Raw genomic sequence first — 55701 nt, 5'->3', positions numbered from 1 at the left:
AGCAGCTCCGGCGCGCGCAGGAGTCCGATGAAGCGCTCCGCGCGACGACCGAGTCACTGGCGGGTGCGCTGCGCTCCACGTCCACCCGCGGCGTCTGGGGCGAGACCCAGCTGCGGCGCGTCGTCGAGGCGGCGGGGCTGACCAGACATGTCGACTTCGATCTGCAGGCGACGATCACCTCCGACCGCGGCCAGGGGCGCCCCGACATGGTGGTCCGCCTTCCGGGCGGCACGTCGATCGCCGTCGACGCGAAGGTGCCCCTCGACGCCTACCTTGAGGCCTCCGCCCTCCCCCTCGGCGACGCCCACGAGTCTCAGCGCCGCGCGCACATGCAGAAGCACGTCCGCGCGGTCCGCGCCCACGTCGACGCCCTCGCCAAGAAGGCGTACTGGTCCGGCCTCGACGCCAGCCCCGAGTTCGTCATCTGCTTCCTGCCGAGCGAGTCGCTGCTGGCGGCCGCCATCGATGAGGACCCCACGTTGCTCGACTACGCCTTCAGCCGACGAGTGGCCCTCGCCTCCCCCGTCAACCTCTGGGCGGTCCTCAAGACGGTCGCCTACACCTGGACCCAGCAGGAGGTGTCCACCGAGGCCCGGACGCTGCTCGCGCTCGGCACGCAGCTGTACGAGCGCCTCGGCACTCTCGCCGGTCACGCCGACGATCTGCGGCGGGCGATCGAGCGCACGGTCGACAGCTACAACCGCTTCGCCGGCTCCCTGGAGTCCCGGGTTCTCGTGACCGCCCGGCAGTTCCCCGGCGTCGATGCGGAGGCCCTCGCGCCTGTCTCGGCGATCACCGCGGACGGACGGCGCTTCACCGCACCCGAACTGCTGGTCCCGACGGAGGCCGAGGCTACCGCCGACACGATGCAGGCCGACGTCGGCGAAGTTCGCGCGCGCCTCGACCACGCCGCCGCGCTCCACGACCGGGAGCAGTGACGGCGGACGCGACCGGATCCCCGATCGCGGAGTGTCAGGCGACGCCAGGGACGCCGCTGAGCAGCACGATGACGAGGCCGCTCGTGGCGAGGAAGGCGCCGATCATCCACCAGGCGCTCACCTCGTGCCCCTCCGCGCGGCGGACGCGGAACAGCACGTCGGCGCGGCGAGCCGGATCGACGGCCGGCTGCGCAACCGGTGCCGGCGGGGCCACGGCGGCCGCTTCGGCATCGGCACTCACCCGGAGGATGCGTCCGGTGTTCGTGGTGATGATCTTGGTCGGCGCGGCGCTCTTCGAGCCGCTCGTGTGCTGCGTTGTCATGCGTTCGCCCTCCTGTGCCTGCGGTGCCTGGCGGCTCCGTCGACGGCGACAAACCCAGTGACAATTCTGGCACGGCAGCTCGCCGAACCGGGCCCGACTCGTGGAGGAGGCGATACCGGGTCGGTAACGATGGCGAGAATCCGGCCCGCGATCATGCCGACAGGAGAGCCGTCACAGCCACTTCGAGACGAGGTGCTCCGACGCGATCCGGCGGAGGGTTCCGGAGGCGCCCCGCAGGACCACGCTCTCGGTGTAGACGTAACCGCGCTCACGGCGCACACCGGCGACGAGCTGGCCGTCCGTGACACCCGTCGCGACGAAGATCGTGTTGTTGCCCTGCACGAGGTCGTCCGCCTCGTAGACCTTGTCCATGTCGAGTCCTGCGTCGATGCCGCGCTGACGCTCGTCGTCGTCGCGCGGCCAGAGCCGGCCCTGGATGTGGCCGCCGAGGGCCTTGATCGCGCACGCGGTGACGATGCCCTCCGGGCTGCCGCCGACGCCCACGCACATGTCGGTGCGGGCGTCGTGGCGTGCGGCGTTGATCCCGCCGGCGACATCGCCGTCGCTCATGAGACGGGTTCCGGCCCCGGCGTCCCGGATCTCCTGGATGAGCTGCTCGTGCCGCGGACGGTTGAGCACCGACACCACGATCTCGTCCACCGGCTTGTCCAGCGCGCCGGCGAGCTTGCGGATGTTCTCGCCGATCGGCAGGCGGATGTCGACCACGCCGACGCCGGCGGGCCCCGTGACGAGCTTGTCCATGTAGAAGACGCTGGAGGCGTCGAGCATCGTGTCGCGGTCCGACACCGCGATCACCGAGAGCGCGTTCTGCCGACCGGCCGCGGTCAGCGACGTGCCGTCGATCGGGTCCACCGCGATGTCGCAGAGCGGCCCGCGTCCCGTCCCGACGACCTCGCCGTTGAACAGCATCGGGGCGTTGTCCTTCTCGCCCTCGCCGATCACCACGCGGCCCTGGAAGTCGACCGTCCCGAGGAACGCCCGCATGGCGTCGACGGCGGCGCCGTCGGCAGCCTCCTTCGCACCACGACCGATGAACGGAACGGCACGGATCGCCGCCGCCTCGGTCGCACGCACCAACTCCATCGCGAGGTTACGGTCGGGACGCAGCGGGCTCAGGTCGGCAGTCAGACTCACCATGAACCCCAGCCTATCCGCGAGCACCGGATCGATCGCCCCGTTTTCCGCCTCTGAGCGAGGAAGAAATCGCCGTTCTTAACACCACCGAAGGACGGTGCCCACCGACGCGCGACTCCTCCTGCCGAAGCCGGACACCCGCCCCGATAGAGTGGCAGCTGTCCCGGCTTCACCTACCGCAGGAGTTCTCATGCCCGTCGCCACCCCGGATCAGTACGCCGACATGCTCGACCGCGCGAAGGCAGGCGGCTTCGCGTACCCCGCGTTCAACGTCTCCAGCTCGCAGACGATCAACGCCGTCCTCCAGGGCCTGACCGAGGCCGGCTCCGACGGCATCATCCAGGTCACCACCGGTGGCGCCGACTACTTCGCCGGCCACACGGTCAAGGCTCGTGCGACCGGCGCTCTCGCCTTCGCCCGCTACGCCACCGAGGTCGCCAAGAACTACCCGGTCACCGTCGCCCTGCACACCGACCACTGCCCGAAGGACGCTCTCGCGGGCTTCGTCGAGCCGCTCATCGCCGCCTCGGAGGAAGAGGTCAAGGCTGGCCGCAACCCGATCTTCCAGTCCCACATGTGGGACGGGTCGGCCGTGCCGCTCGCAGAGAACATCGAGATCGCCAAGGAGCTGCTCCCCCGCATGAAGGCGATCAACGCCATCCTCGAGGTCGAGATCGGCGTCGTCGGCGGTGAGGAGGACGGCGTGCAGCACGAGGGCTCGAACGAGGCGCTCTACACGACGTTCGCCGACGTGGACCAGGCCGTGCAGGCGCTGGGCCTGGGTGAGCAGGGCCGTTACATCGCCGCCCTCACCTTCGGCAACGTTCATGGCGTGTACAAGCCGGGCGGCGTGAAGCTGCGTCCGGAACTGCTCGGCGAGATCCAGGCCGAGGTCGCCGCGAAGTACAACACCGGCGAGAAGCCGCTCGACCTCGTCTTCCACGGCGGCTCGGGCTCCACCGACGAGGAGATCGCTCTCGCGGTCGCCAACGGCGTCATCAAGATGAACATCGACACCGACACCCAGTACGCCTACACGCGCGCCATCGCCGATTACATGTTCAAGAACTACGACGGTGTGCTGAAGGTCGACGGCGAGGTCGGCAACAAGAAGCAGTACGACCCGCGCGCCTGGGGCAAGATCGCCGAGTCGGCGATGGCCGCCCGCGTGGTCGAGTCCACCCGCCAGCTCGGCTCGTACGGCCAGTCGAAGAGCTGACACCACCAGACACACGAAAAGGGCCCGGCGTCTTGCCGGGCCCCTTTCGTCTGCGTGTCGGCGTCAGCGCGCCCCGGTCGCCTGGTCGAGGTAGGCGATGAAGGCCGGGTCGCCCATCATCGGCACGACGAGGCAGAACGAGGCGATGCCCAGCGTGATGACGGCTCCGACGAGCGGGAGCCACCAGGTGAGGCGGCCACGACGCAGGCGACGGATCGACAGGGCCGCCGTGACGCACCAGCCGACTGCCAGCACGACGGCGGCGATCGTCCCCCACGTGCGCCCCGCGGCGTAGTTGGTGAACTCCCCCTCGATGCCCAGCATGCCCATGGTCTGGTTCATCACCGGGACGATGTCGAGGTAGGACAGGCCGGTGACGATGACGTTCACGAGGCCGTAGGCGAGCAGCGCGATCGTCGCGAACCGATCCACTGAGGAGGGGCGCGCCGGAGCAGGAGCCGCGGGCGCGGGGTCCGAGACGGGAGCCGACGGGGCGATCACCTCTGCCACGGGCGGCAGCCCCGCTGCCCTCCGCTGCTCCTCTGGTGTGGCGAGTTCCCCGTATCGGGGGCGCTGGTCGGTCATCCCGCCATCGTATCGGCCGAGGCTCAGCTCGCTCGTTCAGAGAAGTCGGACCCCCAACCGATAGCGGCCCCGGAGAAGTGGGGACTTCTCGGGGCCGCGGACGTGGAGCGCTGGGGACGCTCCTCATCCCGTTGGTCGCCGGCGCTGGGGACGCCGTAGGCGATCAGTAGGGCGTTGTCAGCCACTACGCCTTCGATCATAGGGAACCCTCGATGCCCACACCAGGGCCCCGAATTCAGATGGTGAACTCGGCGTCCGGGCCGTCGGTGTCCAGGGCGTCCGCCCCGAGCTGCAGGGAGAGCCGCCGGGCCGTGCGCTGCAGGTTCGACACGAGACGACGGTTGACCACCGCCCGGTCCGCGGGCAGGGAGACGGCCAGCGACGCCGTCACCCCGGGGGCGATGACCGGAACCGCGACACAGGTGGCTCCGATCGCATACTCCTCCCGGTCGATCGCCCACCCCGGCGTCTGCTCGAGCTGCGTGAGGAGCGTCCGGCGGTCGCTGATCGTCCGAGGCGTGAGCTCCTCGAGCCGGTGCCGGGAGAGGTAGTCCAGGCGGTCCTCCTCGGAGAGCGCCGCGAGGATCTGCTTGCCCAGCGCGGTCGCGTGGGCGCTGGCGTGCAGCCCGACCCAGAGCTCGATGCGCGGATTCCGTACGGCGTCCACGATATCGACGAGATGCATCTCCCCGTCCGCATATCGGGAGAGGTAGGCCGTGGCGCCCACGTCCTCCGTCACTGCGCGCAGAGCGGCGCGCACCCGAGCCAGGAACACCCCACGAGAGTCGATCTGCTGCTGGAACGCGGGGAAGCGTCCGCCCAGCACGAGCCCGTCCGGTTCGGCGCTGAGGTACCCCTCGTGCACGAGCGTGCGGACGAGGTTGTAGGTCGTTCCCGGAGTGAGCCCCGTGATCGATGAGAGCATCTTGGCCGGAAGCGGACGCGGGGAGTTCGCGACGATGTCGACCAGGCGGAGCGCGCGTTGCACGGACCCGATGAGGGTCGGCTCCGCCTCCGCGGCGTTCACCGCTATGCACCCCCTCCTGCGGAGGCGCGGCCGCCGAGGGCGCGCGCGTCGCGCTGGCCCGTGGCGTCCTGACGGAGCTCCTTCGGCAGGGAGAACATGAGGTCCTCCTCCGCCGTCTTGACCTCTTCCACGTCGCGATACCCGGCATCGCCGATCGCGTCGAGCACCTCGCGCACGAGCACCTCGGGGACGGAAGCGCCGCTGGTGACGCCCACCGTCTCCACGCCGTCGAGCCACTCCTGGCGGATCTCCTCGGCGTAGTCCACGCGGTAGGCGGCCTTGGCTCCGTACTCGAGGGCGACCTCGACGAGCCGCACGCTGTTGGAGGAGTTGGCGGAGCCGACCACGATCACGAGATCAGCGCGCTGAGCGACCTTCTTGATGGCGACCTGCCGGTTCTGCGTGGCGTAGCAGATGTCGTCGGACGGCGGGTTGTGCAGCTCGGGGAACCGGGTGCGGAGCCGGTTCACCGTCTCCATCGTCTCGTCGACGGAGAGCGTCGTCTGCGACAGCCACACTACCTTGGACGGGTCCTTCACCTGCACGGTGTCGGCTTCTTGCGGAGAGTTGACGACCGTGACGTGATCGGGCGCCTCTCCCGCGGTGCCCTCGACCTCCTCATGTCCGTCGTGGCCGATGAGCAGGATCTCGAAGTCGTCCCGCGCGAACCGCACGGCCTCGCGGTGGACCTTGGTGACGAGCGGGCAGGTGGCGTCGATGGCGTGCAGGCCACGGTCGGAGGCGGCGTTCACGACCGCCGGGGAGACGCCGTGCGCGCTGAAGACGACGTGCGCGCCCTCCGGCACCTCGTCGACCTCCTCGACGAAGATCGCGCCCTTGGCCTCGAGCTCCGTCACGACGTGGATGTTGTGCACGATCTGCTTGCGGACGTAGACGGGGGCGCCGTAGCGCTCCAGCGCCTTCTCCACGGCGACCACCGCACGGTCCACCCCCGCACAGTATCCGCGGGGGGCGGCGAGCAGGACGCGCTTGTGTCCGGGCACCGGGTTATCCTGAAGCCGCCCGGCCGCGGCGCGCACTCGTGGGATGCGAGGAGCGGGAGGATGAACGGCAGTCGAAGTCACCCCTCGATTCTACCGTCGCCCGGCTGGACGGGGCCGGAGAGTGCGCGGGCAGGAACGGGAGCAGATGACAGTCTTCGAAGCGACGACGGGACCGGGAGAGACGCCGCCGGCGGATGCCGTCGCCCCGCGCGACTCCACGGCGCAGGCGCCGACCTCGGTCGCGCGGCTGAACGCCACCATCCGCGACTTCGTCGCACGGTGGAACACGGTGTGGGTCGAGGGCGAGATCACCTCCTGGAACGTCCGCGCCGGCAACGTCTTCGCCCGCCTCAAGGACACCCGCTCCGATGCACAGATCTCCATCCGGGTCTGGTCGAGCGTGCGCGGCCGCATCCCCGCCGACCTGGGCGTGGGCGATCACGTCGTCGCCGCCGTCAAGGCCGACTACTTCGTGCGCTCCGGAGACTTCAGCTTCGCGGTCTCGGCCATGAAGCATGTCGGACTGGGCGACCAGCTCGAACGGTTGGAACGGCTGCGCGTGCAGCTCCGCCAGGAGGGCCTCTTCGATCCCGCCCGCAAGAAGCGGCTGCCGTTCCTCCCCCACGTCATCGGCCTCATCACCGGCGAGCGCTCCGACGCCGAGAAGGACGTCCACCGCAACGCCGAGCTGCGCTGGCCGCAGGTGCGATTCAAGACCGCGTACGCCGCGGTGCAGGGCGATCGCTGCGTGCCGGACACCTTGGCGGCTCTCGCCCGCTTGGACGCCGATCCCGAGGTCGACGTCATCATCATCGCGCGCGGCGGCGGCGACCCGCAGACACTCCTCGGCTTCAGCGACGAACGCCTCGTCCGAGCCGTGGCCGCCGCCTCCACACCGGTGGTCAGCGCCATCGGCCATGAGAACGACCACCCCCTCCTCGACGACGTCGCCGACCTGCGCGCCTCGACGCCGACCGATGCCGCCAAGCGTGTCGTCCCCGACGTCGGGGAGCAGCGCGCACTCATCGCGCAACTGCGGTCCCGGGCCACCACCCGCCTCACGCAGCGCCTCACACACGACATGGCCCAGCTTGAGCAGCTGCGGTCCCGGCCGGTGCTGCGCTCGCCCGATCCGATCATCGACAGCCGCGCGCAGGAGACCTTCCTGCTTCTCGCCCGCGGTCGCGACGCGGTCGCCCGGCAGCTCGACGACGCCGGCCGGCGGACGAGCGAACTGCGCGCCTCGCTACGCGCCCTCTCCCCCGCCGCCACTCTGGCCCGCGGCTACGCCATCGCCCACCTCGAAGGCGGCGTGATCCTCCGCGACGCGGCCGATGCGCCTGCAGGCAGCGCGCTCACGCTCACCGTGGATCGCGGGTCGCTCGCGGTTCGCTCGGAGGGTGAGATCGCGGAAGGCGCCTGAGCGGGCGGCGTCCGGGGCACGACGTAGGATGGAGGAGTGAGCGCCGTGAACGACACCCCCGTGGACACGCTGTCGTTCGAGGCGGCCCGTGACGAGCTCGTCCGGGTCGTCGCCGAGCTCGAACAGGGGGCACCGACCCTCGAGCACTCGCTCGCGCTCTGGGAGCGCGGTGAGGCCCTGGCCGCCCGCTGCGAGGAGTGGCTGCTCGGCGCGAAGCGTCGTCTCGAGGCTGCACGCACCACCACCCCCGACGAGAGCGACGCGTCATGAGCAAGGGTCCCGCGATCAATGCCGACCTCGGTCGACCGGAGACGCCGGACGAGACCGCGGCACGCAAGGCCGCGTCGAGCAAGGCCTACCGGTCGAGCCAGACGGTCCGCAACCTCGTCGCCGCGCTGGTGGTGACCCTCGCGGTCGTCGTCGTCATCATCGCGCTCGTCCCCCGGGGCGAGCCGGTCGCCGCGAAGCCGATCGACGTGGCCGCCATCGCCGCGGACGTGGAGTCGTCCATGGGCAGCCCGGCGATCGTCCCCGACACGGACGAGTTCTGGCGAGTGAACGCGGCCGAGCTCCAGAGCGGAGCCCCCGTGGTCTGGGAGGTCACCCTCGCGCCTGCGGCACAGGACGAGCGCGGGTTCATCAAGCTCGCCCAGGCCTTCGATGCCGATGCCTCCTGGGCCCCGCAGCGGCTGAACGGCGTCGCCCCGACCGACACCGTGCGTATCGGCGGTCTGGAGTGGGACGTCTATCGGCCCGGGTCCGCCGGCGCGGAGGCGAACGTCACCTACGCCCTCGGCACCCAGGCCGGCGACGACTACGTGCTTCTCTACGGCTCCCGCTCGGCCGACTCCACCGCCGAGCTCGCGGAGTCGCTCATCCCCCAGATCCGCACCGTCTCGGAGGCCCGATGACCCACCCGCTGACCCCCGCCGCCGCCTGGAAGCAGATGCAGGACGGCAACCGTCGCTTCGTCCGCGACGAGCCCCAGCACCCGAACCAGAACGTCGACCGCCGCAAGGACCTCACCGCGGCGCAGCACCCCGTCGCGACGCTCTTCGGCTGCTCGGACTCTCGTCTCGCCGCCGAGATCATCTTCGACCTCGGCCTCGGCGACCTCTTCGTGGTGCGCAACGCCGGGCAGGTGATCGGCGAGTCGATCGTGGCGAGCCTGGAGTACGCGGTCGCCGTTCTCGAGGTCCCGCTCATCGTGGTCCTCGCGCACGACTCCTGTGGTGCGGTGCGCGCCGCCATCGACGGCACCGCCATCGACGCGGACCCGCTCCCCCCGCACATCTGGAAGCTCATCGCGCCGATCGTCCCGGCCGCCCGCAAGGTGCTCGCGGAGAGCGGCGGCGGCACGGTGGCCGACATCGATGCGGAGCTCGTCGGACGCGAGCACCTTCGCAACACCGTCAACGACCTGCTGCAGTCGTCCGAGATCATCAGCAACGCCGTCGCCGAAGGCCGTCTCGGCATCGTCGGCGCCAACTACCGTCTGGCCGAGGGTGAGGCAGCGCCCGTCATCACGGTCGGCATCGAAGCCGAGGGGATCGACCCCGCAACCAAGGAGGGTTCGGAATGACCGACACCGAGTACCGCATCGAACACGACACCATGGGTGAGGTGCGAGTGCCCGTGAACGCGCTCTACGGGGCGCAGACGCAGCGCGCCGTGGAGAACTTCCCGATCTCCGGCAAGGGCCTGGAGTCCACGCAGATCGCCGCACTCGCGCGCATCAAGAAGGCCGCCGCGCTGGCGAACAAGGAGCTCGGCACGCTCGACGGCGCCATCGCCGACGCGATCGCCCAGGCCGCCGACCAGGTCGCCGCAGGCAGCCACGACGGCGAGTTCCCCGTCGACACCTACCAGACCGGCTCCGGCACCTCGTCGAACATGAACATGAACGAGGTCCTGGCGACGCTCGCGAGCCGCATCCTCGGCTCCACCGTGCACCCCAACGACCACGTGAACGCCTCGCAGTCGTCGAACGATGTGTTCCCCACCTCGGTGCACATCGCGGTCACCCAGGCGCTCATCGACACCCTGATCCCCGCGCTCGACCACCTCGCCGTCGCGCTCGAGGCCAAGGCGGAGCTCTGGAAGGACGCGGTCAAGTCCGGCCGCACGCACCTCATGGATGCGACGCCCGTCACGCTCGGCCAGGAGTTCGGCGGCTACGCCCGTCAGATCCGCCTGGGCATCGAGCGTGTGCAGTCGGCGCTCCCCCGCGTGGCCGAGGTACCGCTGGGCGGCACCGCTGTCGGCACCGGCATCAACACGCCGCTCGGCTTCCCGCAGAAGGTCATCGAGCTGCTGGCCGCCGAGACCGAGCTGCCCATCACCGAGGCGAAGGACCACTTCGAGGCGCAGGCGAACCGCGACGGTCTCGTCGAGGCCTCCGGCGCGCTCCGCACGATCGCCGTGTCGCTCACGAAGATCAACAACGACCTGCGCTGGATGGGTTCCGGCCCCAACACCGGTCTCGGCGAGCTGCACATCCCCGACCTGCAGCCCGGTTCCTCGATCATGCCGGGCAAGGTGAACCCCGTCGTTCCCGAGGCCGTGCTCATGGTGTGCGCGCGCGTCATCGGCAACGACGCCACGGTCGCCTGGGCTGGCGCCTCCGGGTCGTTCGAGCTGAACGTCGCCATCCCGGTCATGGGCACCGCGCTGCTCGAGTCGATCCGTCTGCTGTCGAACGCCTCCCGGGTGCTCGCCGACAAGACGATCGACGGCCTGCAGGCGAACCTCGACCGCGCCGCCGCCTTCGCGGGCATGAGCCCGTCGATCGTGACGCCGCTGAACAAGCTGATCGGCTACGAGGCCGCAGCCAAGATCGCGAAGCACTCGGTGGCGAAGGGCATCACGGTGCGCGACGCCGTGATCGACCTCGGCTACGTCGAGCGCGGCGAGCTGACGCTGGAGCAGCTCGACGAGAAGCTCGACCTCCTGTCGATGACCCACCCGGGCTGATCCACGCCTGACACGGATGCCGCGGGGACCTCGGTCCTCGCGGCATCCGTCGTCTCAGCCCCCGTCCCGTCCCGTCCCCGTCTCGATCCCGTCCCCGTCTCGGCCAGGATCCGGGCTCCGTCCGTCGCGGTTTTTGTCTCGGATGCACGACCACGTTCCGCCCGCACGTCGGAATCCTCAGATCAGGACTGCCCGCGGCTCCGGATCGTGCAGGCGACTCCTCCTCCACGAGTCCCCGGACACCCCGACTCATCCCCACGACGCCCCTCCTGCCCCGTGGAGACACCGGAGGACGCAGAATCAGCGGATGCTCGATCCTGTCTCGACCCTCACTCGTCTCGGAGGCATCGCCCGTGGGCGCGACCTCGGGGCTTTCGGAATCCCGCGCTCCGCCTTGTCGCGCGCGGTGCGCGCCGGCCGGATCCGTCGGGTCCGCTCCGGGGTGTTCGCCACCCGCGACACCGACGCGACCGTGCTCACGGCAGCTGCCCATGGTGGAGCCATCAGTTGCGGCACCGCGCTGCGCGCCCACGGAGTCTGGGTGCTCTCGGAGAGCGATGCGCCGCACGTGTGGCTGGGTCGCAACGGCCGCGCGCACCCGCACGTCGGGTGCCGGTGCATCCCGCATCATTTCGAGGGACGCACCCGGTTCGGCATCGTGTCTGTCGAGGACGCGCTTCGGCATCTGCACGTGTGCGAGGGTGACGAGGCCTTCTTCGTGTCCTTCGAGTCGGCCTGGCGGCAGGGACTGATCGGGCGGGCAGCGCGAGACCGGATCCGCGCCGCGCTACCCCGGTCCGCGCGTTGGCTCGTGGACCTCGCTCGTCCTGACGCGGACAGCGGCCTGGAATCCCTGCTCCGCCTCCGGCTCCATGTCCTCGGCGTGCGCCTCACGACGCAAGTCGCGATCCCCGGTGTCGGCCGCGTGGACTTCGTCGTCGACGGCCGCCTCATCATCGAGGTCGACGGACGTGAGCACCACGGCGCCCCTGCGATGCGCCACCGCGACCTCGCCCGTGATGCCGTCGCATCGCGACTCGGGTACGAGACGCTGCGCTTCGATTACGCCCAGGTCGTGCACGACTGGCCCACGGTTCAGGCTGCGATCGAAGGCGCCCTCCGTCGAGCCCACGACCGCATCTGACGTCTGATCCCGCCCTCACGAACCCGGTTCCGCATGCACGACTCCGTTCCACCCGCACGACCCCTCGGCCCGCAGCGGCCGGCCGACGGTGCAGGATCGTGCAGGTGTCGCTACCGACGTCCGAGGGCCCGCGGCACGGATGCACGAGCCCGACACGGATGCACGATCGGAGAGGCCAGTGGGGCCCACGGGCGGGATGAGGTCGTGCGGGCGGGGCACGGTCGTGCAGCGGGACGAGGTCGTGCGGGCGGGCCCGGATCGTGCAACCGGGCCCGCCGGCGCGGGTCAGCTGAGTTCGCCGCCCTCCAGGAGGTCGGTGACGAGGGCGGCGATGGCGGAGCGCTCCGAGCGGGTCAGGGTGACGTGGCCGAAGAGGCCGTGTCCTTTGAGGGTCTCGATGACGCTGGCGATGCCGTCGTGGCGACCGACGCGGAGGTTGTCGCGCTGCCCGACGTCGTGGGTGAGGATCACGCGGGAGTTCTGCCCCATGCGGCTGAGCACCGTGAGCAGCACGTTCCGCTCCAGGGACTGCGCCTCGTCCACGATCACGAAGGCATCGTGCAGGGACCGCCCACGGATGTGGGTGAGGGGCATCACCTCGAGGAGTCCGCGTTCGACCACCTCGTCGATGACGTTCCCCGAGACCACGGAGCCGAGGGTGTCGTACACCGCCTGACCCCAGGGGTTCATCTTCTCGCCCTGGTCGCCCGGGAGGTATCCGAGCTCCTGGCCACCTACGGCGAACAGCGGACGGAAGACGATGATCTTCTTCTGCTGCTGCCGCTCCAGCACGGCCTCCAGACCCGCGCACAGTGCGAGCGCCGACTTCCCGGTGCCCGCGCGCCCACCCAGGGACACGATGCCCACCTCGGGGTCGAGGAGCAGGTCGATCGCGATGCGCTGCTCGGCGGAGCGCCCGTGCATGCCGAAGATGTCCCGGTCACCGCGGACGAGCCGGAACTCCCCGTCGCCGGTCACCCGACCGAGAGCCGACCCTCGCTCCGAGTGGATGATGAGGCCCGTGTTGAGGGGAAGCCCGTGCACGTCCTCGCTGAGCCCGACCTCGCTCTCGTAGAGGTCGCTGATGTCGTCGCCGGAGAGATCGAGCGTGGCGATGCCGGTCCAGCCCGAGTCCACGGCCTGCTCGGCGAGGTACTCCTCGGCGCGGAGCCCCAGGGACGCGGCCTTCACCCGCATCGGGAGGTCCTTCGACACGATGGTCACGTCCTGGCCGTCCTGCGCGAGGTGCATGGCCACCGAGAGGATGCGGCTGTCGTTGTCGCTGAGGCGGATCCCCGCGGGCAGCACCGAGAGATCGGCGTTGCCGAGCTCGACGCGGAGGGTGCCGCCCTCGCCGACCTCCACCGGGAAGTCGAGTCGACCGTGCTCGACGCGCAGGTCGTCGAGGTGGCGCAGCGCCTGGCGGGCGAAGTACCCGATCTCCGGGTCGTGCCGCTTGCCCTCGAGTTCGGTGATGACGACCACCGGGAGCACCACGGAATGCTCCGCGAACCGGAAGAGCGCCTGCGGATCGCTCAGCAGGACCGAGGTGTCGAGGACGTAGGTGCGCAGATCCTGATCCGGTTCTGCGGCCGCGGCCTGACTCGGCGTCTGACGGGTGGACTGCTGCGCGGTGCTGGTGGACTGCTGCGCTGTACGTGTGGTCACGACCCACTCCCGACCCGGGGATTCCCGGCTATTCGAACGAGTCGACCAGGGGGTCACGAGTCGCGAACCTGAGGCCGACCCGACCGGGCGCCTTGCCCGATGCCTTGACGGTACGGCCGCTCAGGGGTTTTCCACGGACTCGACACGCCAGCGATTCGTTACGGGACGATGAACGATTCCTTGCCGAACGCGCCCAGGGTCTCGTCGAGCAGGGCGAGCGTCTCGGCGTCGGTTCCGGCGTGCGGCGCGATGCGGATGGATCCGCCCCGAGCGGTGACGACGAGTCCGGCGTTGGCGAGAGCCGCGGCGAGCCGCGCCGGTTCCTCCGGTGCGAGGGCGACGATCCCCGCGCGCTCGGTGCGCTCGCGCGGGGAGGCGACGACGATCCCGTGGCGGTCGGCCGTGGCGATCACCGCGTCCACGTGCGCGGACAGCCGCTCCTCGATCGCCGCGACCCCGGCATCCCTGACGTCCCGAGCGCCGATCGCGAGCCGGCCGGCGGCGAGCGTGTCCGGCATGCTGATCGTGTAGGCCCGCGCGTCCGGTGCCGGGGCGGGCAGCTCGTCGACGACCAGCCCGCTCGCCGCCGTCCCGGTGATCCCGGAGAGCACGGGCGAGATGCGCTCGCGTGCGTACGGCGAGAACCACGCGAACCCGGTGCCCCGGCCCGCGCGCAGCCATTTGTAGCCGTGCCCGACGACGACGTCCGCGACGCTGTAGTCGGCGTCGATCACGCCGAAGGACTGCACGGCGTCGACGATGAGGAGGCGGTCCGTGCCGAGGACGTCCCGCAGCGCGGCGAGATCGGCCCGATAGCCGGTGCGGAAGTCGACGTGGCTGACGGCGAGCGCCACGACATCATCGTCGAGGACGGCAGCGACGGCGTCGGGGGTGACCCGTCCGTCGTCGGGCGTGATCCAGCGCGGCGTGACCGCGTGGTCGGACGCCGCCGCCGCGCGCTCCAGGGTGAGGCTCACGCTCGGGAACTCCGCGGTGCTCGCGACGACCGCGCCGGAGATCCCGTAGAGCGCGTGCATGAGGCCGTGGGTCGACGACGGCTGCAGCGTGACGTCCGCGGCATCGGCTCCGAGGAGCTCGGCGACGACCTCCTGCGCCTGTCCGATCCGCTCTCCCACGAGCGCCAGGGACGACGGCCGGCCACTGCCGAGGAGGTCCGCGTCCGCGAAGACCTCGGCGCGGACCGACGGGGACACAGGGCCGAATGCCGCCCAGTTCAGGTACCCTGACTCCGCGTCGAAGGTGCCGAGGTAGTCGTCGAAAGTGCTCACTGCGTCATTGTGACACGCGCCCGCACCCCTCGGATCAGCGTCCGAATCGGCGGTCGCGGTCGGCGTAGTCGCGGATCGCGCGGAGGAAGTCGACCTGTCGCAGATCGGGCCCGAGCGCCTCGACGAAGTAGAACTCGCTGTGCGCGCTCTGCCACAGCAGGAAGTCGCTCAGCCGCTGCTCGCCGCTCGTGCGGATCACGAGGTCGGGATCGGGCTGGCCGCCCGTGTAGAGGTGCTCCCCGATCATCTCCGGAGTGAGCTGCGCCGCGAGGTCCTCCAGCGTGCCGCCCGACGCCTCGTGTGTGGTGATGATGCTGCGCACCGCGTCGACGATCTCGTTCCGGCCGCCGTACCCGACCGCGAGGTTCACGTGCAGGCCGGTGTGGTCCTTCGTGCGCTCCTCCGCATCGGCGAGCACGCGCGCCAGCTCCGCGGGGAGGATGTCGGGGCGGCCGACGTGCTTGACCCGCCAGTTCCCCTTCTGGGACAGCGCCTCGGCGAGCTCCGCGATGATCTCGATGAGGTCGGCGAGCTCGGCCGAGTCCCGTTTGCGGAGGTTGTCGCTGGAGAGGAGGTAGAGCGAGACCACACGCACCCCGAGTTCGTCGCACCAGCCGAGGAACTCCTGCATCTTGGCGGCGCCTGCACGGTGCCCTTCGGCTGGGGTGTCGAATCCGAGCTGTCGCGCCCATCGGCGGTTGCCGTCGATCATCATGGCGACGTGGTGCGGAACGGAGGCCGGATCGAGGTGGCGGCGCAGCCGGCTGGTGTACAGCCGGTACAGCGGTCCCCGCCCCGGGCTCTCGCGTGACATCACCCACCTACGCTACCCTGCCCCGCTCTTCCGCGTCGGTGCAGAACCTGGGGACATGTACGGGGACGGGCATGCGCTCCCACCTAGAGTGAGCACGTGAGCACTTCCGACCAGACCGGCGCCGACCTCCCGAAGCTGCCGCTGCTCGAAGCGGCGGCCGTCGACGCGGCGGCCGAGATCAAACCGACCTGGCGCGGGTGGATCCACGCCGGCACGTTCCCCGTCGCGATCGCCGCAGGCATCGTCCTCATCGCCGTATCCCAGGGGGCGGCGGCGAAGTGGGCGGCGGCGGTCTTCATGGCCACCTCGTTGCTGCTGTTCGGGAACTCCGCCGTGTACCACCGCTTCAACTGGCGCCCCCGGGTGAAGGGCATCCTCAAGCGGATCGACCATGCGAACATCCTGCTGCTCATCGCCGGCACGTACACGCCGCTCGCCACCCTGGCGCTGCCGCCGGAGAAGGGCGTTCTGCTGCTGACCCTGGTCTGGAGCGGAGCCCTGCTCGGCATCCTCTTCCGGGTGTTCTGGATCCATGCGCCGCGCTGGCTCTACGTCGCGCTGTATCTGCTGCTCGGCTGGGCCGCGGTGATGTACATCGTCGACCTGCTCGACACCAACGTGGCCATGATGGTCCTCGTGATCGTCGGCGGTCTGCTCTACACGGGCGGCGCCATCGTCTACGCGCTGAAGAAGCCGAACCCGTGGCCGGGACACTTCGGCTTCCACGAGATCTTCCACGTGTGCACGGTCCTGGCCTTCCTCTGCCACTGGACCGCGTGCCTGCTGATCGCTCTGCACCCGCTGTCGCCGTCGCTCGGCGCGCCCTGAGCGGCGGTCAGCGCTCGCGCGGCTCCTCGTCGGGCGCGGCGGGCGCTTCCGGTGCGGTGCGGCCCTGGTCCTGGGCGTCTCCGGCGGCGCGGGCGGCCTCCTCCGCGTCGAGCTCCTCGCGCACCTCTTCGCGGTACCGCACCCGGCGGATCCGGCGGTTCATGTCCCAGATCAACAGGATCACGGCGACGAGCACGATGACGATCACCGCGAAGCCGGCGAAGCCCGGCGTGACCGACTCCGGGGCCACCGTCATCGACGGTGTCGGCATCGGGGTCTCGGAGAGGAAGCGCATGAATCGGCCTTTCGTACGCAGGTCGCATAACCTGGTATCACCAGCCTAACGACCGGAAGACCCCACCTGTGACGACCGCCCTCCAACTCGACGAACGCTACGGCCGCACCCGCCGCCGTCGGTGGCCGTGGTTCCTCGCCGGGGCCGTCGCGCTCCTCCTCCTCGCCGCCCTCGCGTGGTCCATCGTCGGCCAGTCGCTGAGCGCGGTCGACGCCGATGATCTGGGCTTCGAGCTCGTGGACGAGCACGCCGTCGACGTGCGCTTCCAGGTGACCGGCGTCCAGGGCAAGGACGTCGTGTGCGTGCTCGAAGCCCTCGACGAGGAGTTCGGCGTCGTGGGCTGGAAGATCGTGGAGATCCCGGCCGGAGATGCCCATGCGCTCACCCGCGCGGAGCGCATCCCGACCGTCGCGGAGGCGACGACAGGTTTGGTGAACACCTGCTGGGTCGCCTAGACTGATGCCAGACAGACGACGCCCCGGCACCGTGCCGGGGCGTCTTGGCATATCCCCCGCGGCATCTCGGCGGGATCCCGATAGAAGGAGCTTCGTCATGTCCACCGATGCTCAGGTCCCCTTCCTCACGCAGGAAGCCTACGACCGGCTCGTCGCCGAGCTGGAACACCTCTCCACCGTCGGTCGCGACGAGATCGCCAAGCGCATCGAGGCGGCCCGCGAGGAGGGCGACCTCAAGGAGAACGGCGGCTACCACGCGGCGAAGGACGAGCAGGGCAAGCAGGAGGCGCGCATCCGCACCCTGGAAGCGCTGCTGAAGACCGCCAAGGTCGGCGAGGCCCCTGCCAGCCGGGGCATCGTCGAGCCGGGCACCGTCGTGACCGCGATCGTCGCGGGCGGCGAAGAGGTCTTCCTCCTCGGCAGCCGCGAGATCGCCGCCGCCGGCAGCGACCTCGACGTCTACAGCGAGGCCAGCCCGCTGGGCCAGGCGATCCTCGGCCTCAAGGTCGGCGAGTCCTCGTCGTACGAGGCGCCGAACGGCCGCTCGATCAGCGTCGAGATCGTGAAGGTGGAGACCTACACGGGCTGACGCCCCTCACGAGACACCCCCTCGACCGCCACGGTCGAGGGGGTGTCTCGCGTCCGGGGGTCAGTCCTGGACGACGATGGGTGCGAAGCCGGCGCGACGGAGGGTGTCGAGCGTGTGGGCCGAGTGGTCCGCCCCACGGGTCTCGACACTGAGCTCGAGGATGACCTCGCTGATCTGCAGTCCGTGGCCGTGACGGGTGTGCATCGCCTCGATGACGTTCGCTCCCGCCTCCGCGATGAGTTCGGACACGCGGGCGAGCTGACCGGGGCGATCGGGCAGCGGGATGCGGATCGTGAGATACCGTCCGGAGGCGGCGAGGCCGTGCGACACCACGCGTTGCAGCAGGAGCGGGTCGATGTTGCCGCCGGACAGCACGGCCATCGTCGTGCCGGTCGCCGACACCCGTCCGGAGAGGAGAGCGGCGACCCCCGCAGCGCCGGCGGGTTCCACGACGACCTTGGCCTGCTCCAGGAGGACGAGCATGGCGCGCGCGAGGTCGTCGTCGGAGACGGTGACGACCTCGTCGACGAGGTCCTTGATGATCTCGAACGGCACGGCCCCGGGGCGGGCGACGAGGATGCCGTCGGCGATGGTGGGGCGCGTGACGATGTCGACCGGTTCCCCGGCTGCCAGCGACGGCGGCACCGCGGCCGCGTTCTCCGCCTGCACGCCGATCACGCGGATCGTCCGCCCGAGCTCGGCGGCCTTGGCCTTGATCGCGGCGGCGACGCCGGCAATCAGCCCTCCGCCGCCGATGCCGAGGACCACGGTGTCGATCTCGGGCGCATCCTCCAGCAGCTCCAGGCCGAGGGTGCCCTGCCCGATCACGATGTCACGGTGGTCGAACGGATGGATGAGCACGGCGCCGGTGCGCTCGGCGAACTCGGCGGCCAGGCGCAGCGACGTGGCGACGGTCTCCCCCTCGAGCACCACCTCGGCCCCGTAGCCGCGGGTGGCGAGGAGTTTCGGCACGGGGACCCCGAGCGGCATGAAGATCGTCGCCGGGATGCCGAGCGCCTGAGCGGCCAAAGCGACGCCCTGCGCATGGTTGCCGGCCGAGGCCGCCACGACCCCGCGGGAGCGCTCCTCCGCGCTGAGACGGGAGAGCCGGTAGGCCGCCCCGCGGATCTTGAAGGAACCCGTGCGCTGCAGGTTCTCCATCTTCAGCAGCACCGGGGCGCCGAGCGCGTCGGACAGCGCCCGGGAGGGCAGCGTCGGGGTGTGCGAGATCACCTCAGCCAAACTTCGAGCCGCGTCCTGGAACTCGGTCAGGCTGGGGACTGCGCTCATCGATTCCTCCGTCTCCGCTCGCGCGGAACTGTGCTCCAGATCAGGTCTCCGCTCGGCCCGACGCCGGTACGCCAGGATCCCGAGCTGATGGTCACCGCCGCCACGTTCACGAACGCGGCCAGCGGGACGGCGAACAGGGCACCGGGGATGCCCGCGATCATCGCGCCGCCCGCGACCACGAGGACGACGGCGAGGGGGTGCACCTTGACGGCGGAGCCCATCATGATCGGCTGCAGGATGTGGCCTTCGATCTGCTGCACGGCCAGCACGACGACGAGCATCCAGAGGGCGATCCACGGCCCGTTGTAGACCAGGGCGAGGAAGACGGCCACGGCACCGGTCACGACCGCACCGACGATCGGGATGAACGAGCCGAGGAAGACGAGCACGGCGACGGGCAGCGCGAGCGGGACCTGGAGCAGGAACGCGCCGAGGCCGATGCCGATCGCGTCGATCGTCGCCACGAACAGCTGCGTCCTGGCGTAGTTGACGATCGTCGTCCAGCCGTTGCGCGCGGCGCCGTCGACAGCGGGGCGGGCCTTCCGCGGGAAGATCCGCAGCGTCCAGCGCCAGATGCCCGCACCGTCGGCCAGGAGGCAGATGAGGATGAACAGCGACAGCAGCGCGCCGGTGGCCACGTGCCCGACGGTGGTCCCGATCGCGAGGGCCCCCGTCCAGAGGACCTGCGCCTGCTCGCTGATGAAGTCGAGGCCCTGCTGCAGGTAGTTCGCGATCTGCGTGTCCGACAGGTTCAGCGGACCGTCGTGCAGCCACACCTGGAACTGGTCGAAGGCCTCGGTCGTGCGCTGCTGCACGTCCGGGAGCTGGGCGCGCACCTGCCAGACCACGAGCCACATCAGTCCGGTGACGATGGCGATCGTGCCGATGAGCGAGACAGCGATCGCGAGCCAGCGCGGGAAGCCGCGGCGCAGCATCCAGGAGAACGCCGGCCACAGCAGGGCGGTGATCAGGATCCCCACCATCAGCGGGATGACGAGGAGCTTGAGCAGCATCACCAGCCAGATGAAGACGCCGGCCGCGGCCGCGATGAGCAGCAGGCGCCAGGCGTAGCTCGCCGTGATGCGCAGGGGCAGCGGCACCGCCTCGTCGGCTTCGGTGGTCACGGTCCGATCGGTCACCACGGGGCGCGGACGGAACAGATCGCGCAGCCGGGGTCGCTGGTCCTCGCTCATCGCCTCAGTCTACGGTCATGCCGTATGCCGCTCGACGCATCTTGCGCTCTCCGACGATGTCGGAGAGCGAGGATACGCTGGCGGCGTGACCGACACCCTCAGTCCCGCCCAGGCGCGCCGCATCGCCCTCGCTGCCCAGGGCTTCACCCGCGCCCGTCCGGCCACCGTCTCCGGTCGCCATCTGCACCGCGTGATGGAGCGGCTCGGCGTGCTGCAGATCGACTCGGTCAACGTGTTCGCCCGGTCGCACTACCTTCCCCTGTTCTCCCGGCTCGGCGCCTACGATCCGGCGCTTCTCGACCGCCTCTTCCTCTCTCGCACGACGCACTATGTGGAGTACCTCGCCCACGAGGCGACCTTCATCCCCGTCGAGGACTGGCCGCTGTGGCGGTTCCGCATGGACGACTTCCGGCGGCGCTGGTCCGCGGAGGACTCCTGGCTCCGCACGAACGCCCGGACGGTGCAGTGGGTGCAGGACGAGCTCCGTGCGCGGGGACCGCTCCGCCCGGTCGATCTCCGCGCCGACGCCCCACGCGAGCGCGGCACCTGGTGGGACTGGGACGAGGTCAAGCTCGCCCTCGAGCATCTGTGGCGCACGGGAGACGTGGCGGTGAGCGGGCGCCGGGGATTCGAGCGCACCTACGCCCTCGCCGAGCAGGTCATCCCCGACGGCATCCGGTCCCGTGAGATCCCGCGCGAGGACGCCATCCGCGAGCTCGTCCGGCGCGCCGCGCGGTCGAGCGGCGTCGGGACGGCGGCCGACCTGGCCGACTACTACCGCCTCCGCGACCGTGCCGCGGTGACCGGAGCGATCGCCGATCTCGTCGACGCGGGCGACGTGCACCCCGTGACCGTCCGCGGCTGGGAGCGCGGCGGTCGGCCCCTGCCCGCCTGGCGGCATCGCGACGCGGTTCTTCCGCGCCGGGTCGAGACCGCCGCCCTGTTGACCCCGTTCGATCCCGTGGTGTGGTTCCGGGAACGTGCGCTGCGGGCGTTCGAACTCGACTACCGCATCGAGATCTACGTGCCGGCAGCGAAGCGCCGCTACGGCTACTACTCGCTGCCTGTGCTCGTCGGCGACCGGATCGTGGCGCGGGTCGACCTCAAGGCGGACCGCGGCACGTCCACGCTGCAGGTGCAGTCGGCATGGTGGGAGCCGCAGGCGCGTCCCGGCGACGCCGAGGCGATCGCGGCGGAGCTCCTGCGCGCCGCGCGGTGGCAGAATCTCGACCAGGTGTCGGTCTCCGGATGGGGCGATGCGACCGCCGCCGTCCACACCGCACTCACCGCCACCGCGCCGGACACGGTGCGTCGCCATGTCCACGTCCGGGAGGGCGTCGCGTGACCCGTCGTCGATGGTGGCTCCTGGGCGGGCTCGTCGCGGCCGTCGCTGTCGCGGGGGCGGTGTGGTGGGGACTGTCCGCGCTCCGCTCGCCCACGGCGGAGGAGGCGGCGCTGGCCTATCTCCAGGCGCTGGAGTCGGGCGATCCGGAGGCGGTCGCGGCGACCGGGACCAGGGCGTCCGACGCCGCCCTCACCGCGTTCGCCGGAGCGACGTCGACCATCCAGGATGCCGAGGTCACCGATGTCCGCGAGGGGGACGGTGGCGCGTCCGCGACGGTGCGCTTCCGGCTCGACGGAGACGAGCACGAGGCGGACCTCCGACTGACGCCGGGCAGCGGCGGGTGGGTCGTCGATGACTCCGGCCTCGGCGCCCTCCGCTCCACGACCACGATCGGGACGGCGGTGCAGGTCGGCGATGCGGTCCTCCCGGTGGAGCAAGACGCCGCGCTGCTCCCTGGCGTGTACCCCGTGACGGCCGCACCTCGGACGCTGCTGACGGGTGCGTCCGAGGTCGTCGTGCTCCCCGGGGATGACGCCACCGCAGGCGTGACCGCCGAGCTCCGGCCCGAGGCGACGGAGGCTGCGCAGACCCAGCTGGAGGCCTACCTGACGACCTGCACCGCCGACGGCACCGTGGTCCCCGAGAACTGCGGCGTGCGGATCCCGTGGGGGACGGAATTCCGAGAGATCTCCGACGTCGCGTTCCGTGTCGAGCGGTTCCCCGCTGTGGTGCTCACCCCGACGGCGTTCACCGCGGACGACGGCATCCTCGAAGCGACCGTGACCGGCACCGGCCAGGACGGCGCCGCGCGCACGGTCACCTATCGCAGCACCGCGTGGAGCGTGCGCGGAGGCGTGGACGTCACCGCAGACGAACTCGCCCTCACGGTGTGGTGAGGGCGAGGATCAGAACTGCACGCGCGGCGGCTCCGAGATGGCGCCGCTGTCGGCGACCTCGAAGAACTCGCGCTCGGTGAAGCCGAGTCCCTTGGCGAAGAGGTTGTTGGGGAACACCTTGATCTTCGTGTTCAGCTCGCGCACGCCGCCGTTGTAGAAGCGTCGCGCCGCCTGGATCTTGTCCTCGGTGTCGACGAGCGCCTGCTGCAGCTGGAGGAAGTTCTGGCTGGCCTGCAGCTGCGGGTAGGCCTCGGCGACGGCGAAGAGGCTGCGCAGCGCCTGCTGCAGGTGGCCTTCAGCGATCCCCGCCTCACCGGGACTGCCGGCAGAGAGAGTCTCGGCACGGGCGCGGGTGACGTTCTCGAACACGGCTTTCTCGTGCGCGGCATAGCCCTTGACCGTCTCGATGAGGTTCGGGATGAGGTCGGCTCGACGCTTGAGCTGTACCGTGATGCCGCTCCAGGCTTCGTCCACACGGACGTTCAGCTGCACCAGCGAGTTGTATGTCGCCCAGAGATACACGCCGACGAGCAGGATCACCCCGACGACGATCAGTACCGGCACGAGCCATTCCATCAGTGCCCCACCCTTTCCCGTATTTCTCTCATCCTAGACGCGGTGCCTGCACGTGGACTGGGGACGAGAGTCTCCGGCCCGACTCGATCAGCGCCCGAGCACGCGTTCCAGGTAACGGTTCGAGAATCGGCGGTCCGGGTCGAGGCGGTCGCGCAGCGCCACGAAGTCCTCGAAGCGCGGATACCGCCCCCGCAGCGTGTCGTGCGTGAGCGTGTGCAGCTTCCCCCAATGCGGGCGACCGTCGTGCGCGCTCATGATCTCCTCCACCGCGCCGAAGTACTCGGTCGGGTCCGCCCGCCAGTACCTGTGGACCGCGATGTAGGCGGTCTCGCGACCGTATGCGGTCGAGAGCCAGCGGTCGTCGGCTGCCGCGAACCGCACCTCCACCGGGAACTCGACCCGCCAGCCGCGCTGGTCGATGAGATCCTGGAGAGCGCGGAACGCGGGCACGACGTCCGCCGCCGGGAGCGCGTACTCCATCTCACGGAATCGCACCGTCCTGCTCTGGGTGAGCACGCGGTTCGACAGGTCGGTGTACTCGCGGTCCCCGGTGAGTCGCACGGCGAGCCGGTTGAACCGAGGTGTGATCGCCGGAACAGCCTGTCCCGCCGCGCAGACGACGCGGTACACGCCGTTCGCGAGCAGCGTCTCGTCCACCCATCGGCCCACGGGAGGAAGGGGCCGGCGTCGCGTCGACTCCGGCAGACGCGCTTGGCGCTTGGTCAGCGCGACGTCGGTGTGCGGGAACCAGTAGAACTCGAAGTGATCGGCCGCCGCGACGCGCTCATCGATCGTGGAGAGGACCTCCTCCATCGGCACGGGTTCGTCGATCGCATGCATCACGAACGTCGGCACGCACTGCAACGTCACCTCGACGATGATGCCGAGCGCTCCCAGCCCCACGGCGACCGCGGGCAGCAGCTCGGGGCTGTGGGCTTCGTCGATGCGGAGGAACTCGCCGTCCGCGGTGATCAGAGTCACCCCGACCACCTGGGTGGCGAGACCGCCGAAGCCGGCGCCGGTCCCGTGGGTGCCCGTGGAGATCGCCCCGGCGATGGACTGCCGGTCGATGTCGCCGAGATTCTCCATCGCGAGTCCGTAGCGCGCCAGCAGCCCGGGGATGCGGTGCAGCCGGGTGCCGGCGAGGAGCGTGACGCGCCCGCTTACGGCGTCCGCGGATACGAGTCCCTGCAGGTCGTCGAGCTCCAGGAGGACACCGGGAGCGACGGCGATCCCGGTGAAGCTGTGACCGGCGCCGACCGCCTTGACCGTGAGTCCCTGTCGTACCGCTGCCCGCACGGCACGCTGCACGCCCTCGGGACTGCGCGGCCGCTCGACTCGGACCGGGCGCACCGACGCCGACCGGCCCCAGTTCTGCCAGGTGCCGCCGATTCTCGTCACAGGAACGCCTTCCCCTCGCCGCGGTACGTCGGCAGCTCGTCGATGACCTCGTCGCCGGACACGAGATGGTAGGCGGCGATGCGCTCGGCCGGTTCGCCGCTCTTCGCATGACGGAACCAGACGCGATCGCCGACGCCGAGCGTCGCGGCGCTCGGCCCCTGCAGCGGCGTCTGCACCTCGCCTGCCGCCTCCCGCGGAAGCGTGCGGAGATTCGCCGGCCACACCGGGCGCGGCTGTCGGGAGGCGACCGCGGGACCGGAGGCGATCCAGCCACCGCCCAGCACCGTTGCGATGTCGGCCGCAGGACGGCGCACGACGTCGAAGGCGAAAGCCGCAGCCGGCGCCGGGTGGAAGGACCGGTACCCGTCGAACAGGTGCCCTCCCAGCAGGCCGCTACCCGCGCTGGCCTCGGTGAGGGACTCGTCGCTGCCGCTGAACTCGAGGGAGCCGGTGCCCCCGCCGTTGAGGAACTCGAGGGAGGTCACGGCACTGACTGCGGCGACGATCTGCGCCCGCCGCTCCCGCAGCTCGTCGCGCGAGCGGGCCTGAACGCGGCGGACCAGCGGCCCATCGGGGCCGGCGTCACCCTGTCCGGCGATCTGCGCGTCGTACATCTGCAGCCCCACGAGGCGGAAGCCGGGGCGAGCCACGACCTTCCGGGCGAACGCCGCGACCTCGCCGGCGGAGAAGAGAGCTGACCGGCGGACGCCGATGTGCCCGAGCAGCGCCGATCGCCAGGATGCATCGACGTCGATCGCAACCCGGAGCTCGGGGCGCGCTGCGGGGGCCACCACACTGTCGACGAGGTCGAGGTGCACGGGATCGTCGATCATGAGGGTGATGCGCTGCGCGGCCTCTTCGTCGGCGCAGAGCCGTTCGAGGGCGGCCCGGTCCACGGTCGGATAGCCCAACACGATGTCGCCGTGCGTCTCGGCGAGCCAGAGCGCTTCCTCGAGCGTGAACGCGAGGATGCCGCGGAAGCCGGGGACGCGGAGCACGGCATCGAGGACGGCACGCACCCGCACCGATTTCGACGCCACCCGGATCGGCAGACCGCCGGAACGGACGAGCAGATCCATGGCGTTGTAGCGCAGCGCCTCCCGATCGATGACGGCGACCGGGGCCGGAAGGTGCCCGGTCGCGGCCGACAGGCGCGGCCAGTAGCGGCCCGGGTCCTCCCATTCGGGGGCGACCGCGGGGCCACCCGGGACGGGGCTCAGTTCGTCGGTGAGGTCGAGCACTCCCCCACCCTACGGCCTGAGCCCCGCCCGGGTCACGACCCCGCCGACGATAGGCTGGCGGCACGGCCCCCGTAGCCCAATGGCAGAGGCAGGCGACTTAAAATCGCTTCAGTCTGGGTTCGAGTCCCAGCGGGGGCACCCGTCAGCGGCCGAGGATGTCGCCGATCCCCGGGAGGCCGAGATCGCCGAGCCGCTCTCCCCAGCCGGTCGCGGTCTCGCCGAGTCCCGAGACGGCCTCCCCGGCCGAGCCGAGCATCTCGTCGGCGCCACCGGCCAGCGCATCGACGTCGACGCCGGAGGCGAGGGCGTCGATGTCGATGCCCTGCGCCCAGGCGTCGAAGTCCACTCCGAGGCCTGCGGCCTGTTCCAGGAGGGGTGCCGCCACGGTGCTCACGACGGCCCCGCCGGCCACCACACCCAACAGGCCGACCGCCGCACCGCCGGCGGCGACCGCCGCCCCACCCGCGCCGGCACCCCGGACCCGGGAGAGGAGGCCGCGCAGACGGCCCGGCTGCATCGCCTCGGCGCGGCCCGCCGCGCGGGCGAGGTCATCCGCGGAGGAGGAGCGCGGTCGCTCCTCCGCCGGGAGCTCGGCCCGCATGCGGGCCTCGACCTGCTCCCGCTGCGACGGCGTGAGACGCGCGAAGGCCTCGCGATGGATCTGCTCGACGCGATGCGGGTCCGCCGTCTGCAGAAGGTAGTCGTACCGGGCGATGGCCGCACGGTCCGCCGCGGAGGCGTCCGGCCGACCACCGGCACCGGGGGCAGGCGGCGGCGCGTACGAGGTCGACGGTCGTCCCGAGGCAGGGCCGCCGGCCGACGACGAGGCGGGAGACGGGGTGTCCGGGCGCGGCCCCTCGGTACCGGGACCACGGACGGCATCCACGGCGCCACGGATCATCCCGCTCCAATCCGTCGAAGAACGAGAGCCCTCCCCGCCCCTCGCGGCGGGGCTCGCGCCCTTCGCGTCGAGGGCGTCGGTGGCGAGGCGGATCAGGCGGGAGAGTTTCGACATGAGGGTCCGTTCGTGAGACGGGCCGCCGTTCTCCGCGACGTCGGTCGACGCAAGGTTCCGGGCAGCCCGCGATGCGGGTGCCAAGGTCTCCTCCACCCTCACGGGCCAGCGGGCCGGGGCACGATGACATGCCCGTCATGACGACGTCGCTGCAGACGGGAGTACTCCCCTTGCCCTCGACACGCTAGTGAGGCGGCCTATGGATCGGCTCCATGCTCCGGCCGGGGCGACCCGCGGAGGATGGCGGTCATCTCCTCGTACAGCGCCTCGAACGTCTCGCGGAGCTCCGCCGCACCGTCCGGACGACGTGCTGCCGGAACGGCCTCCGCCAAGGTCCCGAGTGCGAGCGTCGCCGCCGCTTCCCGGGCCACGGCCACGCCGAACGCATCGGACGGCCGCCCCCACGCCGCTGCGAGGAGGAGCTGGTCGCGCAGCACTCCCGCCACGCCGAGGAGTACAGCCGCCGCCCGGAGGTGACCGCGAGCGACCTCGGTGCCCAGAAGCCGGTCGTGCATCACCCGCGCGAACCGGCGGGCGTGCGGTGTCGGCACATCTCGGCGCGCGCGAAGACGCCAGCCGTCCGACGTACCCGGCACAGCCTCGTACGACAGCGGCTGCCCGTCTCGCAGATGCACCACAGGGATCAGCGGCGGTGCCTGGAGCGTGTCCCGTCGCCACCACTCCGCGGGAGCGACCTCGGCGGGCAGGAAGGCGGTGGCCGGAGCGTGCGCCCCCGGCTCGTCGCGTTGCACGAGATCGGCAGTGCTCGCGAGCAGGGCGAGTCCCCGCTCCTCCGCGAACCGCTGGAGCAGCACGCCCTCAGGAGCGTCGTCGCCCGCCGGGACGGAACGGGCGAACTCAGCCGCCTCGGGAGTCGGCAGCACCACGGCGATCGACGTCGGATCGGCTCCAGGCGGCACGAGCCACGGATGGCCGGCGAACGCCGCCACCCGGAGGGCGTGCGAGGCATAGCCGTCTCCGGGAGTGAAAAACCGCAGGGCGGCCCGGGGCCGCCCTCCCACGGCGTCGTGCACCTGCGCGACGAGGCTCGGGTGCGGGCGCACTGCGGCATCCAGGACCATGTGGTGGGTCGCCCGCCGGGTCCATGGCTGCCACGCCTCGGTGAAGGCTCCGGCATCCGTCCCCACACCCGTTCGGCAGATGCGGACGAAAGCACCGTCGAGTCGCTCCGCGAGCTGCTCTGCGCGCCCTTCCTGGCCCGGAGTCGCCCGGATCGACACACTGACCGTCGGCGGCTCTCCCCCCTGCGCGCTCACCGGACCTCCTCCCAGCGTCGTCCGGGGTCGCGTGGTAGACGCCCCTCCCGAGCACTCTGCGAGCGTACAATGTGAGATGTTACGTCGCCAACTCGCGCTGCGCGCGGGAACGAAGAAGGCCCCGGCGCTCGTGCGCTCGGGGCCCTCTCCTCTCAGAACCGTGCGGTCACTTCACCGCGGCGGTCTCCACCGAGTCATCCGCCGACGCGGCCGGAGCCTTCTTGGCAGCGGGCTTCCTGGCCGCCGGCTTCTTGGCCGCGGGCTTCTTGATCTCCGCCGGCGTCTCCGCCGCCGGCGCAGCAGCCGGCTTCTCGGCAGCCGGCGCCTTCGCGGCCGACGCGGGAGCCGCGTCCGCAGGTGCCGCGGGACGCGGGCGAGCGGCGAACTCCTCAAAGACGTACCGCGGGTTCTGCACCGTCTGCAGGTTCACGAGGTCGCGGCCCAGCCACAGGTTGTTCCACCAGCCCCAGAGCACGCGCCACTTGCGCTCCCACGTCGGCATGGCGAGACCGTGGTAGCCACGGTGGGCGAGCCAGGCGATGAAGCCCTTCAGCGCGATCTTGCCGGACTGGAAGACGCCGTTGTACAGGCCGAGACCTGCGACCGCGCCGAGGTTCTTGTGGAAGTACTCCTTGGGCTCCTCGCCGCGGAGCACGGCGACGACGTTCTTGGCCAGGAGCTTCGCCTGACGCACGGCGTGCTGTGCGTTCGGGACGCAGAAGCCGCCGACGCCGCCACCGGAGAGGTCGGGAACGGCCGAGACGTCGCCCGCGGCCCAGGCACCCTCGACGAACGCCTCGGGCGTGCCGACGCGGAGGTCGGCGCGGGTCTGGATGCGACCGCGCTCCTCCACCGGCAGATCACCGCCGCGCACGACGGTCGGGTTGGCCATGACACCAGCGGTCCACACGATGACGTCCGTCGGGATGACCTCGCCGGTGGAGAGCTCGACGTTGCCGTCGATGGCACCCGTGACCTGCGTGTCGAGGTGGACGTTGGCTCCGCGCTTGGCGAGGTCCTTCAGCACCCACTCGCTCGTCTTCAGCGAGACCTCGGGCATGATGCGGCCCATCGCCTCGATGAGGTGGAAGTGCGTGTCCTCGAAGCTCAGCTGCGGGTACTTGCTCACCAGCGAGGACGCGAGGGAGCGGAGCTCCGCGAAGACCTCGATGCCGGCAAAGCCGCCGCCGACGACGACGACGGTGAGCAGACGGTCGCGCTCGGGACCGGCGGGGAGGGACGCGGCCTTGTCGAAGTTCGACATGACCTTGTCACGGATCGCGACGGCCTCTTCGATGGTCTTGAGCCCGATGGCGTTGTCGGCGATGCCGGGGATCGGGAAGGTGCGCGAGACGGCGCCCGCGGTGACGACGATCTGGTCGTACGCGAACTCGTACGGCTCACCGACGGGCGGCGTGATGGTGGCGACCTTCTGCGCGTGGTTGATGTTGGTCACCTTGGCGGTGAGAACGTGGGTGCGCTTGAGGTGACGACGGTGCGCGACCACCGAGTGACGGGCCTCGATGGAGCCCGCGGCGACCTCGGGGAGGAACGGCTGGTACGTCATGTACGGCAGCGGGTCGACCATGGTCACGTCGGCCTCGCCCTTGCGCAGATGCTTCTCGAGCTTCCACGCGGTGTAGAAACCTGCGTACCCTCCGCCGACGATCAGGATCTTGGGCACAGTGCTGTTCTGAGGCACAGAAGAACTACTCCTCGGAGTCGGGATTGTGGCGTACGGGAACGCGCGCCGATCGGATGCGCCGGGCAGCTGCGGTGACGCCAAGCGCTACCAGGATACCAGGGACGGTGAGGGCGATGAGCGGCAGGGTACCGTAGCGCAGGGAATCGGCGCTGGGAAGCAGCGGTGAACCGGCCTCGGTCGGGGCGTCCGCGTCCGGCAGCGGTGGGATGTCCACCGGGCCGAGAGACGGTTCCGGCGTGGGCACACTGTCCGCACGGCGGAACAGCCGCACCCATTCCGCCAGATCTCCCATCGGGTTCTCGCTCACGGAGGGGATGTTCGCCGAGATCGCCGCGTCCGCGTCCACGAGCCCGAAGCCGTAGAGCGGATCTCGCGGCTTCTGTGCGTCGGCCACCGGCATGGCCGTCTTGATGATGCGGTTGATGACGTCGTTCGCCGAGATGTCGGGATGCGCCGAGCGGATCAGCGCCGCGACACCGGCCACGATCGGAGCCGCACCACTGGTTCCGCTCCACGAGACGACCTCGCCGTCCGCCGACACCCCGAGCAGCCCCTCACTCGGCGCCGAGATCCCGATGGTGATGCCCTGCGTCGATGCCTCGATGCTGGCCGTGCCGGTCTGGTCGACACCGCCGACCGTGAGCACGCCGGGAATCGTGGCGGGCGCTCCGATGATGTTCGTGCCGCTCCCCCGGTTGCCGGCGGCGACGACCACGACGACATCGTGCTCGAAGGCGTACAGGAACGCGTCGTCCCAGCTCTCGTCCCAGTCGAGGGTGTTCGTCGTGAACGACAGATTGATGATGTCGGCGCCGTGATCGACCGCCCACCGGATGCCCTTGGCGACCTGCTCGGTGAACGGCACGGCTGCCGCGGCGCCGAAGCCCACCGAGACCGACAGCAGATCGGCCTCCGGCGCGACGCCGATCATGCCCGTGCCGTCAGCCTTGCCGCGCCCCGCCGCGAGGGAAGCCACCCAGGATCCGTGGTTGCCGTCCACCGCGCCCAGCGGCGTGCGACCGTCCGGGGTGCCGGCACCGGAGACGTCGGTCCCGCCGACCACCGCGTCCCCGAAGACCTCCGGGACCTTGCCGATACCGGTGTCGATGACGGCGATGGTGACGCCTTCTCCGCGCGTCGTCTGCCATGCATCCCTGATCCCTGCGCCATCCAGCCAGTACTCCGCCGCACGGACCGGGTCCGCGGGATCGTCGGCGACCGGCGGCGTCGGGGTCGGGGACGGGGTCGACCCGAGGAGCAGGACGGATGCCGCCACCGCCACGAGGGCGACGGCGCTGCGCAGCATCCGTCGCCGCGTCATGCCGAGCGTGCCGGATCGTCGCGGAGGGCGGCGCCGGGCTCCTCGCAACGGCAGACCTCGGGTGACCAGGAGCTGCGAGCGAGAGCGGCGTCGCCGATCGGGTTCACGCCGGCACCCGCCGCCAGGGCGTGCCCGGCGAGGGCGTGCAGGCACTTCACTCGCGTCGGCATGCCCCCAGCGGAGATCCCGTCGATCTCGGGCACCTCGCCGAACTGCGCCCGGTCCGCGAGGTAGGCCTCATGGGCGGACCGATAGGCTGCGGCCACCGTCTCGTCCTCGGCGAGCAGCGCCGCGAGCTCGGGCATGACCTGGGTGGCCTCGAGCGTCGACATCGCCGCGGTCGCCGCCGGATGCGTGAGGTAGTAGAACGTGGGGAACGGCGTCCCGTCCGGCAGCCGCGGCGTGGTGGCCACCACCGTGGGGTTGCCACAGCGGCAGCGCGCGGCGATGCCGACGACGCCGCGAGCGGGTCGTCCGAGCTGGGTCGAGACGACGGCGAGCTCGGCGGACGTGGGCGCGGGGAACGGCGGGGTGGTCACCCCACCAGCGTAGGGGAGCCGTCCGGGAGGATGCTCGGAACGAGCGTTCAGCCGGGGGCGGCGGCCGTGTCGCTCAAGCCTGCGGACACGAGGGTGCGCAGCAGCTGCGGCATCCAGTCGGCGGGCTTCTCCTCGAGGGTGTCGCTCACCGGCTCCTGCTCGCGCGGGAGGGTGGACGGATCGAGGTCGTTGTCGATCAGATACACGACCTCGCCCGGCTTCACGTAGTAGAGGCGCTCACGGGCCTGCGTGGTGATGTACGCAGGGTCTTCCCACCGTTCGCGCTCCGCGGTCAGCGCCGCGATCTCGTCCTCGCTCACCTGCACGGACTGCTCCAGCGCCGCGATCTTCTGCCGCTGGTCGATGAAGGTGCCGAGCGTGGGCACGAGCACCCAGGCCCCCAGCACGACGAGGGAGAGCATGATCACCGAGAAGGCGGAGAGCCGGATGCCCGATGCCCACTCGCGCACGTCCACGCGAGGGGCGGCCGTCGCGCCACCCCGCGGCTGCCGCGATGTCGACGCGGCGCGGCCCGGCGCGGCGGACGCGGGAGACGACGAAGGAGGAGCCGGTCGTCGTGCCACGGCTCCTCCTTCGTCTCTGTCGCCGCCGGGCGGCGCGGTCATGCCGCGGATGCGGCGTCGTTGCTGTCGCGTGCGCTCAGCCCTGGTAGCGCGGGAAGGCGGAACGGCCGGCGAAGACCGCCGCCTCGCCCAGCTCCTCCTCGATGCGCAGCAGCTGGTTGTACTTCGCGACGCGCTCGCTGCGCGCCGGGGCACCCGCCTTGATCTGGCCGGCGTTCGTGGCGACCACGAGGTCGGCGATCGTCGTGTCCTCGGTCTCACCCGAACGGTGCGAGAGCATCGCCGTGTAGCCCGAGCGCTGCGCGAGGCTGACGGCGTCGAACGTCTCGGTGAGCGTGCCGATCTGGTTGACCTTCACGAGCAGCGAGTTGGCGACGCCGCGCGTGATGCCGTCCGCCAGCCGCTGCGGGTTGGTGACGAACAGGTCGTCGCCGACCAGCTGCACCTTCGAGCCCAGAGCCTCGGTGAGGTGCTTCCAGTTGTCCCAGTCGTCCTCGGCGAGCGCGTCCTCGATCGTGACGATCGGGAAGTCGTTGACGAGCCCGACGTAGTACTCGGTGAGCGCCTCGGCGTCCCAGTCCTTGTTGTCGAGGCGGTAGACGCCGTCGTTGAAGAACTCGGTGGCGGCGACGTCGAGGCCGAGGGCGATGTCGGTGCCCGGCGTGAATCCGGCCTTCTCGATCGCCTTCACCAGGAAGTCGAGGCCCTCGCGGTTGCTGGGCAGGTCGGGAGCGAAGCCGCCCTCGTCGCCGAGGCCGGTCGCGTAGCCCGCGGCCTTCAGCTCAGCGCGCAGCACGTGGTAGGTCTCCACGCCCCAGCGCAGCGACTCGGAGTAGCTCTCCGCGCCGATCGGTGCGAGGAAGAACTCCTGCATGTCGATGCCGTTGTCGGCGTGCTCTCCGCCGTTGATGACGTTGAACAGCGGCACCGGCAGCACGTGCGCGTTCGGGCCGCCGAGGTAGCGGAACAGCGGGAGATCGGCGGAGTCGGCGGCGGCCTTGGCGACCGCGAGGCTCACGCCGAGGATGGCGTTGGCGCCGACGCGCTTCTTGTTGTCGGTGCCGTCGACCTCGATGAGGATCTCGTCGACGATGCGCTGCTCGCTCGCGTCCACGCCCTCGATGGCCGGGCCGAGCTCGTCGATGACGGCCTCGACGGCCTTGAGCACGCCCTTGCCGCCGTAACGGCTCTTGTCGCCGTCGCGCAGCTCGTACGCCTCGAAGGCGCCGGTCGAGGCACCGGAGGGGACGGCGGCGCGCTGCACGATGCCGTCGTCGAGGAGCACCTCCACCTCGACGGTCGGGTTTCCGCGCGAGTCGAGAATCTCGCGTGCGCCTACAGCCTCGATCAGTGCCACTGATGTGCTCCTTGCTCAGGATGGAAGGGTGTGTGGAGCGTCGTCGGTCCGCGCCCAGTCTATCCCCGGCGGGGCGGGGCGCCGGAGTCAGACGACGAGGGCGAGCGCGACGCCGTCCCATCCCTTGACACCGACGGTCTGCAACGCCGTGGCGTCGAAGCGCGGGTCCTCCCCCAGCATGCGCAGCCCCGCGCGCGTGCCGTTCACCTTCGGGTCCGTCGAGTCGTCGCGGACGATCTCGCCGTCGCGGCCGATGTTGTCGAGCACGACCACGGTGCCGGGGTGACCGAGCTTCGCGGCCCAGTCCAGGTACACGGTGTTGGACTCCTTGTCGGCGTCGATGAAGACGAGGTCGAAGCCGCCGACGAGCGTCGGGAGCACATCGGCTCCTCGGCCGACGCGGATGTCCACCCGGTCCCCCACCCCGGCGGCGTCGATGCTCGCACGGGCGACGGCGGCGTTGTCGGCCTCCGCCTCGATCGTCACCACCTGCCCGTCGGGACCGACGGCGCGCGCCATCCAGATCGTCGAGTAGCCGCCGAGGGTGCCGATCTCCAGCACGCGGCGCGCGCCGCTCATCCGCACGAGGAGGTTCAGCAGCTTCCCCGCGGCCGGGGCGACCTCGATCTCGGGCAGCCCCGCCGCCCGCTGCGCTTCCAGCGCGTGCTCCAGAGCCGGATCCGTGCCCACGAGCATGTCGGCGAGGAAGGTGTCGGCGCGGGCCCAGGCGGCGGGAGTGGATTCCATGTGCTCAGCCAACCCCCGGCTCCGGCCGGGCGTCAAGCGTCGGCGGTGTCGGCGGGGTGCGCGGCGCGGCGAGCTCCGGCTGCCGGCGGAACTGCCCGGTGAGGGTGAGGACGAGGACCACGACGGCGGCGACGATCCAGCCGGCGACGCCGAGCGGTCCGGCGAGGGCGAGGTCGGGCTGCATGGCGGCGACGACCAGGACCAGGCCCGCGGCGGCGTTGAGGGCCCCGTGCGCGACGACCGCCGGCCAGAGCGAGCCGGAGCGCAGCCGCAGCCAACCGAACAGCACCCCCCACGCCACGCAGCCGCCGATCATGAACAGCACGCCGGTGACATCCGTCCGGCCGAAGTTGTAGCCGAGGAGAATGACGGGGCTGTGCCACAGTCCCCAGATCGCCCCGCTGAGCAGGAGCGCCGGCCAGGTGCCGAGCGGACGCAGCGCCGGGAGCAGCCAGCCGCGCCAGCCGAGCTCCTCGCCGAAGGCGAGCACGCTGTTCACCAGCGCCCCGACCGGGATCGCGGCGAGCTGTGCGAACACGACCACGCCGACCGGCGGCACCGGCGTCCCCGGGGGAAGAGCCTGGGCGAGCTGATCCGCGAAGGCCGAGAAGGTGAGGTCGAGCCGCACCCACCCGAAAGCGGCCGCGAGGAGGACGCCGAGGGCAACGAGCACCGGCGGCACGAGCCAGGCCGCGACCAGCAGCCCGACGACGCGCTTCACGGGCCGCAGCGGCCACAGCCCGAGGAACCGCGCCCGGCTGCCCTTCTCCGGTACGCCCGTGGTGAGCGTGACGACGAGCACCGCGGCTGCGGGCGTGAACATCATCACCGGGAGGAGCGCTCCCGCGAAGGGTTCGGCGAGGCCGTCGCCGAGCCACAGGGGCAGGCAGACGAGGGCCGCGAGCCCGCAGGCCGTGAGGGTGAAGATGAGGACCGCGCGCCAGGGCACGCGGGTCGGCGTCAGAGCGTTCATCGTGCCGTCCTCTCCGTTCCTCCGGAGGGCGCCGACCCCGCGGATCGGTCCGCGTAGGCCTGCAGGAGCGCTGCTGCTTCCTCCGCCCCGTCGATCGTGATGACGAACGGTCCGTGGTCGCGGCGATGCACCTCGATCGCCGGGCCCTGCCGCATCACGATCCGGCTGCGGCCGTCCGGAGCGAGACGCCACCCCCAGCCGCCGAACTCCCCGAAGGGCGAGATGCGCACGGCCCTGGCTGACTCGATCTCCGCCACCGGGATGGTCTTCCGCGGCCACCCGATCACGGCACGGGCGTCGATGCCGTCCGGCGTGACGCGCACCCGGAACGAGGCGGTCGCCGCCAGCGCGAACCCGACGACGAGGGCGACCAGGCCCGAGACCCAGGCCAGCGGGGTGCCCGTGACGAGCATCGTCACGGCGAGCGCCACGAGCCCGAGCAGCACGAGCAGGAGGAAGACGAGCGCGCCGGTGGGCATGGTCGTCGTGCCCACCCAGACGACCCGCTCGCCCTGACCGACCCGCACGTCGTGGCGCGGCTCGAGAGCGGCACCGGGCACCGACTGCACGCGCGGCTGCACGAACCACGCCATCGCGCCCACCCCCAGGAGAGCCGCGAAGGCCAGCGCCATCACCCCCGCGATGCCCGGGACCTCACCGGAGGGCGGGAGGTCGCGCTGAATCGCGAGGGAACCCAGGCAGATCACGCCCGCGAACGCCGACATGCCGGCCGCCGTCGCTCCGAGGAGACGGGCGGTCGCGCTCCAGTGCGCCCCGACGGCGATCAGCGTCGTGACGGCCAGGAGCGTCGGGATGCCGAGACCGACGCCGAGGAGCACCCAGAGGTACGTGGCCGCCGGGCCGAACCCGTCGGCCCCGTCGACGCCCCAGTGGATCGCGACGTCGGCGGGGAACGACGGGAGCCAGGCCGCGAGCACGAGAGCGGAGATCGCGACGATGAGCACCGGGAGGACGAGCGCCACGAGGACGAAGGCCCGTCGTGCGCGGCGCAGGGTGGCCGGCGGGGTCCGGGTGGGGTCAGGCGTCGTCATGGGAGGCCTCCTGGGGAGTCGCGGCGGGGGTGGGAGGTTCGGCTTCTGCGCGGTGCGTGCGGACGATCCCGGCGAGGGTCTCGGCGGAGACGCCCAAAGCGGCGGCCCGCCGGATCAGCCCATCGATCTCGTGCGCGAGCTCGGCGAGCGGCGCGGCGGAGGCGGCGATCACGGCGCCCCTCCCCCGCCGGAGGTCGACCAGGCCCTCGTCGCGGAGGCGCTGGTAGGCGTGCAGCACGGTGTGCTGATTGATGTCGAGCGCGGCGGCCACGTCGCGGGCGGCCGGCAGACGGTCGCCCGGCGCGAGGGCTCCGGAAAGGATGTCGGCGCGCACCGAGGCGGCGACCTGGTCGTAGAGCGCGTGCGGGCTGTCGACATCGACGCGGATGAGCATGACGCCTCCCTTCCCTAGTTATTCTAGGTGAACTAGAACAACTGTACCAACCCTCCAGACGTCTTCGCGGGGACTCGGCGCATCCTCCACACTGACCTCATGCGCATCACGCCCCGACGCCTCGCCCTCGGCATGAGCCTCTGGATCCCCAACCTGTGCAGCGGCATCCGCGTCCGCCGGTTCAGCGACGACTGGACCCACGCGACCGTGGAGCTGCATGTGAACCTCCTCACCCGCAACTACGTCAAGACGGCGTTCGGGGGGTCGATGTCGGCGATGACCGACCCGTACTTCTTCATGCTCGTCATGCACCAGCTCGGGCGGGACTACGTCGTGTGGGACACCCGTGGCGAGATCGAGTTCCTCAAGCCGGGTCGCGGGGTGCTGACCGCGGAGTTCGAGGTGACGCGGGAGAAGGCGGAGGAGCTCCGGCAGCGCGCCCACGGCGGCGCGAAGGTGCTGGAGTGGTTCGAGACCGTCATCACCGATCGTGACGGGGACGTCGTGGCGACCGTGCGCCGCGAGGTCTACATCCGTGAGAAGAAGCGCGTCACCGCGTCCCGCGGCTGACGCGTCACCGGCCGTTCACCCCGGCGTGGGACGATGACCGGATGCTCCTCGCCCGCCGCCTGACGCTGCCGGATGCCGTCGCCATCGGCCTCGGATCGATGATCGGCGCCGGCGTGTTCGCGGTCTGGGGTCCGGCCGTCGACGTCGCCGGGAACGCGACGCTCGTCGCCCTCGTCATCGCCGCCGCGGTCGCCTACGCCAACGCCACCGCCTCCGCACAGCTCGCGGCCGTCCACCCCGTCGCCGGTGGCACGTACGCCTATGCGCGAGCGGAGATCGGACCGTGGTGGGGCTTCGTCGCCGGCTGGAGCTTCGTGATCGGCAAGATCGCGAGCTGCGCCGCCATGGCCATGACCTTCGCCGCCTACGCCGCTCCCGCGGGGTGGCAGACCCCGGTCGCCGTGATCGCCGTCGCCGCGCTCGCGGTCGTGAACTGCCTGGGTGTGACACGGACGGCGCTGGCGACCCGGATCCTCGTGACCTGCTCGCTGCTCGGCCTCTCGGTCGTGGTCGCGGTCGGCCTCGGCGCCGCGCCGACCGCCTCCCCCGCGCCCCTCCCCGACACGACCGTGTACGGCGTGCTCCAGGGCGCCGGACTGCTGTTCTTCGCCTTCGCCGGCTACGCCCGGATCGCGACCATGGGCGAGGAGGTGGTGGACCCCGCGCGCACGATCCCGCGCGCCATCGTGCTCGCCCTCGGCGGTGCCGTCGTCGTCTACGCGCTCGTCGGCGTCGTCGTGCTCCTCGTGCTCGGCGGCGCCGTCAGCGGAGCGGCCGCACCCCTGGCCGACGTCCTCACCGCCGCCGGCTGGTCCGCGTTCGCCCCCGTCGTGCGGATCGCCGCGGCCGCCGCGTCCCTCGGCGCACTGCTCGCCCTGCTCACCGGCATCGGGCGCACGACCCTCGCCATGGCGCGAGAGAGCGATCTCCCACGGTTCCTCGCGCGAATCGACGAGCGCCATCAGGTGCCGCGCCGCGCCGAGATCGCCCTCGCGGTCATCGTGATCGCACTCGTGCTCGTCGGGGATCTCCGAGAGGTGATCGGGTTCTCGTCCTTCGGCGTGCTGCTGTACTACCTCATCGCGAACGCCGCCGCCTTCCGCCAGCGCGGCGCGGCCCGACGATACCCCCGGGCACTGCAGGTGGGCGGCGCCCTCGGCTGTCTCGTGCTCGTGAGCACCCTTCCCGCCCTCGCCTCGCTGGTCGGCATGGGCGTCGTGCTGCTCGGGGTCGCCGGTCGGGCGCTGCGGATACGACGGCAGCAGCAGCGCGCCTGATCGCCTCAGCCGGAGACCCTGGTGCGATAGTCCCGCGGCGGCAGACCGAGGACGGCCGCGAAATCGCGCGTGAGATGGGCGTGGTCGGCGTACCCCAACGCGGCGGCGAGCGCCGTCAGGTCCGTCTCCGGCTCCTCGCGGAGGCGCTGCGCCGCCTCCTGCAGCCGGCGGCGGCGGATGATGGCGCCCGGCGAGAGCCCGACGGTGCGGTGCGTGAGCCGCTGCAGCGTGCGCACCGAGAGCGCGAGTCGGGTCGCCGCCTCCTCCGGCGTCAGCGCCGCCCGCTCCCCCAGGAGGACGTCGAGCATCACGTTCGCCTGCCGCCCCGCCGCGCTCACCGGTCCGACCCGCTGCGACAGCCACGCGGCGAAGACCGCGACGGCGCGCTCCCGTCGCCCGTCTGCGCGCCGCATCGCCGTCGTCACCGCCGCGTGCAGATCGGGGGCGTCGAAGGAGCGCTCCGCGTCGACGAGCTGCGCTGCGGCGTCGGTGAGCGCGGGGACGGCGGCAGGGCGCAGCAGCGCGCCGACGGCCCAGCCCGCACCCCGCAGCTCCCTCGTCGACGCGCGGGTCGTGGCGCCCGAGATCGACACGCCCTCCGGGGCGACGACGAGGTTGACGGCCGGATACGAGACGATCTCCTGCCGCGACACCTCGCCCTCCGGAAGGCTCCACTCCGGGATCCAGAACCAGGAGACGAGCGCGGCGGCCTCTGCGGGCGGGGGCAGCCGATGGAACGAGGGCAGCCGCGCGGGATAGAGCACTCCGCGCGTCCGGTCGACCATGGCCCCAGCGTAGGACGCGCCACCGACGCCACGGCCCCGAGGGCGTGTCGCGGATCTTCAAGCGCCGGGCGCCCTCCCCCGTCTACCGTGGCCGCATGACCGAACAGACACCTCCGGCCGGCGTGACCGGCGCGCACACGACCGACGGCCGCCCGCACAGCGCGACCTCGCTCACCCCCTTCCTCGCGATCCCCGACGCCGCCCGTGCCGTCGAGTTCTACCGGGACGTCTTCGGCGCCCGCGTGGTCGACGTCACGGAGTTCGGCGGTGTCGTCGCGCATGCCGACCTCGACTTCGGACTCGGACGGCTCCAGCTCGGCGAGCCCAGCCCCGAGTATCACCTCGTGCCCGCGCCTTCCGGCGACGACGACTGCTACTCGATGGGCCTGTACGTGCCCGACGTGGACGCCGTGGTCGCGCGCGCCGTCGCGGCGGGGGCGACCGTTCGCGAGGCGCCGTCCGTGTTCGTCTCCGGCGACCGCTACGCCAGCATCCGCGACCCGTTCGGCGTGCGGTGGTCGATCATGACCCGCGTGGAGGATCTCTCCGACGAGGAGAGCGCACGACGGGTCGCGGAGTGGGCGGCCTCGTTCAGCGCGGCGCCGGAGAACGCCGAGAGCTGAGCGCGACCAGGGCGGCCCGCTCGACGGCCGGCAGCAGCGCCTCCGCGGTGCGGCGGTAGCCGAGGGCGCTCGGATGGAAGCGGTCGAGGCTGAACATCTCCTCCGGCTCGTCGAAGAACATCGGGCCGACAGCCCGCCGCAGGTCCACCGTCTCCGCTCCTTCGCGGTCCGCGGCCTCCGCCTGCACCTCGGCCAGCCGTCGCGACAGACCGGAGGCGATGCGGCGCAGGGGCTGCGGCACCGCGCGCAGGGCGCCGAGGTCGGGGCAGGTGCCGACGACGACGCGGGCACCGCGAGCCTGCAGGCGGACGATGGCCTCGCGCAGGTGGCGGGCCGACTCCGCTGCCGGAAGGCGGTGGGTGACGTCGTTGCCGCCGACCACGACCACGGCGACGTCCGGGCGATAGTCCGCGGGGAGGCGGGAGAGCTGCCCGGCGAGATCCCGCGACTCCGCGCCCACGACCGCGGCGGTGCGCAGCCGCACCGGACGCCCGAGTCGGCGGGCCGTCGCCTTCGCGAGCCGCGCCCCGAGGGTCTCCTTCCGCCGTGCCGCTCCCAGGCCGGCAGCGAGGGAGTCGCCCAGGAGCAGGAGGTCGAGCGGCTCGCCCTCGAGCCCCGGGCGCCAGACGCGATCCGCGTCGAGCGACTGCTCTCCCAGCGGCTTCCCGATGCGCCGCCGCGCGACGGCGGCCTGCCGGTCGAGCACCGCGCGGGCGCCCACGACGAGCGCGGCGGCGAGCGCGGCCAGGGTCAGCAGGGGTAGACGACGCACGGCGCGATTCCAGCCGACCGCCGTGAACGTCCGGTGAACGCCTCGTCCCGACGGGGGCGAATCAGGCCAGCGTCTTCACCTCGAGCTCGCCGTCGCCGGGGCGCACGCTCGCGAAGTGGGTGTAGCCGTCCGCGGCGGAGCGCTCCAGCAGCGCCTTGAGGTTCTTCGTGCGCTGTTCGAGGCGGACCCGCGCGCCCTTCGCGACGAGGGCCGTCTTGTGCGCCACGAGCTCCGCGACGGGGACGGCCGCGTCGTGGACGAGCACGATCGCCTGCGCCGCGGTGGCCGGGTCCGTCGAGACGAGGTCGACCAGGCGCTCGAACCCGAGGGAGAAGCCCACCGCCGGCACGTCCTGCTGGAGGAACCGGCCGATCATGCCGTCGTACCGTCCTCCACCGCCGAGCGAGTACGTGACGGACGGGTGCGCGAGTTCGAAGATCGTCCCCGTGTAATACCCCATGCCGCGCACGAGGAACGGGTCGAACACGAGCGGGGTGTCGTCCTGCCCGCGGCCCGCCGCGACCGCCTCGCCGATGCCGACGAGGTGGGCGACGAGCTCGTCGGGTGCGTCGTCCGGGAGCGCCTTGCGGATCTGGCGGTCGCCGAACGGGTGGTACTCGAGGGTCTGCGGGCGACCGAGGAAGGCCTGGAACGCGTCGACCGCGGTCGTCGTGGCCCCGCGCTCGCGGAGCTCGGCGGCCACGCCCTCGGGCCCGATCTTGTCGAGCTTGTCGATCGTGATCAGCACCTGCGGGCGCTCATCCTCGGTGAACCCGAAGTGCCCCAGCATCCACTCCAGCACGCGGCGGTCGTTGATCCGCACGCTCGCGCCCTCCAGCCCCAGGGCGTCGACGGCGTCGAGCGAGGCGGCCAGCAGCTCGGCCTCGGCGCGAGCGGACGCGTCGCCGATGATGTCGATGTCGCACTGGACGAACTGGCGGTAGCGCCCCTTCTGCGGACGCTCGGCCCGCCAGACGGGACCGATCTGGATGGACCGGAAGACGCCGGGGAGCTGTCCCCGGTTGCTCGCGTAGAAGCGGGCGAGAGGCACCGTCAGGTCGTAGCGCAGGCCGAGGTCGGAGAGCTCCGCGGGATCGTCGGCGGCGGCGCGGACGGCCTCCGCATCCAGGCCGCGGCGCAGGATGTTGAACGACAGCTTCTCGTTGTCGCCGCCGATGCCGGCATGCAGCCGGTCGTACTCCTCGACCACGGGGGTCTCGATCTCGTCGAATCCGTGCGCGCGATAGCGGTCGCGGATGACGGAGAGCACCCGCTCACGGCGGGCCTTGTCGGCGGGGAGGAAGTCGCGCATGCCGCGCGGCGCGTTCACGGTAGCCACCCGTCCATCTTCCCAGGTCGACGGCGGTGCCCGTGTCGTATCAACCGGCCTCGGCGGCGCGGACCTCGTCCTCCAGGCGCGTCAGCCGTTCCCGGAGGGCGCGCTCCGCGTCCCAGCCCTCGGCCCGAGCGGTGTCCACGAGGGCGAGGAGGGCATCGCCGAGCTCCTCCTCCGACGACGGGCGCAGGGCGGACGGCGGCGCGGGCACCACGCCGACACCGGCGGCACGACCCGACATCTTCTGCGCACGCGCGAGGGCGGGCATCGCGCGCGGGATCCCGTCGAGCACGCTGCGGCGGGTGCGCTTCTCCGCCGCCTTCGCCGCGTTCCAGTGCACGAGCACCTCCTCCGGCGTCTCCGCGACCTCGTCGCCGAACACGTGCGGATGCCGCCGCACCATCTTCTCGGTGAGCGTGCGGGCGACGTCGTCGATGTCGAACGGGTCATCCGGATCCTGTGCCGCGATGGCGGCATGGAACAGCACCTGCCACAGCAGATCGCCCAGCTCCTCGCGGAGGTCGGCGCGCGAGCCGTCCTCGACCGCGTCGATCACCTCGTGCGACTCCTCGACGAGGTACGGCACGAGATCACGGTGAGTGATGCGTTGCGACCACACGCACCGCTCCCGCACCGCACGCATGGTCTCCGCGGCCGCGCGCAGCGGATCGGCGATGTCCTCGGGGCGCTGGTGATCGCTGGTCATGCTTCCTCCGGACTCCGGCTCAGGCGGGGATGGGCGCAGCGCGACGGTACCACCGGGCGCGCAGGGTGACGACGATGCCGGAGAGGATCAGTGCGAGGAGCGAGCCCACGAGGACGCCGAGGATCGCCTGGTCGCGGATGACCGCGTCGCCCTCGAAAGCGAGGTTGGCGAGCAGGAGCGAGACGGTGAATCCGATGCCGCCCAGGGCGCCGGCGGCGAGGAGGTCCGCGAAGGGCAGGGCCGGGTCGGCTCCCTTCGGACGGATGCGCATGGCGAGCCAGCCGAACAGGGAGATACCGACGATCTTCCCCACCGGCAGGGCCACCACGATCGCCCAGAACGCCGGGGAGAGGGCCATCGGCGAGACGGCGGGGATGACGACGAAGGCTGCCACGAAGGCGAAGAGCGGCAGGATCGCGCCGTTCACGGTCGGCTCCAGCGCATGCCGGGTGCGTCCGGCGGGTATCGGCGCCATGACGAGGCCGAGCATCACGCCGGCGATGGTCGCGTGGATGCCGGACGAGGCGACGAGGCCCCACGTGACGACGCCGACGACGGCCATCGCGACCGCGACGAGCGTGTGTCCGGTGGCGTGCAGCAGGCGGCTCAGCAGCCAGAACACCGCCACCCCGACGATCGCGAGCCCGAACAGGAGCCACTGCACGTCGTGCGCGAAGAGCACCGCGATGAAGATGATGCCGATGATGTCGTCGAGGATCGCGAGGGCCAGCAGGAACACCCGCACCCGGGACGGGAGTCCTCGTCCGAACATCGCCAGCACGCCGAGCGCGAAGGCGATGTCGGTGGCGGTCGGGATCGGCCAGCCGGACGCCGTCTCCGGCCCTCCCGCGATCAGCAGGTACACGAGGATCGGCACGAGCACGCCGCCGGTCGCCGCGATGGCCGGCTGCACGGCCTTCCGCGGGGAGTCGAGCTCGCCGTGGGTGAGCTCGTGCCGCAGCTCGATCGCCACGACGAGGAAGAAGATCGCGAGCAGGCCGTCCGACACCCAGTGCGCGATCGAGAGGTCCAGCGCCGTCCCCGGGACCGCGAGATGCGTCTCCAGCAGTCCGGCGATCGCGTCGTGCGTGGGCAGGTTCGCGAAGAGGAGGCCGAGACCGGCGGCCACGAGCAGGAGGACGGCGGGGAACTGCTGCCCGCGGAGGGGGTTCGCTGTGATGCGCATCCCGTCCATCGTAGGCCGGGATGTCACACGGTCGTCATGCGTGCGGGACACCCCGATCCACCCGGCTACTCTCGGAGGGTGACCCCCGATTCCCCCGCTTTCTCCGAGCCGACGCCCACCGAGGCCATCCGCGTGATCGGTCGTTTCGAAGCCGGTCGCGGCATCCCCGATGCCATGCGCTCCGACGTGCGGATGCTGGGCCAGCTCCTCGGCCAGGTGCTCCGCGAAGCCGGCGGCGACGACCTCTTCGAGGACGTCGAGCGCCTGCGCCTCGCGACCATCCAGGCCTACGAGGACCACAGCTCCGACGCGTTCGACCGCGCCGCGGCGATCGCCGACTCCTTCACGATCGCCCGCGCCGACGAGGTCGCCCGGGCGTTCACCTGCTACTTCCACCTCGTGAACCTCGCCGAGGAGCACCAGCGCGTGCGCGTGCTCCGGGAGCGGGCGGGGCAGGCCCCTTCGACAGGCTCAGGGGCCCAGGCGACGGACACGGTCGCAGGGGCGTACGCCCGGCTGCGCGAGGAGGTCGGCGACGACGAGGCCCGTCGTCGTCTGGACGGCCTGCGCTTCCACCCCGTCTTCACGGCCCACCCGACCGAGGCCCGCCGCCGTGCGGTCTCGTCGAGCATCCGCCGGCTCTCCGAGCTGCTCACCCAGCACGACGCGGCCAGCGCAGGCGGCTCCGAGGAGCACCGCGCCCGCCGCCGGATGCTCGAGGAGATCGACACCCTGTGGCGCACGGCGCCGCTGCGCGCGCAGAAGCCCTCCCCGACCGACGAGGTCCGCACCGTCATGGGCGTCTTCGACGAGACGCTGTTCACCACCGTCCCCCACGTCTACCGCCGGATCGACGACGCCCTCCGCGGCGAGGAGTCCGGCGCCAGCGCCCCGGTCGTCCCGGCGTTCGTGCGGATCGGCTCCTGGGTCGGCGGCGACCGCGACGGCAACCCGTTCGTCACCGCCGCGGTCACCCGCGAGGCGTCGCAGATCGCCTCCGACCACGTGCTCCGCGGCCTCGAGCGGGCGCTCGACCGGATCGGCCGCACCCTCACGCTCGCCGCGGACGACACGCCGCCCAGCGCCGAGGTCGCCGCGCTCTGGGAGCGTTTCGCCGCCACGGAGCCGACGGCCGCCGACGAGCTCGCGGCCCGCTCCCCTGACGAGCCGCACCGCCGGGTCGTCCTCGTCATGGCCCGCCGCGTGGCGGCCACGCGCCGCGGAGACGACGAGGGCTACACGGGTCCGGACGAGCTGCTCGCGGAGCTGCGCGCCGTGCAGTCCTCCCTCGTCGCCGCCGGAGCCCGCCGCCACGCATTCGGCGGCGTGCAGCATCTGATCTGGCAGGTCGAGACCTACGGCTTCCACCTCACGGAGCTCGAGGTCCGTCAGCACTCCCAGGTGCACGCGAAGGCCCTGGCCGAGCTCGAGGCCGGCGGTCCGATCAGCACGCAGACCGAGGAGGTGCTGGAGGTGTTCCGCGCGATCGCGGACATCCAGCGCGACCGCGGTCTCCGCGCCGCGGGTCGCTACGTCGTCTCCTTCACGCAGGCGGCCTCCGACCTCGCGAACGTGTACGAGCTGGCCCGTCATGCGCTCGGCGACGACGCCCCGGTGCTCGACGTCGTGCCCCTGTTCGAGACCTTCGCCGACCTCCAGGCCGCCCCGGGGATCCTCGCCGTGGCCGTGACCTTCCCGGAGTTCCGCGAGCGGATGGCCGCGACCGGCAACCGACTGGAGGTCATGCTCGGCTACTCCGACTCCTCCAAGGACGTCGGGCCCGTCGCCGCGAACCTCGCGCTGTACACGGCGCAGGAGAAGATCGCCCGCTGGGCGCAGGAGTCCGGCATCGAGCTGACCCTCTTCCACGGCCGCGGCGGTGCGCTCGGCCGTGGCGGCGGCCCCGCCAACTCCGCGATCCTCGCGCAGCCCCCGCACTCCGTCGACGGTCGGTTCAAGCTCACCGAGCAGGGCGAGGTCATCTTCGCCCGCTACGGCGAGCCCGCGATCGCGATGCGGCACATCGACCAGGTCGCCGCCGCGACGCTGCTGGCCTCCTCCCCCACGGTCGAGGAGCGCACGAGCCGCGCGGCCACCCGCTACGCCGACGTCGCCGCGACCATGGACGCCGCCTCCCGCGAGCGGTTCTTCGCGCTCGTCAAGGCCGAGGGCTTCGCCCCGTGGTTCGCCACCGTGACCCCGATGGAGGAGATCGGCCTGCTCGCGCTCGGCTCGCGTCCCGCCCGCCGCGGCCTCTCGGTGGAGTCGCTGGAAGACCTCAGGGCCATCCCCTGGGTGTTCGCCTGGACGCAGGCCCGCATCAACCTCGCCGGCTGGTTCGGCCTCGGCACCGCGCTCGAGGCCGTCGGCGACGAGGAACTGCTCACGGAGGCCTACCGCGAGTGGCCGCTGCTGCGCACGATGGTCGACAACGTCGCGATGAGCCTCGCCAAGACCGACGAGCGCATCGCCCGGCAGTACCTCGCCCTCGGCGACCGCGACGACCTCGCTGCCCTGGTGCTCGACGAGCTCGCGCTCACGCGGCGCTGGGTCATCCGTCTCACCGGAGGCGAGGGCCTGCTGGAGAACAAGCCCGTGCTGCAGCGCGCCGTGCAGCTGCGCAGCCCGTACGTCGACGCCCTCTCGCTCCTGCAGCTGCGGGCGCTCCGCGCGCTCCGGTCGGCACCGGAGCAGCCGGAGGGCTCGGGAGCCGACGCCGAACAGCAGCGCCTGCTCCTCCTCTCCGTCAGCGGGGTCGCCGCCGGCCTGCAGAACACCGGGTAACCCCGGCCGCTCCACCGTGTGCGCGGAGGCCCTCGTCGCCGACGCTAGAGTGAAACCTCCGCCTCACCCGGCTCTGCTTTCGCGCGCGACACGATCGCCCGCACCCCATCCCCCATCAGAAAGCCCTCCCGCGTGACCGTCACCACCCCCACCGACTTCCACCCGCTCGCCGACTCCGTGCAGCCCGTCTTCGACACGGTGCTGGCCCGCAGCCCGCACGAGCCGGAGTTCCACCAGGCTGTCCACGAGGTGCTGCACTCCATCGCCCCGGTGCTGGAGCGCCACCCGGAATACGTGGACGGCGGGATCCTGGAGCGCCTGGTCGAGCCGGAACGGCAGATCATGTTCCGCGTGCCGTGGGTCGACGACGCCGGGAAGCTGCAGGTCAACCGCGGCTACCGCATCCAGTTCTCCTCCGTGCTCGGTCCCTACAAGGGCGGCCTGCGGTTCCACCCCTCGGTCAACCTGTCGATCATCAAGTTCCTCGGGTTCGAGCAGATCTTCAAGAACGCCCTCACCGGTCAGGGCATCGGCGGCGGCAAGGGCGGCTCCGACTTCGACCCGCACGGCAAGTCCGACGCCGAGGTCATGCGGTTCTGCCAGTCGTTCATGAACGAGCTCTACCGGCACCTCGGCGAGCACACCGACGTCCCCGCGGGCGACATCGGCGTCGGCGGCCGCGAGATCGGCTACCTGTTCGGCCAGTACCGCAAGGTCACCAACCGGCACGAGTCCGGCATGTTCACGGGCAAGGGCACCGGCTGGGGCGGCGCCGAGGTGCGGACCGAGGCCACCGGCTACGGCGCCGTGTTCTTCGCGCAGGAGATGCTCGGCGTGCACGGCGACTCCCTCGACGGCAAGCGCGTCGGCATCTCGGGCTCCGGCAACGTGGCGATCTACGCGATCCAGAAGGCCGCCCAGCTCGGCGCGACCGCGGTGACGGCGTCCGACTCCTCCGGCTACGTCGTCGACGACGCGGGCATCGACCTCGACCTGCTGCGTCAGCTCAAGGAGGTCGAGCGCGCCCGCATCGTCGAGTACGCGAACCGCCGCCCGAGCGCCCGGTTCGTGGAGAGCGGCAGCGTGTGGGAGGTGCCCGTCGACATCGCGGTGCCCTCCGCTACCCAGAACGAGGTCAGCCTCGCCGATGCGGAGGCCCTGATCGCGAACGGCGTGCGTGCCGTGTCCGAGGGTGCCAACATGCCGTGCGTCCCCGAGGCCGTCGAGGCCTTCCAGAAGGCCGGAGTGCTGTTCGCCCCTGGCAAGGCCGCGAACGCCGGCGGTGTGGCGACCTCGGCCCTGGAGATGAGCCAGAACGCGTCGCGGCAGCGCTGGAGCTTCGGCGACAGCGAGAACAAGCTCCGCGAGATCATGGGCGACATCCACCGCGCCGCCTTCGAGGCCGCGGAGCGCCACGGCGTCCCCGGCGACTACGTCGCGGGGGCCAACATCGCCGGCTTCGAGCGCGTCGCTGCGGCGATGCTCGCCCAGGGCGTCATCTAACCCGTTCGAATCGCCTGAATGGTCCCACATCCGGCCGAGATGGGACCGTTCGGGCGATTCGAAGGGTGGGGGTCAGACCTGGCGGTCGTCGGCGTGCCGTGCGAGGGAGCTGCCGTAGCGCTCCGTGAGCTGCACCATGAGGTCGGGAGTGTCCCGGTCGACGCCGAAGACGTGTCCGGGGAAGTCGAGCTCGGGCTGCGCGGCCGCGATCTCGGCGTCCCGGTCGGGTGAGAGCAGCTGCACCGGATCGCCGACCGCGACCCACCCGATCGGCACCACCGTCCCCGAGGGCAGCACGGCCCGGCGATGCACGATGGCGTTGACACGCACCTCGCAGCGGTCCCCGACGAGGGCCCCGTTGAAGACCCGGGCTCCGGACGCGAAGAACACCTCCTCGCCCACGGTCGCCCCGGCGATGCTGGCCAGTGTCCCGACGAGGGTGTGCGCCCCGATGTGGACGGCGTTGGCCGCGGTCGCCCGGATCAGCGCGTTCTCCATCACGATGACGTGCGCGCCGAGCGTGATCGGGCCGCCCTCCGCGGTGATCACGGCGCCGTGCAGCACCTGGCAGCCCGGTCCGAGCTCCACGTCGCCGGAGATGACGGCGGTGGGAGCGACGACGGCGGTGTCGTGGATGCGGGGGCGAGCCCCGAGGTGCTCGTACAACATGCGGCCAGACTAGCCCTCGGCGTCTGCGGCGTGCACGACTTCGGAGATCATCACCACCGGGTCACTCGGGCTTGGCGGGCTCGGGGAAGATGGCGGTGAACAGCTGGTCGACCCAGGCGAGCAGCTCCGCGTCGGGCAGCGGCTCCACGCCCACGCCGACCGCCGCGGGCACCGTGGGCATCGGCACGACGAGAGCCTCCCCGCCGGAGACGAGCTTCGCCTTCGGATACAGCCGCTGCAGCCGGACCTTGATCGAGTCCTCGAGGCGGGCGGGCGCGAGGCGCAGGTTCGACCCCATGGCCACGACGTCGGTGAGCCCGGCCCTGGCCGCCCGGCGCCGCAGTCGCGCGATCGAAACGAGTCCGGTGACCTCCTCCGGCGGCGTGCCGTACCGGTCGACGAGCTCCTCCACCACGAGGTCGATGGCGTCGTCCTTCGCGGTCGCGGCCGAGGCGGCGGAGAGCTTCTGGTAGGCCTCGAGCCGGAGGCGCTCGCTGTCGATGTAGTCCTCGGGGATGCGGGCGTCGAGCGGCAGCTCGAGCCGGAGCTCCTGCCCGGTCTCGACCTCCTCGCCGCGGAAGGTCGCGACGGCCTCGCCGATCATGCGCAGATACAGGTCGAAGCCGACCCCGGCGATGTGCCCGGCCTGTTCAGCGCCGAGGAGGTTTCCGGCACCGCGCAGCTCGAGGTCCTTGAGGGCGACCTGCATACCGGAACCGAGGTCGTTGTTGACCGCGATGGTCTGCAGCCGGTCGGCCGCGGTCTCGCTCAGCGGCTTCATGTCGTCGTAGAGGAAGTACGCGTAGGCGCGCTCGCGTCCGCGGCCCACGCGTCCGCGGAGCTGGTGGAGCTGGCTGAGGCCGTACTTGTCGGCGCGGTCGATGATGATCGTGTTCGCGTTGGAGATGTCGAGGCCGGTCTCGATGATCGTGGTCGAGACCAGGACGTCGAACTTGCGCTCCCAGAAGTCGTCGACGACCTGCTCCAGCGCGTGCTCCCCCATCTGGCCGTGCGCCACGGCGATCCGCGCCTCGGGGACCAGCTCGGCGAGCTCGGCCGCGACCCGCTGGATCGACTGCACGCGGTTGTGCACGAAGAAGACCTGCCCCTCGCGGAGGATCTCGCGACGGATGGCGGCGGCGATCTGCTTGTCGCTGCGGGGTCCGACGAACGAGAGGATCGGGTGCCGGTCCTCCGGGGGCGTGGCGAGCGTCGACATCTCGCGGATGCCGGTGACCGCCATCTCCAGGGTGCGCGGGATCGGGGTGGCGCTCATGGCGAGGATGTCGACGTTGGTCTTCATCTTCTTCAGCGCGTCCTTGTGCTCGACCCCGAAGCGCTGCTCCTCGTCGATGATCATGAGGCCGAGGTCCTTGAACAGCACCTGGTCCGTGAGGATGCGGTGCGTGCCGATCACCATGTCCACCGAGCCGTCGAGGAGGCCCTGCAGCGTGAGCCGCGCCTCCTTGTCGGTCTGGAACCGGGACAGCGGCCGCACCTTGACCGGGAACCCGGCGAAGCGCTCGGTGAACGTCTCGAGGTGCTGCTTGACGAGCAGGGTCGTCGGCACGAGCATCGCCACCTGCTTGCCGTCCTGGATGGCCTTGAACGCCGCGCGGACGGCGACCTCGGTCTTGCCGAAGCCGACGTCGCCGGAGAGCAGCCGGTCCATCGGGATCGGCCGCTCCATGTCGGCCTTGATCTCGTCGATGGTCTGCAGCTGGTCCTGCGTCTCCGCGAACGGGAACGCCTCCTCCAGCTCACGCTGCCAGGGGGTGTCCGGGCCGAAGGCGTACCCCTTCGCGCTCATCCGGGCGGAGTAGAGCTTGACGAGCTCGACGGCGATGTCGCGGACCGCCTTGCGCGCCTTGCCCTTGGCCTGCGCCCAGTCGCTGCCGCCCATCTTCGACAGGGTCGGGGCCTCGCCGCCGACGTACTTCGACAGGAGGTCGAGCTGGTCGGTGGGCACGTACAGCTTGTCCCCGGGGTAGCCGCGCTTCGACGGCGCATACTCCAGCACGAGGTAGTCGCGGACGGACTTCGCGGCGTTGCGGCCGCCGGTGGAGACCTCGCGCTGGGTCATCTCGACGAACCGGCCGATGCCGTGCGTCGCATGCACGACGAAGTCGCCCTGCTTGAGCTGCAGCGGGTCGACGACGTTCTTCCGCCGGGAGGCGAGCTTCTTGACGACGCGCTGGTCGCCGCCGATCGTGCGGCCGTAGAACTCGTTGTCGGTGAGGACGGCGAGCTTCGCCTCCGGCACCTGGAAGCCGGCCTCGACGCCGCCGACGGTGAGGGTCGCGACCCCCGCGTCCGGCGCGTCCGCGATGGTCTCGACGACCCGGGCCGCGATGCCGCGGTCGGACAGCACGTCGCGGGCGCGGTCGACGAGGCCGTGTCCGGTCGCGAGCACGACCACCCTCCAGCCCTCGGCGACCTTCGCGTTGACGAAGGCGATCGCGCCGTCGACGTTGCCGTGGAAGGAGGGGATGACGGTGGCCGCCTCGACGCTCTCCACGGTCGCGTCGCCGATCCCGAACGGGCTCAGGCGCCACCACACGCCGCCGCGGGCGCGGACGACCTCGCGCAGGTCGGCGATGGTGAGGAAGTCGCCGGCGCCGAGGTCGATGGGGGCCGAGGCCCCAGAGGTCGCCGCGCTCCAGGCGGCGTCGAGGAACTCGCGGTTCGTCTCGCCGAGGGTGAGGGCGCGGGCGGTCGAGCGCTCCGGGTCAATGACGGCGGTCGCCGTGCCCTCGGGCAGGTACTCGACGAGCGACTTGAGCGGGCCGGCGACCGCGGGCAGCAGCGACTCCATGCCCTCGACCGGGATGCCCTCGGCCATCTTCTCGAGCATGCCGCTGATGGCCGGGAAGCCCCCGATGAGCGCCCTGGCGCGCTCCCGCACCTCGGCCGTGAGCAGGAGCTCGCGGCTGGGCGGGAGGTCGACGCGCGGCACGTCGCCGGGGAGCGAGCGCTGGTCCGCCACGGAGAACGCGCGGATCTGATCGATCTCGTCGCCGAAGAACTCCACGCGGTAGGGGTGCTCCGACGTGGGAGGGAAGACGTCGAGGATGCCGCCGCGGACGGCGAACTCGCCTCGTCGCGACACCATGTCGACGCGGGAGTAGGCCCGTTCGACGAGCTGCTCGGCGACGTGGTCGAGCTCGTTGCCGCGGCTGCCCACCGTCAGCTCCAGCGGCACGATGTCGCCGAGGTTCCCAGCGATGGGCTGGAGCGCGGCGCGCACGGAGGCCACGACCACGAGAGGGCGCTCCCCGGACCATTCGGCGACGCGCCGCAGGGTCTGCAGTCGCAGGCCGACCGTGTCCGGACTCGGGCTGAGGCGCTCGTGCGGCAGCGTCTCCCAGGCGGGGAAGGTGAGCACCTCGGCGTCCGGGACGTACGTCTCCAGGGCCTGCGCCACCGATTCCGCCCGGCGCCCCGTTGGCACGACGGCCAGCAGCGCCGCCGGGTGGCCGGCCGCCGCGCGTTGGGCGAGCAGGCCGGCGAGCACGGGCGCGTCGAGCCCGTCGACCAGGCCGAGGTCGGCGTCGGTGTGCGCCCAGGCGAGAGCGTCACGATACAGAGACGCCTCTTCCAAGGCGCGCAGAATCCCCGGAACAGTCACCGGACAAGCCTAATCGCGCCCACGGACACTGCGGTCGGCTTCCTCCCCTCCCACCCCTTTCCGTGCCTCCCACCCCGTTACGGACGCGCGGAAGGGGCCGGGGCGAACCGAAGGGGCCGGGTCGAGCGTCTTAGGCTGGAGGGATGCTTCCGGTCACCCTCACCACCGCACGACTCGTCCTCCATGCCCCGACGGAGGCGGATGTCGACGCGATCACCGAGGCCTGCCAGGACCCGGAGATCGCGCGGTGGACGACGGTGCCCTCCCCCTACTTCCGGCAGGACGCGGAGGACTTCGTCGCCCTCGTCGAGCAGTGGTGGGAGGACGGCTCGCAGACCGTCTGGGGCGTCTACGCCGACGGCGCGCTCGTGGGCATGGTGGGGCTCCACCACATCGTCGAGCACGCGGCCGGCGGCCACGCCGAGCTCGGCTACTGGGTCGTCGCCGATGCCCGCGGCCGCGGCTACCTCGTCGAGGCCGCGCGGGCCGTGCTCGACTGGGGCTTCGCGGAGCTCGGCCTCGCCCGCATCCGCTGGCAGGCCGTCGTGGGCAACATCCCCTCCGCCCGCGCGGCCCGCGCCCTCGGCTTCCGCTTCGAGGGCACCATGCGTCAGGGACTCACCAGCCAGCGCGGACGGGACGACGGCTGGCTCGCCGGGCTGCTGCGCGACGACGACCGGACGCCGGTCGAGTGGCCGGTGCTCTGAACGGACGACCAACGCGTGACAGCGTCGGACCCCGGTGACAGGATGGCTGCATGCCTGAGATGCCGGAGGTCGAAGGACTCGTCGCGTTCCTCGGCGAGCGCACCACCGGACGCACGATCACCCGTGCCTCCGTGGCCGCGATCGCCGCGCTGAAGACCTACGACCCGCCGATCTCGGCGCTGGAAGGCGCGGCGATCACCGGGGCGGAGCGTCGCGGCAAGTTCGTGGTGCTCTCCTGCGGGTCCGAGCTGCACCTCGTCTTCCACCTGGCGAAGGCCGGATGGCTGCGCTGGTACGACACCCTGCCGACCACGCTCCTCAAGCCGGGCAAGTCGCCCATCGCGCTGCGGATCGCCCTCGACGACGGCAGCGGCTTTGACCTGACCGAGGCCGGGACGAAGAAGTCGCTGGCCGTGTACGTGGTCCGCGACCCCGCCGAGGTGCCCGGCATCGCGCGGCTCGGCCCCGACCCGCTCGATCCGTCCTTCACGCGCGACGCCTTCGCCGCGCTGCTGGACGACCGGCGGATGCAGATCAAGGGTCTGCTGCGCGACCAGGGCGTGATCGCGGGCATCGGCAACGCCTACTCGGACGAGATCCTGCACGCGGCCCGCATGTCGCCGTATGCGATCGCCGGCACGCTGGACGACGCCGAGATCGACCGCCTGTTCGCGGCGATGCAGGAGACCCTCGCCGAGGCCGTCGCGGCCGCCGCGGGCAAACCTCCGGCTGACCTCAAGGACGCCAAGCGCCGCGGCATGCGGGTGCACGCCCGCCGGGGCGAGGCGTGTCCGGTCTGCGGCGATGAGGTGCGCAGCGTCTTCTTCGCGGACCGCTCCCTGGAGTACTGCCCCACCTGTCAGACCGGCGGCAAGGTGCTCGCCGACCGGCGGCTCTCCCGCCTGCTCAAGTGAGGGGCGGGGACCGCCCCCCTGCCACGGAATGAAACGGGCGCGGACGCGTTGAGTACACTCAGAGCAGCAACGTGCTCCGGGGTCGGTGGGAATCCGAACCGGCGGTGACAGTCCGCGAGCGTTCCGAGTGATCGGGATGCCGATCCGGTGGAATTCCGGAACCGACGGTGATGCGAGGGACACCTCGCTAGTCCGGAAGGGAGGCAGCACGAGGCGCACGCGCGTGCGTCCGTTCCGCCACCCTGCAGCGACCCCGAGGCCGCAGAGAGGACGACGGATGGCAGTGACCGCGACAGAGCGCCGCGCGATGGATCGCGCGCTCGCCCTCGCGACCCGAGGCCCCCGCGGAGTCAATCCGCAGGTGGGCGCCGTGCTCCTCTCCCCCGACGGCGAGGTGCTGGCCGAGGGCTGGCACCGGGGCTCCGGCACTCCGCACGCCGAGGTCGACGCGCTGTCGAAGCTCGCCCCTGGCGCTGCACGCGGCGCGACCGCGGTCGTCACCCTCGAACCGTGCAACCACACCGGTCGCACCGGTCCGTGCGCGCTCGCGCTCATCGAGGCCGGGGTGGCCCGGGTCGTCTACGCCCTCGACGACCCGGGTGAGGTCTCCGGCGGCGGCGCGGAGCGGCTGCGCGCCGCGGGCGTCAGCGTCGAGTCCGGCGAACGGGCCGCGGAGGCACGCGCGCTGATCGGCGACTGGCTCTTCGCGGCGCGACGCGGCCGTCCGCACGTCACCGTCAAGTGGGCGCAGAGCCTCGACGGCAGGGCTGCAGCGGACGACGGCACCAGCCAATGGATCACCGGGGCCGAGGCGCGTGCCGACGTGCACCGGCGACGCGCCGAGGCCGACGCCATCGTCGTGGGCACCGGCACCGTGCTCGCCGACGACCCCGCGCTCACCGCCCGCGCCGGCGACGAGCTCCTTCCGCATCAGCCCGTCCCGGTCGTGATCGGCGCGCGGCCCACCCCTGCGGATGCGGCGGTGCACCGTCATCCGCACACGCCGGTGTTCTTCGACACGCACGACCTGTCGGCGGTCCTCGCCGCGCTGCACGCGCGCGGCATCCAGACGCTGTTCGTGGAGGGCGGCCCGACGCTCGCCAGCGCCTTCCTCGCCGCCGGACTCGCGGACCGTGTGCTCGCCTACATCGCCCCGGTCCTCCTGGGCGGGAGCCGCCTGGCCGTGACCGACATCGGTGTCCGCTCGATCGACCAGGCGCGTCGCCTCGTCGTGGACGAATGGCTGCCGTTGGGCGCAGACCTGCTCGCGATCGCGCATCCTGCGGACGCGGACGACCCGGACCACACGGGCCCGGAGAAGGAGGGAAGCCTCTGATGTTCACCGGAATCATCGAGGAGATCGGCGAGATCACCGCCATCGCCGAGTCGGGCGACGGCTGGCGGCTCACCGTCCGCGCCCCGAAGGCGGCCGCCGACGCCGTGCACGGGGAGTCGATCGCGGTCTCCGGCGTCTGCCTGACCGTCGTCGGCTCCACCGCGGAGACCTTCGACGCCGACGTCATGAAGCAGACGCTCGACGTCGCGGCCCTCGGCACGGCGATCATCGGCACGAGAGTCAACATCGAGAAGGCGATGCCCGTCGGCGC

Annotated in this window: 54 protein-coding genes, 1 tRNA gene and 1 riboswitch (2 of these 56 running past the window's edge); of the genes, 23 read left to right on the top strand and 32 right to left on the bottom strand. The window is 71.5% G+C overall.

Annotated features, from left to right (window positions below; all coding sequences use genetic code 11):
- Positions 1-938, top strand: partial view of a DNA recombination protein RmuC gene (gene rmuC / locus WFJ36_RS01300; RefSeq protein ID WP_336642486.1) — the 3' portion only. Its footprint begins 331 nt before the window's first position; 938 of the gene's 1269 nt are visible here — the last part of the coding sequence; its start codon lies off the left edge, out of view; it ends in the stop codon at positions 936-938.
- 34 nt (positions 939-972) lie between these two features.
- Here the strand turns inward: rmuC and WFJ36_RS01295 are convergent, their stop codons facing one another.
- On the bottom strand, positions 973-1260 hold the full coding sequence (locus WFJ36_RS01295) for a hypothetical protein (RefSeq protein ID WP_060922698.1): 288 nt from the start codon (positions 1258-1260) through the stop codon (positions 973-975).
- Positions 1261-1431: 171 nt separating this feature from the next.
- Positions 1432-2418, bottom strand: a complete 987-nt coding sequence (gene glpX, locus WFJ36_RS01290) for a class II fructose-bisphosphatase (protein WP_060922697.1) — start codon at positions 2416-2418, stop codon at positions 1432-1434.
- 187 nt (positions 2419-2605) lie between these two features.
- Between glpX and fbaA the strand changes: the two genes are divergently transcribed.
- Positions 2606-3634 (top strand): class II fructose-bisphosphate aldolase, encoded by a 1029-nt coding sequence (gene fbaA, locus WFJ36_RS01285; RefSeq protein ID WP_025103954.1) that lies wholly within the window; start codon positions 2606-2608, stop codon positions 3632-3634.
- Between the two features lie 63 nt (positions 3635-3697).
- Here the strand turns inward: fbaA and WFJ36_RS01280 are convergent, their stop codons facing one another.
- From WFJ36_RS01280 to WFJ36_RS01270, 3 genes are all read right to left on the bottom strand, one after another.
- Complete coding sequence (locus WFJ36_RS01280) at positions 3698-4219, bottom strand: DUF6264 family protein (protein WP_071328163.1); 522 nt, start codon at positions 4217-4219, stop codon at positions 3698-3700.
- Positions 4220-4454: 235 nt separating this feature from the next.
- A complete protein-coding gene (locus WFJ36_RS01275; protein WP_071328162.1) occupies positions 4455-5246 on the bottom strand; it encodes an IclR family transcriptional regulator in 792 nt (263 codons plus the stop codon).
- 2 nt (positions 5247-5248) lie between these two features.
- Positions 5249-6295 (bottom strand): 4-hydroxy-3-methylbut-2-enyl diphosphate reductase, encoded by a 1047-nt coding sequence (locus WFJ36_RS01270; protein ID WP_177173808.1) that lies wholly within the window; start codon positions 6293-6295, stop codon positions 5249-5251.
- Positions 6296-6395: 100 nt separating this feature from the next.
- Here WFJ36_RS01270 and xseA point away from each other — a divergent pair, with 100 nt between their 5' ends.
- From xseA to WFJ36_RS01240, 6 genes are all read left to right on the top strand, one after another.
- The gene (xseA, locus tag WFJ36_RS01265; RefSeq protein WP_071328160.1) at positions 6396-7673 is read left to right on the top strand and encodes an exodeoxyribonuclease VII large subunit; all 1278 of its coding nucleotides are present in this window, start codon (positions 6396-6398) and stop codon (positions 7671-7673) included.
- A 36-nt stretch (positions 7674-7709) separates the two neighbouring features.
- Positions 7710-7943, top strand: a complete 234-nt coding sequence (locus WFJ36_RS01260) for an exodeoxyribonuclease VII small subunit (protein WP_336642485.1) — start codon at positions 7710-7712, stop codon at positions 7941-7943.
- Positions 7940-8584: a DUF4245 family protein gene (locus tag WFJ36_RS01255; protein ID WP_071328159.1), complete on the top strand. Its 645-nt coding sequence runs from the start codon at positions 7940-7942 to the stop codon at positions 8582-8584. The genes WFJ36_RS01260 and WFJ36_RS01255 overlap by 4 nt, the downstream gene beginning before the upstream one ends.
- Positions 8581-9255, top strand: a complete 675-nt coding sequence (locus tag WFJ36_RS01250; protein WP_025103947.1) for a carbonic anhydrase — start codon at positions 8581-8583, stop codon at positions 9253-9255. Before WFJ36_RS01255 ends, WFJ36_RS01250 begins: the two co-directional genes overlap by 4 nt.
- The gene (locus WFJ36_RS01245; RefSeq protein ID WP_062633568.1) at positions 9252-10646 is read left to right on the top strand and encodes a class II fumarate hydratase; all 1395 of its coding nucleotides are present in this window, start codon (positions 9252-9254) and stop codon (positions 10644-10646) included. The genes WFJ36_RS01250 and WFJ36_RS01245 overlap by 4 nt, the downstream gene beginning before the upstream one ends.
- Before the next feature lie 307 nt (positions 10647-10953).
- Positions 10954-11790 (top strand): type IV toxin-antitoxin system AbiEi family antitoxin domain-containing protein, encoded by an 837-nt coding sequence (locus WFJ36_RS01240; protein WP_336642484.1) that lies wholly within the window; start codon positions 10954-10956, stop codon positions 11788-11790.
- Between the two features lie 285 nt (positions 11791-12075).
- Here the strand turns inward: WFJ36_RS01240 and WFJ36_RS01235 are convergent, their stop codons facing one another.
- From WFJ36_RS01235 to WFJ36_RS01225, 3 genes are all read right to left on the bottom strand, one after another.
- Positions 12076-13458 (bottom strand): PhoH family protein, encoded by a 1383-nt coding sequence (locus WFJ36_RS01235; RefSeq protein WP_071328157.1) that lies wholly within the window; start codon positions 13456-13458, stop codon positions 12076-12078.
- 158 nt (positions 13459-13616) lie between these two features.
- Complete coding sequence (locus WFJ36_RS01230) at positions 13617-14747, bottom strand: aminotransferase class V-fold PLP-dependent enzyme (RefSeq protein WP_336642483.1); 1131 nt, start codon at positions 14745-14747, stop codon at positions 13617-13619.
- 34 nt (positions 14748-14781) lie between these two features.
- Positions 14782-15561 carry an isoprenyl transferase gene (locus tag WFJ36_RS01225; protein WP_336642957.1) on the bottom strand — a complete coding sequence of 260 codons (780 nt, stop codon included), beginning with the start codon at positions 15559-15561 and terminating at the stop codon, positions 14782-14784.
- A gap of 96 nt (positions 15562-15657) precedes the next feature.
- Between WFJ36_RS01225 and trhA the strand changes: the two genes are divergently transcribed.
- Entirely contained in the window at positions 15658-16389 is a 732-nt protein-coding gene (gene trhA / locus WFJ36_RS01220; RefSeq protein ID WP_336642482.1) for a PAQR family membrane homeostasis protein TrhA, read from the top strand.
- 7 nt (positions 16390-16396) lie between these two features.
- On the opposite strand, the gene WFJ36_RS01215 is transcribed toward trhA, so the two are convergent.
- Positions 16397-16684 carry a hypothetical protein gene (locus WFJ36_RS01215; RefSeq protein ID WP_071328154.1) on the bottom strand — a complete coding sequence of 96 codons (288 nt, stop codon included), beginning with the start codon at positions 16682-16684 and terminating at the stop codon, positions 16397-16399.
- Between the two features lie 68 nt (positions 16685-16752).
- Between WFJ36_RS01215 and WFJ36_RS01210 the strand changes: the two genes are divergently transcribed.
- On the top strand, positions 16753-17139 hold the full coding sequence (locus WFJ36_RS01210) for a DUF4307 domain-containing protein (RefSeq protein WP_060922683.1): 387 nt from the start codon (positions 16753-16755) through the stop codon (positions 17137-17139).
- Between the two features lie 97 nt (positions 17140-17236).
- A complete protein-coding gene (gene greA / locus WFJ36_RS01205; RefSeq protein WP_025103938.1) occupies positions 17237-17728 on the top strand; it encodes a transcription elongation factor GreA in 492 nt (163 codons plus the stop codon).
- A gap of 60 nt (positions 17729-17788) precedes the next feature.
- Here the strand turns inward: greA and ilvA are convergent, their stop codons facing one another.
- Together ilvA and WFJ36_RS01195 are read right to left on the bottom strand one after the other, a co-directional pair.
- Positions 17789-19018, bottom strand: a complete 1230-nt coding sequence (gene ilvA, locus WFJ36_RS01200; RefSeq protein WP_336642481.1) for a threonine ammonia-lyase — start codon at positions 19016-19018, stop codon at positions 17789-17791.
- On the bottom strand, positions 19015-20211 hold the full coding sequence (locus WFJ36_RS01195; RefSeq protein WP_083391664.1) for an AI-2E family transporter: 1197 nt from the start codon (positions 20209-20211) through the stop codon (positions 19015-19017). The genes ilvA and WFJ36_RS01195 overlap by 4 nt, the downstream gene beginning before the upstream one ends.
- Before the next feature lie 85 nt (positions 20212-20296).
- Between WFJ36_RS01195 and WFJ36_RS01190 the strand changes: the two genes are divergently transcribed.
- Entirely contained in the window at positions 20297-21556 is a 1260-nt protein-coding gene (locus WFJ36_RS01190) for a winged helix-turn-helix domain-containing protein (protein ID WP_336642480.1), read from the top strand.
- Positions 21553-22452, top strand: a complete 900-nt coding sequence (locus WFJ36_RS01185) for a hypothetical protein (RefSeq protein WP_336642479.1) — start codon at positions 21553-21555, stop codon at positions 22450-22452. The genes WFJ36_RS01190 and WFJ36_RS01185 overlap by 4 nt, the downstream gene beginning before the upstream one ends.
- 9 nt (positions 22453-22461) lie before the next feature.
- Here the strand turns inward: WFJ36_RS01185 and WFJ36_RS01180 are convergent, their stop codons facing one another.
- The 3 genes from WFJ36_RS01180 to WFJ36_RS01170 form a co-directional block, all read right to left on the bottom strand.
- On the bottom strand, positions 22462-23028 hold the full coding sequence (locus tag WFJ36_RS01180; protein WP_071328150.1) for a LemA family protein: 567 nt from the start codon (positions 23026-23028) through the stop codon (positions 22462-22464).
- Positions 23029-23115: 87 nt separating this feature from the next.
- Positions 23116-24429, bottom strand: a complete 1314-nt coding sequence (locus WFJ36_RS01175) for a D-arabinono-1,4-lactone oxidase (RefSeq protein WP_071328149.1) — start codon at positions 24427-24429, stop codon at positions 23116-23118.
- A complete protein-coding gene (locus WFJ36_RS01170) occupies positions 24426-25670 on the bottom strand; it encodes an amino acid deaminase/aldolase (protein WP_336642478.1) in 1245 nt (414 codons plus the stop codon). Before WFJ36_RS01170 ends, WFJ36_RS01175 begins: the two co-directional genes overlap by 4 nt.
- Before the next feature lie 65 nt (positions 25671-25735).
- Here WFJ36_RS01170 and WFJ36_RS01165 point away from each other — a divergent pair.
- Positions 25736-25808: transfer RNA gene (locus tag WFJ36_RS01165), tRNA-Leu, on the top strand.
- Between the two features lie 4 nt (positions 25809-25812).
- Here WFJ36_RS01165 and WFJ36_RS01160 read toward each other — a convergent pair.
- The 11 genes from WFJ36_RS01160 to WFJ36_RS01110 all read right to left on the bottom strand — a co-directional run bounded on the left by WFJ36_RS01160 (position 25813) and on the right by WFJ36_RS01110 (position 36634).
- Positions 25813-26685, bottom strand: a complete 873-nt coding sequence (locus tag WFJ36_RS01160) for a hypothetical protein (RefSeq protein WP_071328147.1) — start codon at positions 26683-26685, stop codon at positions 25813-25815.
- 197 nt (positions 26686-26882) lie between these two features.
- Positions 26883-27962 carry a hypothetical protein gene (locus WFJ36_RS01155; protein ID WP_071328146.1) on the bottom strand — a complete coding sequence of 360 codons (1080 nt, stop codon included), beginning with the start codon at positions 27960-27962 and terminating at the stop codon, positions 26883-26885.
- 166 nt (positions 27963-28128) lie between these two features.
- Positions 28129-29646, bottom strand: coding sequence for an NAD(P)/FAD-dependent oxidoreductase (locus tag WFJ36_RS01150; protein ID WP_336642477.1), 1518 nt, complete (start codon positions 29644-29646; stop codon positions 28129-28131).
- 25 nt (positions 29647-29671) lie between these two features.
- Positions 29672-30988: a S8 family peptidase gene (locus tag WFJ36_RS01145; RefSeq protein WP_336642476.1), complete on the bottom strand. Its 1317-nt coding sequence runs from the start codon at positions 30986-30988 to the stop codon at positions 29672-29674.
- Complete coding sequence (locus tag WFJ36_RS01140) at positions 30985-31527, bottom strand: DUF501 domain-containing protein (protein WP_071328143.1); 543 nt, start codon at positions 31525-31527, stop codon at positions 30985-30987. The genes WFJ36_RS01145 and WFJ36_RS01140 overlap by 4 nt, the downstream gene beginning before the upstream one ends.
- Before the next feature lie 47 nt (positions 31528-31574).
- Positions 31575-32111 (bottom strand): FtsB family cell division protein, encoded by a 537-nt coding sequence (locus WFJ36_RS01135; RefSeq protein ID WP_292788969.1) that lies wholly within the window; start codon positions 32109-32111, stop codon positions 31575-31577.
- A 76-nt stretch (positions 32112-32187) separates the two neighbouring features.
- Positions 32188-33468, bottom strand: a complete 1281-nt coding sequence (gene eno, locus WFJ36_RS01130) for a phosphopyruvate hydratase (RefSeq protein WP_292788966.1) — start codon at positions 33466-33468, stop codon at positions 32188-32190.
- A gap of 87 nt (positions 33469-33555) precedes the next feature.
- Positions 33556-34215: an O-methyltransferase gene (locus WFJ36_RS01125; RefSeq protein WP_336642475.1), complete on the bottom strand. Its 660-nt coding sequence runs from the start codon at positions 34213-34215 to the stop codon at positions 33556-33558.
- A gap of 4 nt (positions 34216-34219) precedes the next feature.
- Entirely contained in the window at positions 34220-35188 is a 969-nt protein-coding gene (locus WFJ36_RS01120) for a CPBP family intramembrane glutamic endopeptidase (RefSeq protein WP_336642474.1), read from the bottom strand.
- The gene (locus tag WFJ36_RS01115) at positions 35185-36240 is read right to left on the bottom strand and encodes a DUF1648 domain-containing protein (RefSeq protein ID WP_336642473.1); all 1056 of its coding nucleotides are present in this window, start codon (positions 36238-36240) and stop codon (positions 35185-35187) included. The genes WFJ36_RS01120 and WFJ36_RS01115 overlap by 4 nt, the downstream gene beginning before the upstream one ends.
- A complete protein-coding gene (locus tag WFJ36_RS01110; RefSeq protein ID WP_060921977.1) occupies positions 36227-36634 on the bottom strand; it encodes a GntR family transcriptional regulator in 408 nt (135 codons plus the stop codon). The genes WFJ36_RS01115 and WFJ36_RS01110 overlap by 14 nt, the downstream gene beginning before the upstream one ends.
- Before the next feature lie 99 nt (positions 36635-36733).
- Between WFJ36_RS01110 and WFJ36_RS01105 the strand changes: the two genes are divergently transcribed.
- Both WFJ36_RS01105 and WFJ36_RS01100 read left to right on the top strand, forming a co-directional pair.
- Complete coding sequence (locus tag WFJ36_RS01105; protein ID WP_071328137.1) at positions 36734-37204, top strand: PaaI family thioesterase; 471 nt, start codon at positions 36734-36736, stop codon at positions 37202-37204.
- Positions 37205-37245: 41 nt separating this feature from the next.
- Complete coding sequence (locus WFJ36_RS01100; RefSeq protein WP_336642472.1) at positions 37246-38481, top strand: APC family permease; 1236 nt, start codon at positions 37246-37248, stop codon at positions 38479-38481.
- A 5-nt stretch (positions 38482-38486) separates the two neighbouring features.
- Here the strand turns inward: WFJ36_RS01100 and WFJ36_RS01095 are convergent, their stop codons facing one another.
- Positions 38487-39266, bottom strand: coding sequence for an AraC family transcriptional regulator (locus tag WFJ36_RS01095; RefSeq protein WP_292788946.1), 780 nt, complete (start codon positions 39264-39266; stop codon positions 38487-38489).
- 95 nt (positions 39267-39361) lie between these two features.
- Here WFJ36_RS01095 and WFJ36_RS01090 point away from each other — a divergent pair, with 95 nt between their 5' ends.
- A complete protein-coding gene (locus WFJ36_RS01090) occupies positions 39362-39889 on the top strand; it encodes a VOC family protein (RefSeq protein ID WP_071328710.1) in 528 nt (175 codons plus the stop codon).
- On the opposite strand, the gene WFJ36_RS01085 is transcribed toward WFJ36_RS01090, so the two are convergent.
- From WFJ36_RS01085 to nhaA, 4 genes are all read right to left on the bottom strand, one after another.
- The gene (locus WFJ36_RS01085) at positions 39858-40661 is read right to left on the bottom strand and encodes an SGNH/GDSL hydrolase family protein (protein WP_336642471.1); all 804 of its coding nucleotides are present in this window, start codon (positions 40659-40661) and stop codon (positions 39858-39860) included. The genes WFJ36_RS01090 and WFJ36_RS01085 overlap by 32 nt on opposite strands.
- Positions 40662-40722: 61 nt before the next feature.
- Entirely contained in the window at positions 40723-41973 is a 1251-nt protein-coding gene (gene hisS, locus WFJ36_RS01080; RefSeq protein ID WP_336642956.1) for a histidine--tRNA ligase, read from the bottom strand.
- Between the two features lie 67 nt (positions 41974-42040).
- Positions 42041-42703 carry a MazG family protein gene (locus tag WFJ36_RS01075; protein WP_292788938.1) on the bottom strand — a complete coding sequence of 221 codons (663 nt, stop codon included), beginning with the start codon at positions 42701-42703 and terminating at the stop codon, positions 42041-42043.
- 19 nt (positions 42704-42722) lie between these two features.
- On the bottom strand, positions 42723-43889 hold the full coding sequence (gene nhaA / locus WFJ36_RS01070; protein WP_336642470.1) for a Na+/H+ antiporter NhaA: 1167 nt from the start codon (positions 43887-43889) through the stop codon (positions 42723-42725).
- Between the two features lie 36 nt (positions 43890-43925).
- Here nhaA and WFJ36_RS01065 point away from each other — a divergent pair, with 36 nt between their 5' ends.
- Together WFJ36_RS01065 and gdhA are read left to right on the top strand one after the other, a co-directional pair.
- A complete protein-coding gene (locus WFJ36_RS01065) occupies positions 43926-46673 on the top strand; it encodes a phosphoenolpyruvate carboxylase (RefSeq protein ID WP_442927801.1) in 2748 nt (915 codons plus the stop codon).
- Between the two features lie 132 nt (positions 46674-46805).
- Complete coding sequence (gdhA, locus tag WFJ36_RS01060; RefSeq protein ID WP_071328131.1) at positions 46806-48176, top strand: NADP-specific glutamate dehydrogenase; 1371 nt, start codon at positions 46806-46808, stop codon at positions 48174-48176.
- A 72-nt stretch (positions 48177-48248) separates the two neighbouring features.
- Here gdhA and WFJ36_RS01055 read toward each other — a convergent pair whose 3' ends face one another.
- Together WFJ36_RS01055 and mfd are read right to left on the bottom strand one after the other, a co-directional pair.
- Positions 48249-48845, bottom strand: a complete 597-nt coding sequence (locus tag WFJ36_RS01055) for a gamma carbonic anhydrase family protein (protein ID WP_025103909.1) — start codon at positions 48843-48845, stop codon at positions 48249-48251.
- A gap of 61 nt (positions 48846-48906) precedes the next feature.
- On the bottom strand, positions 48907-52473 hold the full coding sequence (gene mfd / locus WFJ36_RS01050) for a transcription-repair coupling factor (protein ID WP_336642468.1): 3567 nt from the start codon (positions 52471-52473) through the stop codon (positions 48907-48909).
- Positions 52474-52616: 143 nt separating this feature from the next.
- Here mfd and WFJ36_RS01045 point away from each other — a divergent pair, with 143 nt between their 5' ends.
- The 4 genes from WFJ36_RS01045 to WFJ36_RS01030 all read left to right on the top strand — a co-directional run.
- Positions 52617-53180 carry a GNAT family N-acetyltransferase gene (locus tag WFJ36_RS01045; protein ID WP_071328128.1) on the top strand — a complete coding sequence of 188 codons (564 nt, stop codon included), beginning with the start codon at positions 52617-52619 and terminating at the stop codon, positions 53178-53180.
- A gap of 50 nt (positions 53181-53230) precedes the next feature.
- A complete protein-coding gene (locus WFJ36_RS01040; protein WP_071328127.1) occupies positions 53231-54094 on the top strand; it encodes an Fpg/Nei family DNA glycosylase in 864 nt (287 codons plus the stop codon).
- 68 nt (positions 54095-54162) lie between these two features.
- A riboswitch (FMN riboswitch) is annotated at positions 54163-54307 on the top strand.
- Positions 54308-54371: 64 nt separating this feature from the next.
- Complete coding sequence (gene ribD, locus WFJ36_RS01035) at positions 54372-55430, top strand: bifunctional diaminohydroxyphosphoribosylaminopyrimidine deaminase/5-amino-6-(5-phosphoribosylamino)uracil reductase RibD (protein WP_336642467.1); 1059 nt, start codon at positions 54372-54374, stop codon at positions 55428-55430.
- A protein-coding gene (locus WFJ36_RS01030; protein ID WP_336642466.1) for a riboflavin synthase crosses the window boundary here: on the top strand, positions 55430-55701 show its start. The gene runs 415 nt beyond the window's last position; only the first 272 of its 687 coding nucleotides appear in the window; the start codon lies at positions 55430-55432; its stop codon lies beyond the right edge, outside the window. Before ribD ends, WFJ36_RS01030 begins: the two co-directional genes overlap by 1 nt.

Origin of the sequence: Microbacterium sp. MMO-113 (genome assembly GCF_037148555.1) — a bacterium.
Lineage (GTDB): Bacteria > Actinomycetota > Actinomycetes > Actinomycetales > Microbacteriaceae > Microbacterium.
This window is presented reverse-complemented; position numbering and strand designations above follow the sequence as displayed.

What these genes read in the sequence shown, in the direction of transcription:
- WFJ36_RS01055 (WP_025103909.1), bottom strand. Translation starts at nt 48,845, where the DNA reads ATGTTGTACGAGCACCTCGGGGCTCGCCCCCGCATCCACGACACCGCC.
- greA (WP_025103938.1), top strand. Translation starts at nt 17,237, where the DNA reads ATGTCCACCGATGCTCAGGTCCCCTTCCTCACGCAGGAAGCCTACGAC.
- WFJ36_RS01125 (WP_336642475.1), bottom strand. Translation starts at nt 34,215, where the DNA reads ATGGAATCCACTCCCGCCGCCTGGGCCCGCGCCGACACCTTCCTCGCC.
- WFJ36_RS01195 (WP_083391664.1), bottom strand. Translation starts at nt 20,211, where the DNA reads ATGAGCGAGGACCAGCGACCCCGGCTGCGCGATCTGTTCCGTCCGCGC.
- nhaA (WP_336642470.1), bottom strand. Translation starts at nt 43,889, where the DNA reads ATGCGCATCACAGCGAACCCCCTCCGCGGGCAGCAGTTCCCCGCCGTC.
- WFJ36_RS01215 (WP_071328154.1), bottom strand. Translation starts at nt 16,684, where the DNA reads ATGCGCTTCCTCTCCGAGACCCCGATGCCGACACCGTCGATGACGGTG.
- ilvA (WP_336642481.1), bottom strand. Translation starts at nt 19,018, where the DNA reads ATGAGCGCAGTCCCCAGCCTGACCGAGTTCCAGGACGCGGCTCGAAGT.
- WFJ36_RS01075 (WP_292788938.1), bottom strand. Translation starts at nt 42,703, where the DNA reads ATGACCAGCGATCACCAGCGCCCCGAGGACATCGCCGATCCGCTGCGC.
- WFJ36_RS01100 (WP_336642472.1), top strand. Translation starts at nt 37,246, where the DNA reads ATGCTCCTCGCCCGCCGCCTGACGCTGCCGGATGCCGTCGCCATCGGC.
- hisS (WP_336642956.1), bottom strand. Translation starts at nt 41,973, where the DNA reads ATGCGCGACTTCCTCCCCGCCGACAAGGCCCGCCGTGAGCGGGTGCTC.
- xseA (WP_071328160.1), top strand. Translation starts at nt 6,396, where the DNA reads ATGACAGTCTTCGAAGCGACGACGGGACCGGGAGAGACGCCGCCGGCG.
- WFJ36_RS01095 (WP_292788946.1), bottom strand. Translation starts at nt 39,266, where the DNA reads ATGGTCGACCGGACGCGCGGAGTGCTCTATCCCGCGCGGCTGCCCTCG.
- WFJ36_RS01160 (WP_071328147.1), bottom strand. Translation starts at nt 26,685, where the DNA reads ATGTCGAAACTCTCCCGCCTGATCCGCCTCGCCACCGACGCCCTCGAC.
- ribD (WP_336642467.1), top strand. Translation starts at nt 54,372, where the DNA reads ATGGCAGTGACCGCGACAGAGCGCCGCGCGATGGATCGCGCGCTCGCC.
- WFJ36_RS01295 (WP_060922698.1), bottom strand. Translation starts at nt 1,260, where the DNA reads ATGACAACGCAGCACACGAGCGGCTCGAAGAGCGCCGCGCCGACCAAG.
- WFJ36_RS01105 (WP_071328137.1), top strand. Translation starts at nt 36,734, where the DNA reads ATGCGCATCACGCCCCGACGCCTCGCCCTCGGCATGAGCCTCTGGATC.
- WFJ36_RS01280 (WP_071328163.1), bottom strand. Translation starts at nt 4,219, where the DNA reads ATGACCGACCAGCGCCCCCGATACGGGGAACTCGCCACACCAGAGGAG.
- WFJ36_RS01065 (WP_442927801.1), top strand. Translation starts at nt 43,926, where the DNA reads ATGCGTGCGGGACACCCCGATCCACCCGGCTACTCTCGGAGGGTGACC.
- fbaA (WP_025103954.1), top strand. Translation starts at nt 2,606, where the DNA reads ATGCCCGTCGCCACCCCGGATCAGTACGCCGACATGCTCGACCGCGCG.
- WFJ36_RS01115 (WP_336642473.1), bottom strand. Translation starts at nt 36,240, where the DNA reads ATGACGACGCCTGACCCCACCCGGACCCCGCCGGCCACCCTGCGCCGC.
- WFJ36_RS01045 (WP_071328128.1), top strand. Translation starts at nt 52,617, where the DNA reads ATGCTTCCGGTCACCCTCACCACCGCACGACTCGTCCTCCATGCCCCG.
- WFJ36_RS01255 (WP_071328159.1), top strand. Translation starts at nt 7,940, where the DNA reads ATGAGCAAGGGTCCCGCGATCAATGCCGACCTCGGTCGACCGGAGACG.
- WFJ36_RS01110 (WP_060921977.1), bottom strand. Translation starts at nt 36,634, where the DNA reads ATGCTCATCCGCGTCGATGTCGACAGCCCGCACGCGCTCTACGACCAG.
- WFJ36_RS01225 (WP_336642957.1), bottom strand. Translation starts at nt 15,561, where the DNA reads ATGTCACGCGAGAGCCCGGGGCGGGGACCGCTGTACCGGCTGTACACC.
- glpX (WP_060922697.1), bottom strand. Translation starts at nt 2,418, where the DNA reads ATGGTGAGTCTGACTGCCGACCTGAGCCCGCTGCGTCCCGACCGTAAC.
- WFJ36_RS01180 (WP_071328150.1), bottom strand. Translation starts at nt 23,028, where the DNA reads ATGGAATGGCTCGTGCCGGTACTGATCGTCGTCGGGGTGATCCTGCTC.
- WFJ36_RS01040 (WP_071328127.1), top strand. Translation starts at nt 53,231, where the DNA reads ATGCCTGAGATGCCGGAGGTCGAAGGACTCGTCGCGTTCCTCGGCGAG.
- WFJ36_RS01250 (WP_025103947.1), top strand. Translation starts at nt 8,581, where the DNA reads ATGACCCACCCGCTGACCCCCGCCGCCGCCTGGAAGCAGATGCAGGAC.
- WFJ36_RS01240 (WP_336642484.1), top strand. Translation starts at nt 10,954, where the DNA reads ATGCTCGATCCTGTCTCGACCCTCACTCGTCTCGGAGGCATCGCCCGT.
- WFJ36_RS01245 (WP_062633568.1), top strand. Translation starts at nt 9,252, where the DNA reads ATGACCGACACCGAGTACCGCATCGAACACGACACCATGGGTGAGGTG.
- WFJ36_RS01090 (WP_071328710.1), top strand. Translation starts at nt 39,362, where the DNA reads ATGACCGAACAGACACCTCCGGCCGGCGTGACCGGCGCGCACACGACC.
- WFJ36_RS01120 (WP_336642474.1), bottom strand. Translation starts at nt 35,188, where the DNA reads ATGAACGCTCTGACGCCGACCCGCGTGCCCTGGCGCGCGGTCCTCATC.
- WFJ36_RS01145 (WP_336642476.1), bottom strand. Translation starts at nt 30,988, where the DNA reads ATGACGCGGCGACGGATGCTGCGCAGCGCCGTCGCCCTCGTGGCGGTG.